The sequence below is a fragment of the Desertimonas flava genome (assembly GCF_003426815.1).
GTDB lineage: Bacteria > Actinomycetota > Acidimicrobiia > Acidimicrobiales > Ilumatobacteraceae > Desertimonas > Desertimonas flava.
This window is the reverse complement of record NZ_QKYK01000009.1, coordinates 1-57,671: the sequence shown is the minus strand read 5'-3', so window position 1 is coordinate 57,671 and position 57,671 is coordinate 1. Positions and strand designations below refer to the sequence as shown.

The following is a 57,671-nucleotide window of genomic DNA, read 5'->3' as shown; positions in this document are numbered from 1 at the left end:
CGTCACCCCGTCGAGCAGCTGCACGAGCCGCTGGTCGGCGAGGGCGGCGGCCTCGACGGCGTCCCGGTCGGCGTCGGCAGCCACGGTGATGCGCGTACGCACCTTGCCGTTGACCTGCACGGGATACTCCACGGTGTCGTCCACGAGCAGGGCCGGGTCGGCCTCGGGCAGCCGGGCGTAGGCGATGGTGCCGTCGTGGCCCAGCTTGCGCCACAGCTCCTCGCCGACATGCGGTGCGATCGGCGACAGCAGCAGCACCAGCGCCTCGGCCGCCTCGCGCGGCGTGGCGTCCAGCTTGGTGATGTGGTTGTTGAACTCGATCAGCTTGGCGATCGCCGTGTTGAAGCGCAGCGCCTCCATGTCGGCGCGCACGCCGTCGATGGTCCGGTGCATCACCCGCTGCGTCTCGGCGTCGGGCTCGACGTCGACCACACGGCACTCGCCAGTCGTCTCGTCGAGCACGTTGCGCCACACGCGCTGCAGGAAGCGGAACATGCCGACCACGTCGCGGGTTTCCCACGGTCGCGCCGCGTCGAGCGGGCCGCTGGCCATCAGATGCAGGCGCAGCGTGTCGGCGTCGTACTCCTCGTAGAACGTCTCGGGAGCGATGCCGTTCTTCTTCGACTTGCCCATCCGGCCCCACTGCTTGGTGACCGGCTTGACCGAGCCGTCGGGAGCCGTGTACGTGTACGACCCGTCGGCTTCCTCGACCACGTCACGGGCGGGCACCCAGATCTCACGCTCGTCCTTGAACGCCGGCGCCTGGACGTCGCCCTGGTTGAACAGGCGCGAGTACGGCTCGGCCGACGAGACGTGACCCAGGTCGTAGAGCACCTTGTGCCAGAAGCGCGAGTACAGCAGGTGCAGCACGGCGTGCTCGACCCCACCGACGTACAGGTCGACGCCGCCGGGGTGGTCGGGACGCACGTCGGTGAGCGGGCCCATCCAGTAGCGCTCGACTTCGGGGTCGACGAACCGTTCCGTGTTGGTGGGGTCGAGATAGCGCAGCTCGTACCAGCACGATCCGGCCCACTGCGGCATCACGTTCGTCTCGCGGCGGTAGGGCTGCGGCCCGCGACCGTCGCCCAGGTCGAGCGTGACGTTCACCCAGTCGGTCAGGCGATCGAGCGGGCTCTCGGGGTTGGACTCCTCGTCGTCGGGGTCGAACGTGCGCGGCGCGAAGCTGTCGGTGTCGGGCAGCGTCAGCGGCAGCATCTCGTCGGGCAGCAGGTGGGCGATGCCGTCGCGGTCCCACACGATGGGGAACGGCTCACCCCAGTAGCGCTGGCGGCTGAACAGCCAGTCGCGCAGCTTGTAGTTGACGGTGGCCTCGCCGAATCCGTTGTTCTCCAGCCACTCGTTGACGATGCGGATGCCGTCGTCCACCGACGTCAGCCCGTCGAGGCTGATGTCGTGGTTGGCCGAGTTGACGTACGGGGCGTCGCCGACGAAGGCCGTACGCCAGCGGCGGGTGTCCAGCGTCGGATCGATGCCCTGGCGCTCGAACCACTCGTCCGGCGGCTCCTGGATGGCCGGGATGTCCAGGCCGTACACCGTGGCGAACTCGAAGTCTCGCTCGTCGCCGCACGGAACGGCCATGATGGCGCCGGTGCCGTAGCCCATCAGCACGTAGTCGGCCACCCAGATCGGGATGTCCTTGCCCGTCGCCGGGTTGGTGGCGTACGAGCCCGTGAACACACCGGTCTTCTGGCGGTCACCTGCGGTGCGCTCAGCCTCGGCGAACCCGGCGACGTCGCGGCGGTACTGCACCACCTGGGCGGCCATTTGCGAGGTCGTCAGATCGGGGACCAGCGGATGTTCGGGGGCGAGCACGAGGAACGTGGCGCCGAACAGGGTGTCGGGCCGCGTGGTGAACACGGTGATGTCGCCGGCGGGCGACTCGAAGTCGATGCGGGCGCCGGGGGAGCGACCGATCCAGTTGCGCTGCATCGTCTTCAGCGAGTCGGTCCAGTCGAGGCGGTCGAGGTCCTCGAGCAGGCGGTCGGCGTAGGCCGTGATGCGCATCATCCACTGGCGCATGTTGCGCTTGAACACCGGGAAGTTGCCGCGGTCGCTGCGCCCGTCGGCGGTCACCTCTTCGTTGGCGACGACCGTGCCCAGCCCGGGGCACCAGTTGACCGGCGCATCGGCCACGTACGCAAGGCGGTAGCCGTCGACGATGTCGGCCCGCTCGGCCTTGTTCAGCGACGACCAGCTCCGCCCGTCGAACGTCTCGCGCTCGCCCGACTCGAACTCGGCGATCAGCTCGGCGATCGGCCGGGCCGAACCGCTGCCGCCGTCGTGGCGCGTGGCCTCGGGGTCGTACCAGGAGTCGTGGATGCGGCCGAAGATCCACTGTGTCCAGCGGTAGTAGGCGGGGTCGATGGTCTCGATCGACCGGCGTGGGTCGTAGCTCATGCCGAGGCGACGCAGCTGGCGGCGGTAGGTGGCGACCGCCGCCTCGGTGGTGATGGCCGGGTGCTGACCGGTCTCGACGGCGTACTGCTCGGCGGGCAGGCCGAAGGCGTCGTAGCCCATCGTGTAGAGGACGTTGCGGCCGGCCATGCGCTGGTAGCGGCAATAGACGTCGGTGCCCGTGTAGCCCAGCGGGTGGCCGACGTGCAGGCCCTCGCCCGAGGGATACGGGAACATGTCGAGGACGAACAGCTTCTCGCCGTCGGCGTTGGGGTGCGTCGGGTCGGCCAGATCGCCCACGGGGTTGGGCGTGTGGAACGTCCCGTGCTCCTCCCACCAGTCCTGCCAGCGCTGCTCGATCTCGTTGCCGAGTGCCGAGGTGTAGCGGAACGGGGCGCGTTCGTCGTCGATGGCGGCGGGGTCGGCTGACTCGGTGCTCATAGCGACCGATCAGCCTACGACCCGTCCCGGCCTCTGAGCAGGTCCGTTGACGAGTCCGTCGGCGTCGGCGGGGCATCGGGCCCTCGCCGGTGGCCCTGCTCCGGAGGCCGCGACCAGTAGCGTCGTGTGGCGTATGACTGCGACCCTCGCCGCTGGATCGGTGATCCAGCGGCTCGAAGCGGCGGCCGACCGGCCGACCGGTGTGCGGTTCGTCGGGGCGTCCGTCACGCCCGACGGCCAACCGGTCCACGTGCCGTGGCGCCAGATCCACGACGAAGCCAGGGCGGTGGGCGCCGCCCTCCAGGCCCGGGGGCTCATCCCGGGTGATCACGTGGCCATCCTCGGGCCGACGAGCCGGGCGCTGATCACCACCGTGCGCGGCTGCTGGATGGCCGGGATCGCCTCGATGGTGCTCCCGCTGCCGATGCGCATGGGATCGCTCGAGGAGTTCGTCAACTCCACCCGATCGCGCATCCGCCACGGCGACGCCAAGCTCCTGCTCATCGACGACCAGCTCGCCGGGTTCTACGAGGCCGCCCCCGGCGATCCGCCCACCGAGCCGCTCAGCGCCATGCTTCCCGGGGCGCCGAACGTGCCGAGTGGCGATGCCCTCGAAGTCCCCGCGCCCGACCCCGATCGCCTCGTCATCCTCCAGTACACGAGCGGCTCGACCAGCGAGCCCAAGGGCGTGATGATCCCCGATCGCGTGCTGACGGCGAACATCGACGCCTGCTCCGAGGCCGCCCAGCTCACCGCCGACGAGGTGATGGTGTCGTGGCTGCCTCTGTACCACGACATGGGATTGGTGGGCTTCCTGTCGATCCCGATGACCGCCGGCGTCGAACTGGTCCAAGCCGCCCCGCAGGACTTCCTCGCCAAGCCGGGCGCCTGGATGCAGTGGATCTCCGACCATCGGGGGACGGCCACGGCCGGTCCCAACTTCGCCTGGGTGCTCGCCACCCGGGCGCTCAAGCGGGCCGCCCCGCTCGATCTGTCGTCGCTCACGCTGGCTCTGTCGGGTGCCGAACCGGTCGATCCGGCCGCCGTCGATGCGTTCGTTGCCGCCGCCGAGCCGCACGGGTTCCGTGCCGGCAGCGTGTTCCCGGCGTTCGGCATGGCCGAGGTCGCCATCGGCGGCGCGTTCCCGCCGCGGGGCCGCGGAGTTCTGTACGACACCGTCGACCGCACGGTGCTCGAGCGCCAGCACGTGGCCAAGCCCGTCGAGGTCGATGATCCCGACGAGCTCGCCCTCACGGCCCGCCGCCTGGCCCTGCTCGGCCCGCCGGTCCCGGGCCTCGAGTTCAAGGTGGTCGATCCCGACACGTTCGAGGCGCGCCCCAATCGTCACGTCGGCGAGCTGTTCATCCGCGGCACGTCGGTCACGCCCGGCTACTACAAGCGACCCGACGCCACCGAGGCGCTGTTCCACGACGGGTGGTTGCGCACCGGTGATCTCGCCTACCTCGTCGACGGCGAGTTGGTGCTGTGCGGCCGCATCAAAGACGTCATCATCGTCGGCGGCCGCAACGTGTATCCCGAGGACATCGAGCGGGCGGTGGGCGGCGTGCCCGGCGTCCGCACCGGCAACGTCATCGCCATCGGCGTCGAGGGCTACAAGGGCAAAGAGAGCGTCGTCGTTGTCGCCGAAGTGCGCCTCGACGCACGTCACGGCTCGGTGCGCCTGGCCGACGGGATCGACCTCGAGACCGTGCGGTCCGACGTCCATCACCGCACGCTCGAGGTGTGTGGTCTGCCGCCCCGCGACGTGATGCTCGTCCAGCCCGGGTCGCTGCCCAAGACGTCGTCGGGCAAGCTGCAGCGCGCCAAGTGCCGTGAGCAGTACCTCGACGAAGAGCTCGCCCTGGCGTGAGGGTCTTCGCGTCGGAACGGCACCGGGGCCACGATCCCGAGCACGAGATCGAGTCGTCGGGGTTCCAGCCGCCGTTCGAGAATCCGCACCGGGCCGACGTGATCCGCGCCGCCCTCGATGGCGCCGGCGGGTTCGACGTCGCCGAGCCGGCCGAGTGGGGGACGGCGCCGATCGAGGCCGTCCACGACCCCGGACTGGTGCGCTTCCTGGCGACGGCATGGGACGAGTACCAGCGAGAGGTGCGCCCCGTTCACGACGTGGTGCCCGACGTCTTCGCCATGCCCGGGCTGCGCAACCGCATGGGCGGCATGGCCGCGGTCCGGGAGCCGGCCAGGGTGTCGGCCCGTCTCGGCTGGTGGTGCTTCGAGACCACCACGCCACTCACCGAGGGCACGTACGACGCCGCTCGGTCGGCGGTCGACATCGCCCTGTCGTCGGCCGATGCCGTGGCGGCCGGCGAGTCGATCGTCTACGGCCTCTGCCGGCCGCCCGGTCACCACGCCGCGACGTCCCTGTACGGCGGCTACTGCTTCTTCAACAACGCAGCGATCGCGGCCGACCATCTGGCCCGCACCACCGGGTCGAGGATCGCCCTGCTCGACGTCGACTATCACCACGGCAACGGCACCCAGGAGATCTTCTACGAGCGTGACGACGTGGCCTTCGTATCGCTGCACGGCGACCCCGCCCGCGCCTACCCCTACCACCTCGGCTACGCCGACGAGACCGGCGCCGGCCGCGGGACCGGCACCACGGTCAATCTGCCGTTGCCGGCCCGCCTCGACGACGACGGCTACCTCGCCGCTCTCGACCAGGCACTCGACGCGATCGACCGCTTCGACCCCGCCGTCGTGGTGGTGTCGCTCGGCCTCGACACGTTCGACGGCGATCCGATCTGCGATCTGGCCCTGACCACCGAGGGCTTCGGTCGCTGCGGCGCCGCCGTCGCAGCCCGCGGCCGCCCGCTGGTGGTGCTCCAGGAGGGTGGCTACGCCGACGCCGCCCTCGGCGACAACGTCGTCAGCTGGCTCCACGGCGCCTCGAGCGCCTCGAGCAGTCGCGAAGTGTGAGCTGACAACGCGGGTCTGCGCGTCCGGAGCTCACACTTCGCGCTCGTGGCTCGAGTCGCTCGGAGGCGCCGCGGGCGGGCCGCGGCCGGACGGTCAGGCGGCCTTGATGGCGTCGAGGACGGAGCGCCAGCGATCGGGATCGCTCTTGTACGGCGCGTAGAACGAGATGCGGCTCACCACGTCGCCGAAGCGCCGCTTGAGCTCGGGCGCGATCGACTCGGGCGGACCGACCACGGCGAACGTGTTGAGGATCTCGTCGGTGATCAGCTCACCCATCTTGGCCCACTCTCCGGCCTTGGACAGCGCGTTGAGCTCGTCCTGCAGGCCGCCCCATCCGTGCAGTTCGAGGACCGGGCGGTACGCCGGCGTCGAACCGTAGAAGGCGATCTGCTGGCGGGTGCCGATGGCGGCCTTCTCCAGTTCCTCGTCGTTGTTGCCGGTGACGACGAAGCTCGGACCGCTGATCTCGTAGCCCTCCATCGTCTTGCCGGCCTTGGCCCGGCCCGCTTCGAGCGCCTGCAGCGTGACCTCGCGCAGGTAGCGCTCGGTGGTGAACCCGTGGCAGATGAACCCGTCGCACACCTCGCCGGCCACCTCGGTCATGACCGGGCCGACACCGGCGAGGAAGATCTTGGGCACCCCGAAGTCACCGAGATCGGACGCCTCGGGAGTGAAGAACGGCGTCATCAGGGTGTGGGTGTAGAACTCGCCGCGGAACTGCAGTGGCGTGCCGTTCTGCCAGGTGTCCCAGATCGCCCGGACGGCGAGGATCATCTCGCGCATGCGGGCCGCGGGGCGGCTCCACTCCATCGAGAAGCGCTTGGTGATGTGCGGCTTGATCTGGCTGCCGAGGCCGAGGATGAACCGCCCCTTCGACACCGCCTGGAGGTCCCAGCCGAGGTTGGCGAGCAGCATCGGATTGCGGGCGAAGGCGACGGCGATGCCGGTGCCGAGCTCGATCTCGCTGGTCGTCGTGGCGGCGAGCACGTGGGGCAGGAACGGGTCGTGGGACGTCTCGGCCGTCCACGCGCCCGAATACCCCGCCTGCTCGAGTTCGGCGGCGCTGCGCCCCGCATCGCCGAGATTTCCTGCTGCCAATCCTCCGTCGACCTTCATGGCGCCGACTGTACGGCTCGCTGCCGCGCCGCCGAGAGTCGGCGCGCTACTTCTGGTCGCGGAGGAAGCGCTCCACCTCGGCGGCGATCTCGTCGCCCGAACGCAGCTCGAGCGCCGGTCCGCCGGCCTCCTCCTCGGCCGCACTGTCGTCGTGGAGCCGTTCGAGGCGAGCCACCATCTGGGCGTGCTCCTCGTTGCTGGCGACGAGGTGGTCGAGCCGCTCGCGTTGCACTGCGACCTCTCGCCGCAGCAGCTGGGCCGGTACGGAGACGCCGGTGGTGGCCTCGAGGGCGTCGAGCAGGGCCACCGACGCGGCCGGATACGACATCGCCGCCACGTAGTGGGGGACCTGCGCCCAGATCCCCGCCGACGGGATGCCCTGGTTGTGCAGCGTCGTCTCGATGGCCGCCGCGACACCCGCGGGTACGTCGACCGAGCTCACGGCGTAGCCGAACGTGGCGAGCATGTCGGGCGACGGCGACGTGGCCGTGACCCGCGTTGGCCGGGTGTGAGGTGTGGCGAACGGGTAGGCGCCGAGGGCCGTCATCGACTGCACGCCGAAGCGTTGGGCGAGGGCGCCGATCGTGTCGGAGAAGCGGTGCCACGCCATGTCCGGTTCGGGCCCCGTCAAGAGGAGGACGTCGACCCCGTTGGCGTCGCGGCCGTGCAGGAGTCGGGGCGACGTCCAGACCAGCCGCGTGCTCACGCCGCCGCGGATCTCGAGCGTGGGCCGCCGGGCCCGGTAGTCGATGTACAGGTCGTCGTCGAACGTCACGATCTCCCGGGCGTCGGTCTCCGCCTCGATCGCGGCCATCGCGGCCGCCGCGGCTCCGCTCGCGTCGATCCAACCCTCGAGCATCACCACGAGCCGGGGACGCTCGAGCTCCGGCGGCTCGATCGTGAATCGATGATCAGCCATGACGTCGGAAAGGCATCAGAACAGCTGCTGGGTGAGGCGCTTGCGGTACTGAGCGGTGCGGGGATCCTCGGCGCCCATCAGCTCGAGGATGTCGACGAACTTCTGACGCGCCTCGTCGTCGGCCTTCACCTGCGGGAGGAGTTCGGTGAGTTGCCGGTCGAAGTCGTCGGTGGGGGCGTTGCCGAGACGGGCGGCGGCAGCCACCTGCCTGGTCGCCTCCGTCTCGGGGATGCGCTCGAGGAGCGCGAGCGCTTCGTCGAACCCGCCCTGCTCGACGAGGAGGGAAGCCAGGGCCACGACGGCGCTCTCGTTGCCCGGTTCGAGCTCGACCGCCTTGCGGAGGCTCGCCTCGTCACCGGCCTCGATCAGTGAGGAGACGAGTGACTGGGCAGGCGTGGGCAACAGGGCGTCCACCCAGCGCTGCACCTCGTGCTCGGGCTGGGCGCCGAGGAACCCGTCGACGATCTGGCCGTCGCGCATCGCATACACGGCTGGGATCGACTGCACCTGGAACGCCCGGGCGATGCCGGGGTTGGCGTCGACGTCGACCTTGACGAGGACGGCCTTGCCGTCGGTGGCGTCGACGACCTTCTCGAGGATGGGGCCGAGGGTGCGACACGGACCGCACCATTCCGCCCACAGGTCGATGATGACCGGCACCTCGGCCGACTTGTTGATGACCTCGGTCTGGAACGTGGCATCGGTGACGTCGATCGACATGCACGAAACGGTATCGGCCGAGAGCGCCGAGGCCATGAGTGGCTGTTCTCGGGTTCCGGCACCACCGCAGCGCGCCTCCGCGTGACGTCGGCCGCACGTGCCGCGTACACTGGTGGCGCCGACGTCTCCCGAGTCAGCACGCCGCGCCCCGGAAAACATCCGGGCCCGACGGCGACGACACCGAGGAGGCCGCCATGGCCGTTGCCCCCGCATCGCCGCACCGATCCGCCGACGACGGCGAGTCCGGTGCCGACGAGGCCGACCGTTCTCCATCCCCGAGAGGCCCGACCGCGGCTGCTGAGCTGGTCGAACGGTTGCGGCTGTGGGTCCGCTGGATCGGTCCGGGGCGCCTGCTGGCGTCGACCGGGGCCGTGGCGATCGTCGTCGCGCTCGGGTGGTGGTTGCTGCGGTCCCCGGCGCCGCCGACCGAGGCGCGGCTGCCGTCGGCGGCCTCGTCCCCGACCTCGCCGGGCGATCCGGTGGGCAGCGCCCCCGGCGGCCGAACGGATGTGACCGGCACCCTCGTGCCGGGTCCGTCCACGTCGCTCGCCGACCTCGTCGTGCACGTCGCCGGCGCCGTGAACGCACCGGGCGTCTTCGAGTTGCCGGCGGGGGCGCGGGTCGGCGACGCCGTCGCCGCGGCGGGCGGGGCGTCCGCCGACGGGGACCCTGACGCACTGAACCTGGCGGCGCCGCTGGTCGATGGAGATCGGGTGGCCGTGCCGGTCCGGGGTGCGGTGCCGGTCGGCGCCGGTGCCGGCGGCGGCGTCACCAACGCGGCCGCAGGCCAGCGGTCCGGCCCGGTCAACGTCAACACGGCGAGCGCCTCCGATCTCGAGGGGCTGCCGGGGGTCGGACCAGCGACGGCGGCGGCGATCGTCGCCCACCGGGAGGCGAACGGGCCGTTCGCGTCGGTCGACGACCTGGAATCGGTGCGCGGCATCGGCCCGGCCAAGCTCGAGGCCCTGCGCGATGCGGTGACGGTGTGAGTCCCTTACGGGACCGCTCAGATCACCTGCGTGACGAGGCTCGTGTTGGTGAGCACGCCACCGAGCACGATGGCCACGATGGCTCCCACCACAACGGCGGCGGCGAGCCATCCGTAGGCCCGCCAGTAGTCGCGGAACAGGGCCACCGGGTTGCGTGTGGCGACTCTCGACGCCACGAAGCCGACGACCAGCCAGATCGGGATCGACAGGACCACGCCGATCGGGCGCTCCGATTCGAGGGCGAAGGGGTAGCCCACGGCCAACAGACCGGGCGCCGAGCTGAGCCGGAGCAACAGTGTGGACCAGCCGCGAACGCGTCCGCTGAGCACCGACCGCACGATGATGTCGAGCAGCCAGAGGGCGACGGGCAGGACGAGGGCGAGGAATGGTCCGAACGTGCGGATGCGGGCCCGGTACCAGAGGGGGCCTTCGAACACGGGATCCGTCATGGGTGAACCTGTGTCGGGAGCCGCAGGGGGTGTGGCTACGAGCACGTCGGGAGAGTCTAGGTTGACCGGCCGTCGCGGGGGCGGAGCCCGGCGACGTTTCCTCGCCCCCGGTGAACCGGCCGTCGCGATCGTCGCCGCGGTGGTGGTGTCGATCGCCGTGTGGCGTGGAGCCGGTCCGGAGCTGTTCGTCGCCGTGGGGGTCGCCGTCGCCGGCGTGCGGCGGGCCGCCTTCGCGGTGGTGCTCGTGACGTGTTGCGCCGTCGGTGTGGTCCGGGCCGATCGGGAGGATGCCGGGTTGCAGCCCGATCGCCTCGGGCCGTTCGCCGGCTGGGCGACCGTCGCACTCGACCCGGCCCCGGCCCACGGGGCCACACGCGTCGTTCTGCAGATCGAGGGCGAGCGGTTCGAAGCATGGGAGCGGGGTCGGGCGGCGCGGCTGCGGGTCGGCGAGTGGAACCAGGGCGATGTCGTGTGGGCGGTGGGTGAGCGGGTGCCGCTCGACGGGGACCGGGCGGGGCGCGTGGCCTGGCAGCACGTCGTCGGCGGGTTCGATCGGGAGTACTACGGCGACCGCGTGCCCGGGCGACCGCTGGCCGTGGCCGCCAACCGCGTACGCCGACTCGTCGCCGACGGCACCGGGGTGCTGCCGGCTCCCCGGGCGGCGCTCGCCCGCGGCCTCATCATCGGCGACGACCGTGACCAGCCGCCCGACATGGTCGAGCGATTCCGCGTGAGCGGACTGTCGCACCTCACGGCCGTATCCGGCCAGAACGTGGCTTTTGTCGTCGCGGCCGCCGGGCCGTTGCTGCGGCGGCTGCGGCCGGGGCCGCGCCTGTTCGCGACCGTCGCGCTCATCGGCTGGTTCGTCGTGCTGACGCGGGCCGAGCCGTCCATCCTGCGGGCCGGCACGATGGCCGGCGTCGGCGCCGTCGCCTTCGCCACGGGGCGGGAACGGGAGCCGCCACGCCTGCTGGCGATCTCGGTCATCGGGCTCCTGCTCGTCGACCCCTTGCTCGTTCGCTCGATCGGCTTCTGGCTGTCGGTCGGTGCCACCGCGGGGGTCACGATGCTGGCGCCGACCCTCGTGCGGGTGCTGAAGCCGCTCGGCCGTCTCGCCCTACCGCTCGGTGTCACCCTCGGCGCCCAGATCGGCGTGGCCGTGCCGAGCCTGCTCGTCTTCGGCCGCCTGTCGGCGGTGGGCACCGTCGCCAACCTCGCTGCCGTCCCCGTGGCCGGCGCCGTGATGCTCTACGGGCTGCCGGCCTCGCTGCTCGCCGGCGCGGCCGGCCTCACGGCCCCCGCGTTGATGATTCCTGTCGACCTCGGCGTCCGCTGGGTCGACGGCGTGGCCCGGGTGGCGGCGCGGCTGGACCCGCCGCCCACCCTCAACGCCGCCGGGTGGATCCTCGTCGTCGGCGTCGTCGCACGGTGCACGCGGCGCACGGCGGAACGCCCGGGCGCGGGGAGGGAACGTGACGACCCTCTGTCACAATGACGCCACCATGAGTCGGGTGCGCACGTGACGATCCACTTCCTGGTCGGCGACGACGAGCCGATCCTGCGATCCGCCGTCTCGTCGCTGGTCCACACGTTGGTCGGCGACGGCGACCGCACGCTGATGGTCGACGAGTTCGAGGGCGACGACTACGCCCTCGGGGCCGTGGTCGACGCCGCCCAGACCCCACCGTTCCTCACCGAGTCCCGCGTCGTCGTCGCCCGCGGCGTGGGACGCTTCAACACCGACGAGTTGGCGTCACTGATCGGGTACCTGGAGGACCCGCTCGACTCGACGGCGCTGGTCATCGAGTGGGGGAGCGCCCGGCGGGCGAAGGCGCTCAACGACGCGCTCAGCAAGGCCGGCGTGCCGGTCACGACCACCACGCCGCCCAACCGGGCCCGCGACCGGCAGGCGTGGGTGGCCGCCGAGGCGTCGGCGATCGGACTGCGGCTCACCAACCCCGCCATCGACCGGCTCACCACCCATCTCGGCGAGAACGTCAGCGGTCTCGACGGCATCCTGCGCACGCTCGTGTCGACGTACGGCGACGCCCGTCCCCTCGGTCCCGACGACGTCGAGCCGTTTCTCGGCGACGCCGGCGGGGTGCCGCCGTGGGACCTCACCGACGCCATCGACGCCGGTCGTACGTCCACGGCCCTCGAACTGCTCGGGCGCATGATGGACGCCGGCGGTCGCCACCCGTTGCAGGTGATGGCGATCCTGCAGAGCCACTACGGCAGGCTGGCGAGTCTCGACGGTCTCGACGTCCGCACCGAGGCCGAGGCGGCCGCGGCGCTCGGGATCAAGCCGGGATTCCCGGCGCGCAAGGCGATGGAACTGTCCCGCAAGCTCGGATCGGGCGCCGTGCACCGGGCGATCGACCTCCTGGCCGACGCCGATCTCGATCTACGCGGACGAACCGCCCTCGACGAGCGGTTCGTGATGGAAGTTCTGGTTGCCCGGTTGAGCAAGCTGCGCCGCTAGCGGCCGGAACGGCCGCGGGCGATCAGGCCGCGTTGATCGACTTGAGCAGCCGCGACTTGCTGCGAGCGGCCTTGTTGGGGTGGATGATCCCCTTGGCCGCCGCCTTGTCGAGGCGCTTGACGGCGAGGCGCACGTCCTCGGCGTTGGACTCGGTACCCACCGAAGCGAGGGCGGTCTTCACGCGCGTCTTGAGCTCGCTCTTGACGGCCTTGTTGCGCTCGGCGCGCTTGGCGTTGGTGAGAATGCGCTTCTTCTGGCTCTTGATGTTGGCCACGTGGGTTCCTTGTCGATCGCTACGGACGGCCCGGAAAGGCTATCCGTGGTTGTGGTCGCACCCCAACGTCGCGGGCATTGGCCTCTAGCCTGGAGGTTTCCCATGGACCGCTCGCGAATCCGCAACTTCTCCATCATCGCCCACATCGACCACGGCAAGTCGACGCTGTCGGACCGCATCCTCGAGATCACCGGGGCCGTCCAGGCGCGGGACATGCGTGAGCAGTACCTCGACTCGATGGACCTCGAGCGCGAGCGGGGCATCACCATCAAGGCGCAGAACGTCCGGGTCACCTGGAAGGACCACACGTTCCACCTGATCGACACGCCGGGGCACGTCGACTTCGGCTACGAGGTGAGCCGGTCGCTGGCCGCGTGCGAGGGCGTGGTGCTGGTGGTCGACGCGGCCCAGGGCATCGAGGCCCAGACGCTCGCCAACTGCTACCTGGCCATGGAGCACGACCTCGAGATCGTCGCCGCCCTGAACAAGATCGACCTTCCCGCCGCCGATCCCGATCGCTACGCCGCCGAGATCGAGAACGTGCTCGGCGTCCCGGCCGGAGAGATCGTGCGGATCTCGGCGAAGACGGGCGAGGGCGTGCCCGAGCTGCTCGACACCATCGCCGCCAAGATCCCGCCGCCCGGGGGCGACCCCGACGCGCCGCTCCAGGCGCTGATCTTCGACAGCCAGTTCGACCAGTACCGTGGTGTCGTCTCCAGCGTCCGGGTCGTCAACGGCCGGATGGGGAGCAAGGAGCGCCTGCGGTTCATGCAGGCCGGTGCCCTGCACGACCCGATCGAGATCGGTGTCAGGTCGCCGGCGCCGACGCCGGTGGCCGAGCTCGGTCCCGGTGAGGTCGGGTACCTCATCGCCGGCATCAAGGACGTCGCCCAGGCCCGCTCCGGAGAGACGGTCACCACCGCCACGGGCGGCAGTGACGAGCCCCTGCCCGGTTATCAGGATCCCAAGCCGATGGTCTTCTCGGGACTGTTCCCCATCGACGGCGACGACTTCGAGGACCTGCGTGACTCACTCGAGAAGCTCAAGCTCAATGACGCCTCGATCACCTACACCCCGGAGTCGTCGGGCGCCCTCGGGTTCGGCTTCCGGTGCGGGTTCCTGGGACTCCTTCACATGGAGATCGTCAAGGAACGGCTCGAGCGGGAGTTCGGCCTCGCCCTGATCGCAACCGCCCCGAGCGTGGCCTATCGCGTCCACCGCACCGACGGCACCGTGGAGGAGATCGACAACCCGGCGGGGCTGCCCGAGAACCAGCGCATCGACTACGTCGAGGAGCCCTACTTCAAGGTCTCGATCATCACGCCGAAGGAGTACACCGGCACACTCATGGAGCTGTGCCAGGCGCGCCGCGGCGAGCTGGACAAGATCGAGTACCTGTCGCCCGAGCGGGTCGAGTTGCACTACAAGATGCCGCTCGCCGAGGTGGTCGTCGACTTCTTCGACCAGCTGAAGAGCCGGAGCCAGGGCTACGCCAGCCTCGACTACGAGTCGGCCGGCTACCGGCGGTCGTCGTTGGTGAAGGTCGACCTGCTGCTCAACGGTGTCCCGGCCGACGCCTTCGCCACCATCGTCCACCGCGACAAGGCGTTCGACTACGGGCGGCGGATGACCGAGAAGCTGAAGGAACTCATCCCGCGTCAGATGTTCGACGTGCCGATCCAAGCCGCCATCGGCGGCAAGGTCATCGCCCGCGAGACGGTGAAGGCCAAGCGCAAGGACGTCCTCGCCAAGTGCTACGGCGGCGACATCACGCGTAAGCGCAAGCTGCTCGAGAAGCAGAAGGAAGGCAAGAAGAAGATGAAGTCGATCGGCAGGGTGGAGGTCCCCGGCGACGTCTTCATCTCCGCCTTGAAGCTCGATTGACGAGTCGCCGGGGACACTCCGAGGGGGCACACTCCGAGGTGACACGGTCCCCCGCGATGCGGAGTCGACACTCTGGGGGCCATCGCGAGGCCCAGCTGTGGGTGGCGAGCGGCGACTTCGACACGGCGATCGACCGGTGTGCCGCCGGACTCTCGCTGCACCCTGGGATCGCCGAGCTCGCCTGGTACGCCGGCTACGCCGCGTTCCACGCCGGCCGCCACCGCGACGCCGCCGCGTTCGCCAACCTGGCCGTCGTACACGGCGAGTACCTCGGCCTCGCGGCCGCGACGGACCGCACACTGTTCCGTCACCCCCCGGCGCTCTACGATGGGCCCTTCGACGTGCTGCGCCACGCGTACCGGGCGCTCGGCGACCACAGGGCCGCCGACCAGGCCGAGGCCGACCATCTTGCCGCCTCGTCAGCCAGGCTGGAGCGGTCGATGAGTCCGCCGGCCGGAACGCGCTCGCTGGCCGATTGACGACGCCTCAGCCGAACTCGGCCCACAGCGAGCCGTCGCGCTCGACGGCGACGCCGGCCTGCGAGGTGGCTGCCCTCGTCGGGATGGCGACGTTCGGGCCGAGCGACGGGACCAATGTGCAGCGTCCCGATCCGTCGAAACGCCAGCCGTGATAGGGGCACTCCAAGCGGTCCTCGACGATCCGGCCCGTGCTGAGCCGCGCCATGCGGTGGGGACAGTCGTCGGAGAACACCCGCCACCGGCCGTCGAGATGGACGATCGCGTAGGCCGCGCCGTCCACCACCGTCCGGTGCGGGCGCGAGCGGTCGAGTCCGGCCGGCCCGAGGCGACGCCAACCGGTGACGGCGACGCTCGTCACGGCACCACGGCCGTCGCTGTGAGGGCCACGAGCGAGGCGAGGCAACGGCGCAGCTCGATTCCGGCGGCGTCGGCCCGGACGTGGACCTCGTCGCGCAGGTCGAGCGGCAGGCCGTCGAGGTCGATGTCCGCCTGCAGCGCGAGGTCCTCGTCCAAGACGGCCTGCTCGAACGCCGCCGTCGCCGCCACGTCGACCGGCCCACCGCCGATGTGGTCGCGCAGCACGCAGGTGTAGGCCACGGTCGAGGTCGCCGACTCGGGTTGCAGGGTGAACAAGATCACCGTCGTGCCGCCCGACTCGATGTGCTCGAGGGTCAGCGTCATCTGGAACGGCAGCCGAAACAGCGCGGTCACGCGGCGCGTCTGACGCCGCGGACGCAACCCCGCCGCCACGCCCGGGTCTTCATCGTTGAGGTAGCCGTGAACGTACGAGTACCCGATCTCGACGCCGTGTCGCTCGACCTCGTACCGGGGCACGAGGACGTCGTCGGCCGAGCCGAACGTGCCGGCGTGGACGAACGGGAAGTGGGCCATGTCGAGGAAGTTGTCGGCGAGCAGGGCCGCCGCGGCCGACGTCCGACTGGGCTCGAGCCACACCCGGGCGAACCGCGAGTCCACGTAGGACGGACAGGCGACGAGTTCATCGAGGGCCTCCGGCGGCGACTGCGGCGCCAGCCACACCAGCCCGAGCTCATCGCGGAGCCCGGCCGGCTCGGGATCGGCCGTGACGGTTCCGGCGGCCGACCGGGCGATACGCCACTGCCGGCCGAGCAGCTCGACCTCGACCGGTTCGGACCCCACCACGTCCGAAAGGGCGACGGGATGCCAGCACCGTTCCAGACCGCGGTGGACATTCGTGAACGTCTCGCCACGACGGGCGGACCGTTGCCCCAGCCGCCTGCTGCCGGCCGAGGTCACGCGACCGGGCGGGGCAGGTCGAGGGCGAGCTCGAACACGTTGAACGGCTCGGCGAGCGGATCGATGCGTCCGCCGGCCGGATCGAGCGGCTGGATGACACGAGTGACGTCGGGGGCACAGAATGTCACGATGGACTGACGCCACTCGCCCCGCTCGCCGCTGACCACGTGGTGGGGCGTGCCTCGCCACCGGCCGCCGGTCCACCGCTCGAACAGATCACCGACGTTCACGGCGAGGGCGTCCTCGACGAGCGGCAGCCGGACCACATCGCCGGCGAGCGTTCGGATCTCCAGGCCCTCGTAGGTGCCCCGCTGGTGCAGCATGTTGACGAGCGTCTCACGATCGGTGTGCCATGGGAGGATCTCGGTATCGGCGGGGATCCACTCCCGGTGCGGGTAGTCGCCCACGCCGAACGACGTGCTCTCGCGTTCCATGTACTTCTCGAAGAACGTCGGCGGCATGCCGACGGCGACGGCCAGGAGGGCGAGCAGGCGGGGGGCGAAGTTGCGCATGGCGTCGAAGCAGCCCTGCATCGCCGCCCGGAAGCCCTCGAGATGGTCGGGGAAGAGGTTGGTCCGGAAGTGCGAGAGATACTCCTCGGGGATGCCCGCGGCACGGGCAGCATCGGGGCTCGGATGGGCGTTGAGTTCGAACTGGTGGTAGACGACCCGGCCGTCGAGCTCGCGTGGGACGAGTCCGTAGAACGGGTGACCGCTGGGGTCGCGGAGCGCGGCACGGACGTCGTCGGACTCGCCCATCAGCGCGGTCATCGCGTCATACGCGGCGGTGAAGACGGCGGGGTCGATGCCGTGCCCGGTGATTTGGACGAAGCCGACGGTCCGCAGCGCCTTGTCGAGCGCAGCGGCGGTGTCGTACACGCCGTTGCCCGAGCGGACAGCGGAGAGATCGACGACGGGGATGGTGTTCACGCGGTCAGCCTCCTGCGAAGCGGGTGAGGGTCAATCGTTCGATCGAGTGCACGGCCGAATAGCCGATCGCCGACAACGCCGTGACGGCGACGGCGGCCGCCCAGATCGAGTCGTAGTCGAGGCGGGCCCCGGCGGTGGTCATCACGCGCCCGAGTCCGGTGCCGGTGGCGAGCCACTCGGCGACGAGGGCACCGGTGACGGCGTTGGGGACGGCAATCCGGGTCGCCGCGAAGAGCGACGGCAGTGCGGCGGGGAGTCGCACGAATCGCATCGTCGCCGCCCGCCCGCCCCCGAGCGCGTGCATCAGGTCGGTGGCGGGCTTCGACACGTTCTCGAGCCCGGCGAGCATGGTGACGAGCGACGGGAACAGGACGCACACCACGCCGAACACGGCGACGCACCAGAGCTGGCGGCCGAACAGCAGCACGAACAACGGCAGGAACGCCACGGCCGGGACGGTCTGGAAGACGACGGCGATGGCCAGCAGTGGTCGGCGGACCACGGGGGTCACGACGAAGGTCAGGGCGAGCGCCAGAGCGATCGTCAAGCCGGCGGCCATGCCCACGAGAGCGTGCTGCGCGGTGACCCAGGTCGCGTCGAGCAGCGTCTCGCGCCGGATGGTCGCCCCGGGACCGGTCGTCACGCTGCGCACGACGTCCGCCGGCGTCTTGATCAGGATCGGGCTGCCCCCGAGCGCCCGCACGAACAGCCACCATCCGCCGATGAGTACGGCGAACGACGCGGTGACGACTCCCACCGCTTCTAGCGCTCGGCGCCGCCGGGACCGTGGAGCGGTCCGCCCGGCGCCGGCGCGGTCGCTCGGGAAGGTCGGCCCGACGAGCCGTTCGACGGCGGCGACCAGGCCATACAGTGTCCCGGCGATCGCCGCGGCGACGACGGCCACGCCCCAAGTGCGGTCGACCATCAACCCCTTTTGCGACACCAGCATCAACACGCCGAGGCCGCGTTCCGCCCCGATGAGCTCGCCGATCAGCGCGCCGAGCACGGCGGCGGTCACACCGATCCTCATCCCTGCGAGGAGACCGCGAGCCGCAGCCCGCCGCCGGACGAAGCGAACCTCGGCGACGGCACCACCGCCGAGGGCGTGGATCAGTTCCAGCTCGAGACGGGGAACCGACTGCAATCCGGCCACGGTGGCGATGACGATCGGGAAGAACGCGCTGAGGGAGGCGAGCGCGACCCGCGGGCCGTTGTCGGAGAGCACGAGATCGAGGACCGGGGCGATGGCGATCAGGGGCAGGCAGAAGATCGCCAGCGACACCCGCATGATCAGACGCTCGGCCGCCGGCACGAGGACACACGTCGCGCCGATGAACATCGCTGCGACCGACGCCACAGCGAAACCGGCGACGGCCTCGCTCAGCGTCGCCCGGATCGCCCGGGGGTAGATCTCCCGGTCCCGCCACAGTCCGGCGACGATCGCCGTCGGAGCCGGCAGCGCATCGTTGCCAACATCGACGATCCGGACGGCAACCTCCCACACGGTGAGCAGGCCGGTGAGGACAGCGACGGTGGGGAGGTCGCGTCGCGCCCGCGCCGCGAGGCGGCCGCCCTCGGGCCTCGCCGGGTAGGCGGGCCCGGACGGCGGCGCGTCAGCTGACGGCAGCACCCGGTGGTCGAGGAGCGCGGTCACCCGAGCAGATCGGGATGTGCCTCGTACACGTCGGCGAGCAACGTGAGGTCGAAGATGTCGTCGGCTGTCACGTCGATGCCGCCCGCAGCCAGCGAGTCGACCGTCGACGCGGCGAGGTCCGGCGAGATCGTCAGCAGACCGATCGTCTCCGTCTCCTCCGTGGCGATCAGGGGAATCTGTGACTCGTTCTGCAACGCCTGGTGTTCCGGGTCGAGGCCGGCGTCGATGCCGTAGGTGGAGACGACCAGTTCGGTGCCCTTCGCCGGATCGGCGACGTTGGCCTTCCAACCGGCGATCTCGGCGGCGAAGTAGGCGATCAGCGCCTCCCGGTTGGCATCGAGGTCTTCGTCCCGGACGGCGTACGCCTGCGAGAGCGAGTTGTAGCCGAAGTCGGCATAGAGCATGACGGCCGTCTCGAACCCGCGGGCCAGCAGCGTGTTGGGTTCGTCGAACGAGTAGCCGAGGTAGCCATCCACCTCACCCGTGGTCAGCACGAGCGGGTCGTAGTTGGTGGGCACCTGCGTGACCGAGCCGGGGTCGACGCCGTTGAGCGTCAGGAAGTACTCCAGGGCGGCCTCGCCGCCGGCGTACACACCGATGCGTCGCCCGGCGAGGTCGGCGGGAGTCTCGATCGGCGCGTCGGCGGGTGAGATGACGCTCAACGGGTTCTTCTGGAAGAGCGTCCCGACGATCTTGACGTCGCCGCCTTGCTGCACCGCGGCGGCGGCAGCCTCCGGCCCGCTGTAGGCGATCAGCACGTCGCCGTTCAGCAGCTGCGCGGTCGGCGGCAGCGAGTTGCCGCCACCAGCGATGAAGTCGACGGTGCCGAAACCGGCCGCGGCGAACAGGCCATCCGCATCGGCGATGAACGCCCCGGCGAACGTGACGTCCTTGATCCAGCTGAGCGCGATGCTGAGGTCGCCGAACTCGGCGCTGGTCGGCCGGCGACCGCCGGCCGACGCGGCGTGGAGAGGACTCCACCGCGCGGCGCCGAGTGCGCCACCTGCGACCAGGCCGGTGAGGAGGAGCCGGCGGCGGGAGAGGGTGGGCGAGGGCAGGGGAGACGTCATGCTGCTCCAGATCGTGGTGGGATCGCCGTGAGGCCGGCGGTGGACGGGGGAGGGGTGGCGGGCCAGATGTCGTCGAGAAGCGGGCCGATGTCGGCGTAGACCGCCTCGATCCGCGCTCGCTCGCGGGCGACGCGTACGACGAGTTGGGGGTCGCGGACACTGCCCCGGGCGAGCGCCCGTTCGACCACCGCCCGGCCGAGGCGGGCGGTGTCGAGGTTGCCCTCGAGGACCACTGCGGCGATGCCCGCGGCGGCGACGTCGCACGTCGGGAAGCGGCGAGCGAGGATCACGTCGGTCTCGTACTGCTCGATGGCGAGCCAGCCTTCCCAGGAGCTGACCGCCTCGCAGTGGCGACGCAGCGCCGACCACGCGGCAGCCGCGTGGCGGCTCGCCCGGGTCGTGATCTCGCGGTCGAAGTCGCCTCGTGCCCGGAGCAGCGCGTCCTGCAGGGCCGACAGCTGGCGGATCCTGGCGTGCACGAGCTCGAGCCAGTCCTGGGCGGTGGCCAGATCCGGCGCGAGCGCGGCGGCGCGGCACAGATACGGGTAGTACCCCTGCTCCATCAGGGCGAACAGCTCGAGCACGGCGAGGCTCTCGCGCTCGACGTCACGGCGGCGGATGAACGCCGTCTGGTCGTCGCTGGCGGGCACAGGCAACGTCAACCCCCGGGCTTGGCCACGTTGCTGGTCGAGCGCGCCGGCGGCGACGAGTCGGGCGATGCTGCTCCGGGCCATCGACACACCCCGCAGACCGCACGCGGTGGCGATCTCACGGAGCGTCGGGGCGTAGCCGTAGCCGGCCAGATGCTCGGCGATGAAGCTGAGCACGCGGCGGTCGACAGCTTGCATGCGCCGAGTGAAGCAACGGCGCGCGCGACTGTCCATGGGATGCGGTGGCTGTTCACGGTGTCGTCACGAGTCGTGCGATCGCGCAACGCTCGGGGATGCTCGCCACTCCCGGGTCGCTCGACTGAGAGTGTGACGGGCGGCACTCGTAGATTCGTTGCATGGAGTTACCCGCCGTCCCCCTCGGTTCGTTCGACCTGTCCGACCCCGAGTTCTGGACCGCCCCGCGTGACCATCGCGAGGGGGCGTTCAAGACGCTGCGTGACACCGACGGCCTGCAGTTCTTCGCCGAACGGGTCTTCGAGGACTCGCCATTCCCGCCGGGGCCGGGCTACTGGGCGTTGGTGCGCCACGAGGATGTCTGGGCGGCGAGCCGCAACGCCGCGCTGTTCTGCAGCGGCCAGGGCAGCAACATCGGCGACCTGCCCCAGGAGCTCAACGAGTTCTTTGGCTCGATGATCAACATGGACGATCCCAAGCACTTCCGGCTGCGCAACATCGTGTCTCGCGGATTCGCCCCGAAGGAGATCGCCAGGGTCAATGACTACGTGAAGGTCAAGGCGGCAGCGATCGTCGACAACCTGCTCGAGAAGTACCCGGACCGGGAGTGCGACTTCGTGGAGGAGGTCGCCGCCCCGCTGCCGTTGCAGATCATCTGCGAGATGATGGGCATCCCCCTCGAGGACCAGCAGCAGGTCTTCGCCTGGACCAACACGATCCTCGGCGCCGGCGACCCCGAGTATGGCGGCTCGCTCGAGGCCCTGATGGCCGCCGGGATGGGGATGTTCCAGTACGCCCAGGCGCTCGGCGACGATCGTCTGGCCACGCCCCGTGACGACATCACGTCGGTGATGATGCACGCCGAGGTCGACGGCGAGCGTCTCTCCTCGCAGGAGTTCGGCAGCTTCTTCATCCTCCTCGCCGTGGCCGGCAACGAGACCACCCGCAACGCGATCAGCCACGGCATGAAGGCACTGACCGACCACCCCGATCAGAAGAAGATCTGGTGGGACGACTTCGATGCAAACACCCGGACCGCCGTCGACGAGATCGTCCGCTACGCCACGCCGGTCATCCACTTCCGGCGCACGGCGACGGAGGACACCGAGCTGTCCGGGACGCCGATCAAGGCCGGCGACAAGGTCGTGCTCTGGTACAACTCGGCGAACCGTGACGAGCGGGTGTTCGAGGACCCGTTCCGGTTCGACGTCCGGCGGCCGCTGCAGCCGTCGCAGGTCGGTTTCGGCGCAGGTGGCCCGCACTTCTGCCTGGGCGCCAACCTGGCCCGCCGGGAGATCAGCGTGATGTTCGACGAGATCCGCACGCGCCTGCCCGAGATGCAGATCACCGGCGAGCCCGCCTACCTGCAGAGCTTCTTCATCAACGGCATCAAGCGTCTGCCCTGCGCGTGGTGAACGTGTGTGCCGCCGGGTGACGCCCGCGGCAGACGTCACACGTGATCGAGCAGCGCAGCGAGTGGCGTCGGGATTCGGCCGAGGTCGAGAGCGTCGGCGAGGAGCGTGCCGTAGCGGATCTTGCGGCCGCCGCGGGTCCCCATGAACCGGCGCAGCTGGGCGTCGATCGGACGACCCTCCTGCGCCGGCTGATGCCGCATCGTCTCCCACGGGCGGGTCTCACCGGCCGCACCGATGACCTCGACGACGCGGTCGGTCCCCAAGGCGCGGATCAGCTCACCCTCGAGATCCTCCACGCACACGAAGAATCCCAGCCCGGCGATCTCGTCACGCGGCAGGGCGCTGCCGAGTCCGGCTCGACGCAGGCCGCGCCGGACGACGTACTCCTCGGCCGCGTCGTAGAGCCCGGCGAGCCGCACCGATGGCGTGGCGGTGAGCGCGACGATCTCTCGGGGCGCGTTGGTGATGCCACCGAGCGGACGCACCTCCACCCCGTCGGCCGGCAGGTCGCGCCCGAGCCGAGCGGCGAGGGTCATCACCGCCATCCGATCGCTCTCGCCCTCCACCAGCACCACGGTGCGGAGGGACGCGGGCACGGATCAGTTCCAGACGTCGGCCATGTTGGTGCCGGTCGGCTCGAGATGGCGCCATGTCAAGCCGCGTCGTTCGAGGTCGGCGGCGGCGACCGCCGTCGCTCGCTCGAAGGCCACCTCGCGAGCGGCGGCCGGGCCGTCGGCGTCGTCGTCGCCGATGCGCACCTCGATCCGGTAGCTGAAGAAGTCGATCCGCCCGTCGTAGGCGAGGGTCCCGCCAGCGGTGAACGTCGCCCCGCTGGACACCAGGTCGTGGTCGGCGGCGGTGGCGACGAGACCCTCCCGTTGAGCCGGGTCGAGGGGCCCGAACCGGCCTCGGACGATGACGCGGAAGATCTGCACGTCTCCCATCCTGGGCGGCGGCCGTTCGACGGGCCAACCGGATTTCGGCGGGTCGTCGTGCCTCTCGTTGGCACTCTCGGGCCGAGAGCGCCAGCGGCAGGTCCGGCCTCGGTAGGATTGGACGGGACATGCTGGACGAACGCAAGACGGCGATCCTCAGTGCTGTGGTGCAGGAGTACATCACCACGGCGCTGCCGGTGGGCTCGACCCACATCGCCGACGCGCCCGGCATCCGCGTGTCACCGGCGACGATCCGCAACGAGATGGCGGTCCTCGAGCAGGAGGGCTACCTCGTCCAGCCCCACACGTCGGCCGGCCGGGTGCCGACGGACAAGGGCTACCGCTTCTTCGTCGACCACCTCACGTCGCCCAAGCGGCTCGACCAGCAATCGTCGGCGACGGTCGGCGAGTTCTTCTCCTCGGCCCACGGCCGCCTCGAGGAGATGCTGCACCGCACCACCGACCTGCTGGCCCGACTCACCAACTACGCCGCCGTCGTCGTCGGCCCCCGGTCCGAGGCCGTGGTGGTCCGGTCGATGCAGCTCGTGGGCCTGTCGGCCACCACGGCGACCGTCGTCGCCGTCCTCGGCAACGGCGTGGTCGAGAGTCAGACGATCGAACTGCCGTCGGACGTCTCCGACGACCAGCTGGCGGCGGCCGGACGGCACCTCGCCGCCCAGTGCGTCGGGTCGTCGTTGGCCACGGTGCTGCCGCTCGACCCCTCCGGCGATCCCGTCGTCGACGGCGTGTGCACCCGGGCGGTCACGGCACTGGTCGAGGGGTCCACCGACGACCACGTGTACCTGGGCGGCGCCTCGGCGATGGCGTCGGCGTTCGACGCCGTCGACATTGTGCGCGACGTCCTGCGCACCCTCGAGCAGCAGTACGTCGTGGTCTCACTGGTCTCCGACATCGTCGAACGCGGCATGTCGGTGGCCATCGGCGTCGAGCACGGCGTCCAGCCGCTCGTGGCCTGCTCGGTCGTGGTCGCTCCCGTCGTCGTCGACGGGGAGCACCGGGGCTCGGTGGGAGTGCTCGGACCGACCCGGATGAACTACCCGCAGGCCCTGGCCACCGTCGAGGTGGTCAGCGAACGACTGGGCAGGCGCATGCAACAGGCAGAGGCAGGCGATGGCTGACTATTACCAACTGCTCGGCGTGTCGAGACAGGCGAGCGCCGACGAGCTGAAGAAGGCCTACCGGCAGAAGGCGAGGGAGCTCCATCCCGACGCCAATCCCGACGACGCCGAGGCGGCCGAGCACTTCAAGGCCGTGTCTCAGGCCTATGCCGTGCTCTCCGACCCCGAACAGCGGGCGCGCTACGACCGGTTCGGTGAAGCCGGCGTGGGCGGAGCCGGCGGCCCGTCGATGAACGACATGTTCTCGGGCGGCATCAACGACCTGTTCAGCTCGTTGTTCGGTGGAGCGGCCGGGTTCGGCGGTGGCGGCCGTCGCGGTCCGAGCGGGCCGCCCCGCGGCCAGGACATGGAGGTCACCGCGCGGGTCACGTTCGAGCAGGCGGTCTTCGGCGTCACGCTGCCCGTCACGTTGAAGGTGCCCCAGGCCTGCGGTGACTGCGAAGGCACCGGGGCCGGCGCCGGCACCAAGCCGGTCACGTGCTCGGAGTGCAACGGCGCCGGTCAGGTCCAACGGGTCCGCCAGAGCCTGCTCGGCCAGATGGTCACCACGTCGGCCTGCCCGCGCTGCGGTGGCCTCGGCGAGGTCGTCGTCACGCCGTGCCCGACGTGCCGCGGCGAGGGACGGGTCACGGCCGAGCGCACGTACCAGGTCGACGTCCCGGCAGGAGTGGACAGCGGGTCGACGCTGCGCCTCACGGGCCGTGGGGCGGCCGGCCCACGTGGCGGCCCTCCCGGCGATCTCTACGTGCACCTGCGGGTGTCCGAGCACGAGCGGTTCGTCCGCGACGGCAACGACCTCGTCACCGAGGTGCCGATCTCGATGTCGCAGGCGGCCCTCGGCACCACCGTCAAGCTCTCGACGCTGGACGGCGACGAGGAGATCGGGGTCGCGCCCGGCACGCAGCCCGGCCACGAGGTGATCCTGCGCCAGCGCGGCGTGCCGCGCCTGCAGGGTCGCGGACGCGGCGACCTGCGCGTGATCTTCGTCGTCGACGTGCCGACGAAGCTCACCGACGCCGAGGCCGATCTGCTGCGCCAGCTCGCCGAGCTGCGCGGCGAGGAGGTCGGCCAACCCGACAAGAGCCTGTTCTCCCGCATCAAGTCGGCGTTCCAGTAACGGGCACTCCCGTGGATCCTGTGCTGCGCCGCTCGGCTGCGCACGTGCTCGTCGCCGACGTCGGCGCGCCCGCCGCCGACGACGCCGTCGCCCACCATCTCGTTCGGGTGCTGCGACTGCGTGACGGCGCCGAGGTCACGGTGACCGACGGTGCCGGTCGATGGCGGCCGTGCCGGCTCGGGGCCGGGGGAGTGCTCGAGGCGACGGGGCCGGCCGTCGCCGTCCCGGCGCCCGATCCGGTGCTCACGCTCGCCGTCGCCCCGCCGAAGGGCGACCGGCTCGACTGGCTCGTCGCCAAGGCGACCGAGGTCGGCGTCGACCGCATCGTGCTCGTCGACGCGATCCGTTCCGTCGTCAAGCTGCGGGCGGACCGGACCCCGCGCCAGTTGGAGCGGTTGCGCCGCATCGCTCTCGAGGCGGCGATGCAGTCCCGGCGGGTCTGGCTCCCCGAGATCTCCGGCCCGGTCCCCGCCGCCGAGCTCCTGGCTGCCCCGCACATCGTGGTCGCCGAGCCGGGGGGCCGCCGTGTGGGACCGGGCGACACGACGGTGCTCGTCGGACCGGAGGGCGGATGGGCTCCCGAGGAGCTCGCCGGCGTGGCCGACGATCGCCGGGTCTCGCTCGCCGGGAACGTCCTGCGGGTCGAGACGGCAGCGGTCGCTGCGGCCCTGGCGCTGGTGTGGCAACGCGAGGGGGAGCGTCGGTGACCGTGCTGCCGACGCCGACGGCGCCACTCGGTGTGTACGTGCACATCCCGTTCTGTTCGTCGCGATGCGACTACTGCGCGTTCGCCACCTGGACCGACCGCGGCCACCTCGTCACGGACTATCTCGACGCCGTACGGGACGACATCGTGGCCACGTTCGCGCGGGAGACCCGGCGGGTCGAGACGGTCTTCGTCGGCGGCGGCACCCCGTCCCTCGTGCCGCCGGAGCTGCTCGCCGCCGCCCTGGCGGAGATCCCCGTCGTCGACGGGGCCGAGGTCACGGTGGAGTGCAATCCCGACGACGTCGACGTCGAGCTGCTCACGGTGCTGCGGAAGGGCGGCGTCAACCGCATCAGCCTCGGCGTGCAGTCGATGGTGCCCCGGATCCTCGCCCTGCTCGGGCGCCACCACGACCCGGGCAACGTGGTGTCGGCAGTCGACGCGATCAGCGAGGTCGGCTTCCAGTCGTTCAACCTCGATCTGATCTACGGCGCGGCCTCCGAGACGGTGGAGGAGTGGGCGGCGACGCTCGACGCCGCCCTGGCGCTCTCCCCACCGCATGTGTCGGCGTACGGGTTGACCGTCGAGGCCGGCACGCCACTGGCCGCCGATCCGGCGCGTTACCCCGACGACGACGTGCAGGCCGACGAGTACGAGCTGGCCGACGATCGGCTGACGGCAGCAGGGCTGGCGAACTACGAGGTGTCGAACTGGGCCCGGCCGGGTCACGAGTGCCGCCACAACCGCCTCTACTGGGATCAGCACGACTACCTCGGATTCGGCTGCGCAGCTCACTCGCACGTCGCCGGCCGTCGGTGGTGGAACCTCCGCACACCCGAGCGCTACCTCGCGGCCGTGCGGGCAGGGGATTCGACCGAAGCGGCCGGCGAGACGCTCGACGCCGAGACCCGCCGGCTCGAGGGACTGCAGCTCTCCTTGCGCACGACCGATGGCGTGCCCGCCGACGCCTTGGCCGCCGACGATCTCGAGCTGCTCGACGGCCTCGTCGAGCGTCAGGGTCAGCGGGTGGTGCTCACCCGCCGCGGTCGGCTGATGGCCAACGAGGTGTCGATCCGGCTGCGATGAGGCTGAAGTGTTTGACGGCGGCGTCGGATTGATAACGTGGCGGTCCCGCACCTCGGCGGTTCCGTCGAGACTGAGGGCGCGTAGCTCAGTTGGTTAGAGCGCTACCATGACACGGTAGAGGTCCCGGGTTCGAGTCCCGTCGTGCCCACTGCTCGTTCGCTGGCGCTCGCTCGCTGAGGGCAAGTCGTGCGCCGTTCTTTTTGCCTCCGGCGGGCGTTCAAACGCCACGCAGGCTTTCCTCGATCGTTGTTGGTTGCGTGGGCGATCAGGGGTGTGCGATTCCTCCTTTCGTCGTCAACGACCCCGTACTGACCGAGTCGTCGGTCGCCGGGTGGTTTCGTCGTCGCGGGCCGCGCTCTTTGCAGGCGGTCGAATTGGGAGTACCGTTCTGGGATCGCCGGCGGCTTTCTTCAAGTAGTCGGACGGCGGTCGCCGGCGGGGCGGTGTAGCCCACACTCCAGCCCCGCCGGCACTCGCCCAGCGCGACGCGATGAGTCGCCTCAGGGAGCGATCGCGTCGACGGGGATGACGGCCACGACGGCCGGGGAGCCGTCGGCGGGGGTCACCGTCACATGGATCTCGCCGCCCGGCGCGGCGCCGGGGAAGGCGAGATACGCCATCTGGTTGCCCTTCAGCTTCGTCGTGTCGAGGCCCAGGCTGCGGCCGACGGCGACGGGGATCTGGGAGCCGTCGGCGCCGACGTAGACGGCCGTCTGCAGGTCGATCACGTCACCCTGCTCGGAGGCCAGTTCGACGTAGGCGGCCAACTGCTCGCCGGTGACGGTCTGGTAGGCGACCGCCAACCGGAACGCCGTGGTGGCCGCGACGACCGTCTCGCCCATCGTCGCCAGGCGTCCGCCGATCTGGTTGCCGTCGACGGCGAACGACACGACCTGCCCGTCGGCGACCTCGATGTCGGAGATCTCCGAGCACTCGCTGGCGGTGACGCACACGCGGACGGCGTCGGTCGTCAGGAACACCGATCCCGCCGAGATCTCGACGCCGTACTCGGCGGCGACCGTCACGAAGAGGTTCTGGAATCGGGCGTACGCCTCGGCCGGTGATCCCGGCTGAGTGAGTTCGATCGCCGCGGCCGTCTGCTCCGGATCCGCCGAGAACACGCCGTGGAAGAACGACAGCGAGTCAGGCTCCTCGGTGACCGAGTCGTCGGTGACCGAGTCGTCGGTGACCGAGTCGTCGGTGACCGAGCCGTCGGGCTCGCTCGGCGCGGCGGGGACGCTCGTGGCCGGGGCGCTGGACTCCGGCCCCGCCGTCTCGTCCGGAGCAGGCTGCGGACCGCTCAGCACCTGCCACTCGACCTCGTCATCGGCGAGCGACGCCTGGGCGACGAACGGGACGCCGTCCGTCGTGAGGGCGTAGCACACGAACGTCTCTGGGTCGCCGGCCTCCGCGCACGTCGGCGATTCGATCTCGATCCCCTCGTCGTCGGCGAACGCCTCGAAGCTGCGCAGCGCCTCGTCGGCGGCGGCGTCACTGTCGGGCGGCGCGGCAGAAGCCGCCGCACCGACCAGCGGGACGGCGACGGTCAACAGTCCGGCGACGAGTGAGTGACGGCGCATGCAAGAACCTCCGGGACGAGCGAGCGACCTGCATTCTGACGCGCCGGTGCCCCCGCAGCGAACCACGGGGGCACCGGATCGGATGTCAGGGCGGCGGTCAGCCGGCGGCCACCGTGTTGAACGAGCCGATGATCGTGTTCACCTCGGCCGGGCCCGGATCGACGACCTGGATGAGGAGCACGGCCGTGAACGACGAGTCGGCCGGGCTGGCGACGATGACGACCATACGGGTCGCCGTCCCGCCGCAGTCGGTGTAGACCTGGGCGTGGCCGGTGAACACACCGTCGGAGTACGGCTGGACACCGGCGTCGGTGCACAGCGATCCGTCCGTCACGGCCGAGACCGCGGTCTGCGTGTCGGCGATGAACGGGCGGGCGCTGAAGATCACGCCGGGGGTGGTGAACGACGTGGCGTCGGCTGCCTGGAAGACCGCCTGGTTGGGGCTCGCCGAGATGTATGGGTTGCCCTCGCTCGTCGGGCTGGTGGCGATCTCCGTCCACGTCGGGGGAACCGAGACGGTGATGCGGCCCGTGTCGTCGACGAGCGGGACGGCGCCGGCGACGGTCTCGGGCGGGGCGCCGGCGGACGTCGTCGGGGTGCCGGGGGCGGTCGGCAGGGCCGGGAGCGTGGCGGCGGTGTTGGCCGGGACCGTGGGGGTCGCCGTGGAGACGCCGGGCACCGTCGCCGGGGCGAGGGTCTGACCGGTGGCCGCGGTGGTGGGCGTCGCGGGGACGGTCACCGGAGCGGTGGCCGGCGTGGTGACGCCGGGGACCGTGGGGACCGGGGCGAGCGTCGGCGTGGCGGGCGTCGTGGAGGCGGTCGTGCTGCTGCCACCGGCGAAGCCCATCGACGCGATGATCGCGTCGGCGGTCCCCGGAGCCTCGGCGCTGGTGAGGCCGAACTGCAAGAACAGCGTCACCGCCGGATTGGCGGGGTTGTCGACGACGAGGCGGTAGTACTCGATGCCCTCACCGCAATCCTGGTGCTCGATGAGGCCGGTGAAGGCGCCGTTGGTGAACGGCTCGGGCGTCTGCTCGGCACACGCACCGACGTCGAACTCGGCGAGCGTCGCCTGGAGATCGGTGGAGTGGGGGACGGCGGTCAGCACGACGCCGGCGGTCTCGAACGTCTCGTGGAAGGACTCGATGTCCGTCGAGGCTTCGATCCACGGGCGAGGCGAGCCGTCGGGGTTGGTGCCGGGAACGGTGTCGAGATCGGTCCACTCGGGGGGAGCGGCGACGGTGATCTGGTTGGTGTCGTCGACGAGCACCTGCCAGCCGGCGGGGATGGTCGCGCCCGGAGGTGTGGTGGTCGGAGCAGCGCCGGCGGCCGACGCGGCGTGACCGAACGTGGCGATCGCTACGGCCGGCAGACCGGCGGCGAGAGCGAGCTTGTGCACTGTCTTCATGACTTCCTTTCGTGCCACGTCGGCACGGGCTTTGAGTTGCCCACACTCGTGCCCACATGACGGCACGGCGGGTGCGCAGGCTAATCAACCTGCCGGGTAAGAGAGACGAATAACCCCGCCTGCAGGTTCCCCCGACGGCGGAGATTCATGCGTCGTCGCCGGGCATCCGACGCCGCCTCACGACGTGGCGATCGGCGAGCTGCTCACGGCGCCGGAGTCATAGGTGAACGAGCCGAGCACGGCCGACAGTTCGCGGTTGCCCGGCTCGGTGACGCGGATCACGAGCAGCGCGGTGAACGAGCCATCGTTGGCGTTGGCGACGACGATGAACTGGCGGGTCGAGGTGCCGCCACAGCTCGGGAACGTCCACATGTGACCGGTGAACAGGTCGTCGGAGTACTCGGTGATGCCGCCGTCCACGCACCCGAGCCGCCCGATGCCGCGCAGTGTCGCCTCGGTGTCCTCGGAGTATGGGAGCCCTCGGTAGATCACGCCGGGCGTGAGGAACTCGTCCTCACCCGACGGCAAGAAGGCGTCGAGGTCGGGGCTGGCGGCGATGTTCGGGAGCTCGACGCCGTCGTTGCGCACCGCCGGGCGGAGGTTGACGTCGTTCCACGAGGCCGGCACCTCGACCAGGAGTGCGCCGCTCTCGTCGCGCAACTCCTGGGCCTCGTTGCCGTTCGTCGGCAACGACGTCGTCGTGGTGGACGCAGGATCGGCAGGAGCGGTCGTCGTCGTGGCGATCGGGTCCGTGGTCGGCTGCGTCGGCCCCAATGATGTGGTGGGCGGAGTGGTCGGGGTGGTGGTGACGGTCGTCGTGGACGGGGGAGGGTCGGGGAGATAGGTCAGGTTGAACGAGGCGAGGGCGTGATCGACGATCTCCCGCTGGTCGGGATCGGTGATCTGGACGATGAGGCTCACCGTCACCGACCGGTTCACCGGCGCCGCGGCGAGGATGTACACCTCGGTGCTCGTGCCGTCGCCGCACGACGTCCAGTGGCGCAGGATGCCGACGAAGGCCCCGTCGTCGTAGCGGGTGTCGCCCCGCACGCGGCACCCTGCGGTCAGGGCGTCGTCGAGGACACCGGTGGTGTCGGGGTTGTAGGGCAGGGCGACCAGCGAGAGTCCGGGGGCCTCGAACCCGGTGCGGTACTGGTCGATGTCGGTGGCCGCCGTGATGCGGGCCGTCTCCACGCTGTTGGATGCCCGCGCCGTCTCCTGATCGGTCCACTCCGGCGGCACCGCCACCGTGAGCAGTCCGGTGTCGTCCTCGAGGGTCACCCAGTCGTCGGGCACCACGGCGGGCTGGTGCGCCTCAGCGAGGCCGGCGAGCGGTGGGAGCCCGACGGCCAGCGTGGCGGCGACGAGGAGGGTGAACGCGGGGCGCGTGGTTCGGCTCATGGGCGAGACCACCATAAGGCACCCGGCGGGGATACGTCCGAGACGGGTGGCCCGTCGGGTCGGCGCGGGCGTTACCGGCCGGCGCCGGCGGCGGTGACGACGGCGTTGGGCCAGGTGACCGCGCTGGTCCCGTCGTCGGTGACGGTGAGGATCTCGACCCCGTCGGCGGTCACGGCCACGGTGTGTTCGAACTGCGCACTGATCAGGCCATCGATCGTCACCTCGGTCCAGCCGTCGTCCCACGACACGAGGTCTTCGCGGCCGGCGGTGAGCATCGGCTCGACGGTGAAGGTCATGCCGGGCACCAGCTTGGCGGTGGCCGAGGGGTGGGCGGTGTGGTGGATGTGGGGGGCGGCGTGGAACACCGTGCCGATGCCGTGGCCGCCGTACATGGTGACGACGCCGTAGCCGCGTGGGCGGGCCACCGCCTCGACCGCCCGGCCGATCTCGTTGATCGTGCGGCCCGGCTGCGCGGCGGCGATCCCGGCCAGCGTGGCCTCGCAGGTCGCGGCGACGAGCGCGTCGGCGGCCGGGTTGATGGTGCCGACGGCGAACGTGGCCGACGTGTCGCCGTGGTAGCCGTCGACGAACGCAGTGATGTCGATGTTGACGATGTCGCCGTCGGCGAGCGGCCGTGAGTCGGGGATGCCGTGGCACGCCACCTCGTTCACGGAGATGCACGAGGCGTGGGCGAAGCCGCGGTAGCCCAGGGTGCTCGGGTAGGCGCCCTGTCGCACGTAGCTGTCGTGGGCGATGTCGTTCAGCTCGGCGGTCGTCACCCCGGGTCGGACCTCGGCGCCGGCGTCGAGCAACACCTGGGCCGCCACGCGGCCGGCGTGTCGCATGGCTTCGAGACCGGCGGCGTCGAACACCTGCCGGCCGGACGGCCCGGTGGGATGCCCTCCGGTGGCGAGGTACGGGGGCCGGGCGATCGACTCGGGCACCGACCGGAGCGCGGCGGGCACCCCGCGCCGTACCGGAGGTCGTTGCAGGGCGCTGCGGTCGCCGTGGCAGCGCTTGAGCTTCTCGCCACTCGCGCACCAGCACGGGTCGTTGGCGCGGAGGCGCTTCACGACGCGCTCCGGCGCGGGTTGCGGTCGCGCCAGGCGATGATCTCGGGACGCAGCCAGAGAGCGATGCGACGTCGCCCGAGGTCGATCACCGGCCGCGGCAGGTCGGCATAGCGACGGAGATAGGCGAACACACTGCCGGAGTGCGAGAGGCCCAGCAGCCCCGCCACTTCGTGCGCGTCGCAGAGATCGTCGGTGTTCACCATCGGGCACATGGACGATGACTCTAGCTACCGACGTCGGCAACTACCGACAAATGCCGACGATGTTGCGTCAGCGGGGTTCGCGTGGGAGGCCGAGGACGCGTTCGCCGAGGATGTTGCGCATGACGTTGGAGGTGCCGCCCATGATGGTGTAGCCCGGCGTGTAGAGCAGGCCGTGGGCGATGTCGCTCCACAGCGTCGCGTCGGCGCCGTAGGCGCGGGCGACGAACTCGGCGACGCGTTGCTCGTGTTCGGTGCAGAAGCACTTTGTCGCCGCGGAGAAGCCGGCCGGTGCCTGCTTGAGGACCTCGCGGGCGACGAGGATCCGGCCGATCCGATACGCGGTCTCTATCGCGGCGATCTCCTGCCGGATCAGCGGGTCGGTGCGATCGACCCGTTCGAGGGCCAGTTGGTAGAGGGCGTAGTTCGACACCAGCCGGTCGATGCCGCCGCGTTCGTGCTCCAGCTGCCGCATCGTCTGTTTGAACGCGTTGCCCTCGACCCCGACGAGGTTGGCCACCGGGACCCGTACGTCGGTGAAGAACACCTCGCAGAAATGCCGGTTGGTGGTCATGTCGGTGATCGGGCGGACCTCGATCCCCGGCGTCGACATCGGCACGATGATCTCGCTGATCCCCGCGTGCGGGGGACCGTCGCTGGCGGTGCGGCAGATCAGGTAGCAGTAGTCGGCCACGGCACCGAAACTCGTCCAGATCTTCTGGCCGTTGATCACCCAGTCATCACCGTCACGGCGGGCCGACGTCTTGAGACTGGCCAGATCGCTGCCCGCCTCCGGCTCGGACATGCCGATGCACCACGTCGACGAACCATCCAAGATCCCCGGGAGGAACTCGGCCTGTTGATCGGGCCGACCGAACGCGATCAACGTCGGACCCATCTGCCGGTCGGCGAACCACATCGCCGCTACCGGCGCGCCGACCGAGATCAACTCCTCGGCGATGATCAACCGGTCGATCGCCGGACGGCCACCACCACCGAACTCGGTCGGCCACGTCAGACCGATCCAGCCCCGCCCGGCCAGCTCCTTGGCGAACTCGGCCGAGTAGCCATTGATCCACGAATCGTTGAACCGGCCGAACCGCGCCACCGCATCACGAGCCACGGCCCGCGCCTCCTCACGAAGCGCGATCTGATCATCGGTCCAGGCGAAATCCACGGATTCGACACTACGCCCCGGTGCCGCGGCCGCCCCAGGCCGGGACGGGGACTTCTTCGGTTGGCGCCACGGCCCGTAGCCTGCGAGGCGTGCCGGATTCGACGATCATCTACACCCACACCGACGAGGCGCCCCTCCTCGCCACGTATTCGTTCCTGCCCATCGTCCAGGCGTACGCCGGGGTGGCCGGGGTTCCCGTGGAGTCCCGCGACATCTCCCTGGCCGGACGCATCCTGGCCTCGTTCCCGGAGCGCATCAGTGCCGAGCAGGGCGGGACCGACGCGCTGGCCGAGCTCGGCGAGCTCGCCACCCAGCCCGAAGCCAACATCATCAAGCTGCCGAACATCTCGGCGTCGATCCCCCAGCTCAAAGCGGCGATCACCGAGCTGCAGAGCCAGGGCTTCGACGTCCCCGACTATCCCGACGACCCGCAGACCGACGACGAGCGTGACATCCGCAGCCGCTACGACAAGGTGAAGGGATCCGCGGTCAATCCGGTGCTCCGCGAGGGCAACTCCGATCGCCGGGCACCACTGTCGGTGAAGCAGTACGCCCGCAAGCATCCCCACTCGATGGGGGCCTGGTCGAGCGACTCGAAGACGAACGTCGCCCACATGACCGCCGACGACTTCCGGTCGAACGAGCAGTCGGTCGTCATCGACGCGGCGGGCACCGTCCGCATCGAGCTGGTCACCGCCGACGGCACGACGACGCTACGGGAGCTCGCCGTCACCGACGGTGAGGTGATCGACGCGACCGTCCTCCGTGTGGCCGCCCTGCGCGAGTTCGTCGACGCCCAGATCGCCCGCGCCAAGGCCGACGACGTGCTGTTCTCGGTTCACCTCAAGGCGACGATGATGAAGGTGTCCGATCCGATCATCTTCGGCCACGTCGTCCGGGCGTTCTTCCCGAAGCTCTTCGAGGAGTTCGGCGACGTGCTCGCCGCCGCCGACATCTCGCCCAACGACGGCCTCGGCGCCCTGCTGACGGCGGCCCGCGAGCTCCCCGAGGGCGAGGCGATCGCCGCCGCCGTCGCCGCCGGCCTCGAAGCCGGACCGCGGCTCGCCATGGTCGACTCCGACCGGGGGATCACCAACCTGCACGTCCCGTCCGACGTCATCGTCGACGCGTCGATGCCGGCGATGATCCGCACGTCGGGCCACATGTGGGGCCCCGACGGCCAGGAGGCCGACACGCTGGCGGTGATCCCCGACAGTTCGTACGCCGGGATCTACCAGGTCGTCATCGACGACTGCCGGGCCAATGGCGCGTTCGATCCGGCCACGATGGGCTCGGTCCCCAACGTCGGCCTGATGGCCCAGGCCGCCGAGGAGTACGGGTCCCACGACAAGACGTTCGAGATCCCGGCCGACGGCGCGGTGCGGGTCGTGGACGAGGCCGGCACCACGCTGCTCGAGCACGAGGTCGCCGCGGGCGACATCTGGCGCATGTGCCAGACCAAGGACGTGGCGATCCGCGACTGGGTCAAGCTCGCCGTGACCCGCGCCCGGGCCACTGGCACGCCGGCGGTGTTCTGGCTGGACGCCGAGCGGGCTCACGACACCACCCTCGCCGCCAAGGTGGAGACGTACCTCGCCGACCACGACACCAGCGGCCTCGACATCAAGGTGCTCCCACCGGTCGAGGCGATCGCCCTGTCGCTCGAGCGCATCCGCCGCGGCGAGGACACGATCTCGGTCACGGGCAACGTGTTGCGCGACTACCTCACCGACCTGTTCCCCATCATGGAGCTCGGCACGTCCGCCAAGATGCTCTCGATCGTCCCGCTGCTCAACGGCGGCGGCCTGTTCGAGACGGGCGCCGGCGGCTCGGCCCCCAAGCACGTCCAGCAGCTCGTCAAGGAGAACTACCTCCGCTGGGACAGCCTCGGCGAGTTCCTGGCCCTGGCCGCCAGCTTCGAGCACTTCGCCGGCTTCACGGGCAACGCCCGGGCTCAGGTGTTGGCGGACACGCTCGACCGGGCGACGGGGACGTTCCTCGACGAGAACAAGTCGCCGGCCCGCCGTGTCGGCCAGATCGACAACCGCGGCAGCCACTTCTACCTCGCCCTGTTCTGGGCCGAGGAGCTGGCCAAGCAGTCCGACGACGCCGAATTGGCGGCGACGTTCGCACCCCTCGCCGCCACCCTGCGCGAGCAGGAGGCGACGATCGCCGACGAACTGCTCGCCGTGCAGGGCCAGCCGGCCGATCTGGGCGGGTACTACCGTCCCGATCCGGCCAAGACGGAGGCGGTCATGCGCCCGTCGGCGACGTTCAACGCGGCGATCGACTCGCTGAGCTCCTGACCACCCGAGTGTGGGAGGCCCACCACCGGGGCCTCCCACACTCCGGTGCAGTTGAACACTCGGATGGGTCGGGGTCAGCCGCCCGCGATGTCGGCCTAGAACCGGCCGATAAGGTCCGCACGTCGGCGGCGGCGCCGGCGAACACGGACGGTGGAGGCTTGCTCGGTGGAATCGGCGAGGAGACAGACGGTGAGTGGACGGACGAGACGACGGCTCGGGCTGTGGGTGCCGACGGTCGGGCTGCTGCTGGCGGCATCGGTGGTGGCGGCGACGGCCGTGCAGAACGTCGGGGCGGCGACGCCCGCGACGACATTGCCTCCGCCGACGGTCCCGGGGCAGTCGTCGGCCCCGACGACGCTCGCTTCACCTGCCGTGTTCGAGTTCGAGGAGCTCTCGGTGCCTCGCGGCATCCCGATCGAGGTCGGCGGTGGACCGCAGTTCCAGGCCTTCGCCATGCTGGCCCCGACCGCCAAGCATCCCTGGGTGATGGCCGGCGACTACCGCAGCAATCCCGGCGCCAACTCCCAGGTGGTCGTCTACACGGCGCCCGCCAACTCGCCGCAGTCGTGGTCGATCACCGCCTTCAGCGGCGAGGAGCACCCGATGTCGGTGCGTGCCGCCGTCACCCTGCCCGACGGCACGGCCCTCGTCCTCGGATCGTCCGACACCGCCGGAGGCCCCGTACCCAACGTCTGGACGTTCGACGGCGAGACGCTCTCGGCGCCCGCGGTCGTCGGTCCGCCCGACCAGCTCGGTCGGTTCACGCTCGCCACAGCGGCGCCCGACGGCACCGTGTACGCACTCGTCGAGCGGTACCTGGCGGGTGAGCCGACACAAGCCGAGATCGCCAAGCGCGCCCCCGACGGCACATGGACGCTCACGCCGTTCCCGATCGACGCCCGCAACCTGGAGGCCGGGGGAATGGCCGTCAACGGCGCCACCGTCGTCATCACCGCGGGCGGCATCCCCGCCGACAGCGTCGATCAGCGCCTCCAAGCATCGGTCTACACGTCGACCGACGGGGGAGCGACGTTCACCCGTGCCGATACGTCATCGCTGGTGTCTCCGGCGCTCAGCACCCGCCTCGGCGACGTCGTCGCCGGCCCCGGCGGGTTCTATGCCGCCGCCTGCCTGGCGGGCAGCGGAGGGCAGCGGTCGGCCGCGGTCCATTCCACCGACGGCGCGACGTGGAGCGAGGTGCCGTTCGCCGGTTGGGAGCCGTTGTTCCCGATCTACTCGGGCGGCTGTGCCGACATCGCCGTCGACGCCGACGGGGGGATCTGGCTGGCCGCCGCGCAGACCTACCTGACCGTCGTCTACCGGATCCACGACGGCGAGGTCGACCGCCTCACCTATTTCGACGTCCAGGGCGAGCAAGCCCCCATCAGCACGGACGGGGCGCAGAGCCTGCGGTTCGCGATCGACGACGGCCGGCTCGCCATCGCAGTCCCGCAATCGGGCGGCCCGTTCACGGGCACGGTGTCGCTCGACGCGACCGCCGCCCTCGACGACCCGCCCCCGTTGTCCGAGCTGGGGATGGCGCCGACGAGCCACGAGGTCGTCGATGAGCTGCGGGTCATCAACGACCTCGGCAACGTCGTCGGCGTCTCCACCTATCCGCACATCTCGCACGAGGGGGAGTCGGTGAACTACCAGCCTCGGCTCTGGCCGTACGTCATCGGTCCCGATGGCGTCGGCCAGCCCGCACCCGATGCCACGCCGGTCGACACGGTGGGCGGGGCCGGCGTCGACGGCGTCGTGGCCCTTGCCGACAGCGAGGTCGCCCTCACCACGATCTCCGAGACCGGGTCGGACGACTACGCCGGAACCATCGGCGAGATCGCCGTGTCGACGAGGCCGCGGGGCGGCACGTGGTCACCGCTCGCCGTGGTCGTCGGCGGCCGCGGCGGGCAGTACGTCAACGACGTGGTGATCGTCGGCGGCCAGGTGGTCGGCGTCGGCGGTGAGCGGATCACCGACCAGGCCACGTCGGCCGACGCCGGCACGGCCCTCGTCGTCATCGGCGACGGGACGGCGTTCGAACGCGTCGACATCCCCGTGTCGACGTACGCGGAGGGACTGTCGGTCTGCGCCCTCTCGGCCACGACGGCGCTCGTGCTCGGCTACGACTGGGCCAACGAGCGGGCGTTCACGGCAACGGTCGATGTGACCACCCGGACGGCCACCGTGGTGCCGTCGGTCATCGAGCCGGCGTCGGCGATCCCCAACCGCTGCGTGGCCGCCCAGGGCGGAGCGCTCGTGGAGGCCCTCACCGACGCCGGGGCCCAGCTGTACTCCACCCGCGACGGCACCTCGTTCTCGCCGCTCGACATCCTCAATGCCGACGACTTCGTGCTCAACACCCGGGCCAGCGCCTACGGGGTCGCCATCGTCGGTGTCACCGGCCCGTCGGACGAGGACGCCTTCGTGCTGTTCGGCCGCGACCTGCAGTCGCTCCAGCGCGTCGAGATCCCGTCGTTCGTCGGGATCGGCCTCCAGGAGGTCACCGACGTGGTGATCGACGACGGGATCCTCTACGCCATCGGCACGATCAACCGGTCGCCCGTCGTCTGGCCGATCACGTATTCGTAGGCCAGACGACGGGCTGACGAGCGCTCCTCAGCCGCCGGCCATGAAGCCGCTGTCGCAGCCGTAGACCAACCACGTCGCGGCGCCGTCGTCGACGCGGATCCACGCCTGGAGCCCGCTCGGATCCACACCCAACCAGCCGGCCGCGCCGGGCAGGTACTCGCCAGGGCCGGGCGACAGCATCATGCCGGCCGGGGCGCAGCGGCCCGACGGGTCGGCCTGGCTGGCGGCGATCGCCATGATGTGGTTGGTGAGCACACGGGCCTGCTCGTTGTTGTCGACGATCAGGTAGTCCGGTTCGTCGTGGACGATGTTGGCGGTTCCGGCGTCGCGCACCGCCTGCGCCGACTGGCCGTAGTAGATGCAGAGGAGGTTCACCCAGACCTCGCCGGGGTTGGCCGGGTCGATGCCGACGCGACCGGCCCAGAGTCCGTCGGGGATGCGATCACCGATCTGCCCCGAGCCGCCGCATCCGCTGCCCCGCACGGGTTCGGCGCCGAGCTGGGGCACGTTCCAGAACTCGCCGTACGGCCAGAACGACTGGATGCCGTCTCCGGGCTGAGCCGGCGGCAGGTTGCCCGACGAGGTCCCGTGGCCGGGCGTCGCCGCCGAATCGCCGAGCGGGACGCAGTCCCACGCGATCGTCACGACCTCGCCGTCAGCGATCTCCACCCATGCCTGGAAGACCGAGTGGTCGAGGCCGTCGATGTAGGGGCCGGCGACACACGCTCCGTTGGCGTCGGTCGTGTAGTCGTAGAGCTCCATGGTCGCCGCCGCCGGCGCCTGGCGCAGGCGCGTGTTGTTGTTGACGACGAGGTAGTTCGGGTCGTCGTTGATGATCGTCGCCGTGCCGTCGGCCAGGATTCCGGCGGCGAGTTCGGGCAGGAACACGCAGACCAGGTCGTCTGCACGACACCGCCGCCGATCTCGGGCACGATCGCAGCCCACGTGCCGTCGGGGATCGTGTCTCCGATCTGGCCGTTGGCGCCGCAGCCGCTGCCGCGGACCGGCTCGAGGCCCCATTGCGGGACGTCACGGAACTCGCCGATGCGGTCGGGCAGCGGAATCCATTCGTCGCCGTCGCTGAGCGGCCCGGTGATCGGGTTGTTCGACACGGGGCGGATGGTGTGCACCGCCGCCGAGATGACCGTCTCGTCGGTCGGCGTGATGCTCGCCGCGTCGACGATCACGGTGTAGTTCGTGCCGTGGTCGGCGACCACCGTGTGCCGGGTGAACTCGTGGCAGCCGACGGTGTCGTGCTGCTCGCCGGAGAGCACACCGTTGTCGAACGCGACCTGCGGGCGGAATGCGGCCGGGTCACAGTCGACACCGAAGTCGCCGTAGAACGACTCGACGACATCGGGATGCGGCGACACCGGAAACGCCTGAGCGACGAGCCAGGTGCTCGGCCAGTCGGCGGCACCCTGCGGGTGGGCGCTGATCGTCGGGTACGTCCCGATGGGGACCACCTCGTAGAAACCGCCGTAGTACGTCGGCGCGGTGTCGATCACCCAATCGGCCGGCAGGTCGATCGAGATCGTGCCGGTGTCGTCGGTGACCGTCGTCAGCCCGCTGGTCTGGGTGACGGCCTCCGTGGCGGGCTGAGCGGCCGCGGCCGGGCCGGTCAGTGTCGCTCCCGCCGCGATGATTGTGGCGACGGCAACCGACAGCGGGGTGCCGACTCGGAACGTTCGCATCGTGATTCCTCCTCAGGACGTGCGCAGACCACCACGCCACCGTGGGCTCTCCGACGCCGACCCCGGCCCCGGAGTTCCCCCCGTCCCAACACTGTCACCCAACCGCAACCTCCCCCGACAAAGACGCGACCCCGGGCGGCGTCGCGCGCGGGCCTTGGATGCGGTCAGCCCCCGTAGGGTCCGCGGCCTCCGTCGGGGGGGTGCTCGAGGGGGGATTCCCCCCTCGATGCGGCGATCAGCGCAGCTTGCTGCGCCGCCGCCTCTTTCAATTCTTCGGAGCGAGCGAAGCGAGCACGAACAAACTCGCCGCAGGCGAGCGAGGAGCGCAGCGACGAAGCGAGCCGAGGACGACTATCTGTCGCCCAGCTTCACGTAGTCGCGCTCGCCGGCGCCGGTGTACCACTGGCGGGGGCGGGAGATCTTCTGATCCGAGTCGTTGAGCATCTCGTCCCAATGGGCCAGCCAGCCGACGGTGCGCGGGATGGCGAAGAGCACCGTGAACATGTCGACCGGGAACCCGAGGGCCTGATAGATGAGGCCGGAGTAGAAGTCGACGTTCGGGTAGAGCTTGCGGTCCACGAAGTACGGGTCGCTGAGGGCGACCTCCTCGAGCTTGAGGGCGATGTCGAGCAGGGGGTTCTTGCCGGTCACCTCGAAGACGGCGTCGGCCGTCTGCTTGACGATGCGGGCTCGCGGGTCGTAGTTCTTGTAGACGCGGTGGCCGAAGCCCATCAGCTTGCCCTTACCGGACTTGACGTCCTCGATGAAGGCGTCGACGTTGTCGAACGATCCGATGTCGGTGAGCATGCGGACGACCGCTTCGTTGGCGCCGCCATGCAGCGGGCCGTAGAGGGCCGAAGCCGCGGAGGCGGCGGCCGAGTAGGGGTCGGCTTGGCTCGAGCCGACCACTCGCATCGCCGTGGTGCCGCAGTTCTGCTCGTGATCGGCGTGGAGGATGAACAGGACATCCATCGCCCGCTCGATCGTGGGATGGACCTCGTATTCGCCGACCTTCCACATCATCGTCAGGAAGTTGGCCGGGTACGACAGCTCGTTGTCGGGGAGAAAGAAGGGGAGCCCGACGGAGAAGCGATAGCACATCGCCGCCAGCGTGGGCGTCTTGGCGATGAGACGGAGGATCTGCTTGTGGCGCGAGTCGGGGTCGAAGATGTCCTTCGACTCGGGGTAGAACGTGCCGAGGGCGGCGAGGGCGGAGACGAACATGCCCATCGGATGGGCGTCGTAGTGGAATCCGTCGACGAACCGCTTGCGCATGTTCTCGTGGATGAACGTGTGGTGGGTGACGTCGTAGGTCCACTGCTTGAGCTGTCCCTCGTCGGGCAGCTCGCCGTAGAGCAGGAGGTAGGCCACCTCGAGGTACGTGGAGTGCTCGGCCAGCTGCTCGATCGGGTAGCCGCGGTAGCGCAGGATCCCGGCGTCGCCGTCGAGGTAGGTGATCGACGAGCGGCAGGCGGCGGTGGACAGGAACGCCGGGTCGTAGATGAACAGGTTCTTGTCCAGCTCACGCAACGCAGCGGACGAGAACGTTCCGTCGTTGATCGGGACCGTCACCGTCTTGCCGGTGCGGTCGTCGGTGATCGTGATGGTCTCGGGCACTCGTGATCCCTTCAGAAGGCGGCCCGGCTTCATCCGGGACATCGCTCGCGGTCATCGATGGGGCTTCCTCCCCGTCGTCGTCGGACACTACGCCACCACCCCCGCGATTGCCCAGTACGGACTAGTGGTGGGCGGCGGCCCAGGCGGTGGCTTGTGTCACGAGAAGACGCTGCAGGTCGCCCATCACCACGTTGACGTCGACGAGATGCATGCCCCACTCGGGCGTCAGGTCGCCGGGCACGTCATCGGCGCGCGGGCCGGTGTCGGCCACGGGAACGATCTCGAGATAGTTGTGGCCGTTCCACTCGGCGCATCCGGCGACGAGCAGGCCGGGGAGGACCACGTAGGGCGTGTCGATCGTGCCCGCCGCCGGGTCGAGCCAGGCGGCGTCGAGCCCACCCGTTGCCCCGCCGAGATCGTCGGTCGCGTCGCTCGAGCCGGCGGGGAATCGGGAGGTGAGCGGAACGCGACCACCGGCGAGGGCGGCGGGGTTCGTGCACGCCGCCTCGGTGCCCTCGGCGTCGGCGCCGAAGAAGGCGGTCGGCGGCGGCGGGACCGCCGACCGGTACGTCGACCACGTGACGACACAGCCGTACTGATCGTCGGCCCGGCACAGGGGGAGCTGGTCGAAGGTGCCGCCGACGTCGGTGCCGGGCGGCACCTGGACGCTCGTGCCGGCGAGGTAGGCGGCGACGAGCAGGTCGCGGGTTGCTGCGTCGGTGTCGACGTACCGGGCGAGGAGGCGGGTCAGGATGCCGGCGCCCTGCGAGTGGCCGATCAGGATCACTCCCCGGCCGTCGTTGTGGTGCTGCAGGTAGTACTCCCAGGCGGCGACGACGTCCTCGAAGGCGAGTTCGCGGGCCGCGGGGCCGGCCGTGACCGTGCCGGCGAGGGCGGGCAGGGTGACCTGGCGGTAGAGGGAGCGAACACGCGGCAGCCGGTGCCGAGCGGCGCGACCTGATTGGCCGCCACGAACCGCTCCTCGTCGTCGCCGGCGACCAGGTCGCTGTTGGCGCTGGGGTCGCGCGAGATCGTCGGGTAGACGTAGAAGCAGTCGACAGGAGCGCCGGGGTCGGGCGCGAACGGCTCTGGTGTGAGCGTGCCGTCGGCGTCGACGATCGTCGCGTCGAGACCGGTGTCGCAGACGTCGGCGGTGTCGGGGTGACAGACCCAGTGCGCCGGGTCGGCGTAGTCGACACCGTCCGCGGGAGGGGACGACGCCTGCCCCGGCACGGGGATGACGCCGGTCGTCAGGCCGATCAAGCCGGCGATGACGATGCCCCGGGACCACATGACCGCCATCATCGCACCCCGGTGCGGCGGCGACGTCGCTGGGGCCTCTGTGGCTACAAGGGTTCGTTGCCGTGCTTGCGTGGCTGGAGGACCTCGCGCTTGTCGGAGAGGGACTCGAACGCGGCGGCGAGTTCCCGCCGGGTGTCGGCGGGATCGATCACGGCGTCGACGAAGCCGCGCTCGGCGGCGACGTAGGGGTTGAGGAGCCGGCTCGCATAGTCCGCTTCGAACGCCGCCCGCTCCTCCGGCGTGGCCCGACGCTGGAGGATGGCCGCCGCCTGGCCGGCGCCCATGACGGCGAGCTCGGCCCACGGCCAGGCGAGACAGATGTCGTTGCCCATCCGCTTGGAGTCCATCACGATGTAGGCGCCGCCGTAGCTCTTGCGGAGGATCACGCCGACGCGGGGCACCGTCGCCCTGGCGTAGGCGAACACCAACTGGGCGCCGTGGCGGATCATGCCCCGCCACTCGAGGTCCTTGCCGGGATAGAACCCGGGCGTGTCCACGAGCGTGAGGATGCCGAGGTTGAAGGCGTCGCAGAAGGCGACGAACCGAGCGGCCTTTTGCGACGCCGGGATGTCGAGCGTGCCGGCGAGGGCCATCGGCTGATTGGCGACCACGCCGATCGGGCGACCGTCGACGGTGGCGAAGGCGGTCACGACGTTGGGCGCCCAGCGCTCGCGCACCTCGAGCAGGCTGCCGTCGTCGACGATGGCTGCGGCGACCTTGCGGACGTCATAGCTGCCGGTGCTCGTGGGCGGGATGAGGTCGCCGGCTTCGGGACAGGATCGGTCGACGGGATCGTCGGTGGGCCACCGCGGCGGCTCCTGGTCGGCGGTGGACGGCAGGTAGGCCAGGAGCGACAGGATCGCCTCGGTGGCCGCGGCCCGGTCGGGCACCAGGAGACTGGGCACGCCGGTGTAGCGGGCCAGGTTGCCGGCGCCGCCGAGCTCGTCGGTGGACACCTGGACACCGGTGAACTCGGCCACCATCACGGGACCGTTGACGAACGCGTAGCTCGCCTCGGTCATCACGACGAGGTCGGCGACGCCGAGGAGCAACGCCGGTCCCGACACGGCCGGGCCGTCGACGGCGAGGATCGTGGGGACGACTCCCGAGCAGTCGACGAGGGCCTTGGCGAGGCGGCCCCATCCCTGCAGGGCGGCGACGCCCTCGACGATGTCCGACCCGCTCGACGCGATGACGACGACGAGCGGCGCACCCTCGGCGCGGGCGACGGCCGCGGCGTGCTCCACCATCTGGCAGGTGCGCAGCGACAGCGGGATCCCGTTGAACCCCGATGCCGTCGAACCGCCCACCTCGACCCACACGACGGGCCGATCACCGTCGGGGCCATCGGTGTGACGGATCTCGATCTGGACCCGGTCGTCGGCGAACCGTCGCAGGGCGAGGGCGGGAACGGGCATCGGTCCGAAAGGTAGCGGACGTCCCCGGCCGCGCCGCGTTCGGCTCCGCCGCTGGTTTCAACGCATCAGGGGAAAGGCCGCCGAGCCGAGGCGCACCCCGTGCTGCTCGAGGGCGAGGTCGGGGAGACAGGCCCGCAGCACCTCGAACAGCGCCTCGGCGGCGGCACTGGGCGGGGGGCGGCGGTGGTAGGCGAGGGCGACGACGCGGGGTGGGAGCTCGGGCACGCGAATGGTGCGGAACCGGCGGGCCTGGGTCTGCGGCACGGCGGTGGCGGGCACGATCGCCGCGCCGTACCCGTCGACGGCGAGGGTGGCGAGGAGTCGGACCCCGTCGATCTCGGCCTGCGCCTTCAGCTGCACGCCCACCGACCGGGCCGCCCGGTCGAGGACCCGACGGAGGGCGGCGCCCGGCGGTGGGATCAGCAGGCGGTGATCGGCGAGGTCGGCGAGGCCGATCTCGTCGCGCTCGCCGAGCGGGTGCTCGGGACCGGTGAGCAGCATCAGCTCCTCGGCGAAGAGCGGCTCGATCGTGAGCTCCGGAGCGTCGACGGGCAGGTGGAGGATCGCCGCGCTGTACTGGCCCGACAGGAGCGCGGGTATGAGGACCGACGTGCTGCCCTCGGCGACGATCGGATGGACATCGGGGTACGTGACGGCGGCCTCGGCCAGGAGGCGGGGGAGGAGCCAGCGGGCGGTGGTGCCGAGCATGCCGAGGCGTACGTCACCGACCACACTGCCGTCGTACTGGGCGAGGTCGGAGGTGATGTCGTCGAGCTCGCGCAGCACCCGGCGGGCACGCTCGACGACGCGGACGCCGGCATCGGTGAGCCCGCCGTTGACCCGGTCGACGAGGGTGGCCGACAGTTCCTTCTCGAGGCGGGCGACGTGACTGGAGACGTTCGACTGGACCGTGAACAGCGCCTTGGCGGCGGCCGAGAAGGTGCCGTGATCGGCGATGGCCACGAGTGCCGTCAGCTGGCGGACGTCCATCGCACCTCGTTCGTCCTGGCATGCGTCGCTGGATGTCCTGCCACCGCCGCCGCGGGGTTCGCCGTCGCCATCTGAAAAAACGATAGCGGGCATCGGAAACTTCTGCTTGCCAGATCGAGAAGCTTGTGCGTAGACTCACAAGTACAAATTCGAAGCGATACACCCCCCCATGTACCGCTCGATAGAACCCACCATGTCGACCCCCCATCGACAAGGGTTCAGGTTGAGAGCCGCTGCTTCCCCCAAGCAGCGGCTTTCCCGTTTTCCGGATCGCTCGATCCGGTCCCCCTGACAGCTCGTGCACGCGTTCACGAGCGCTGAGGATCCGTCCTCAGGGCAGCTGGTGGAGGACGAGGGGGTAGGCGGCCGAGGCGCCGGCGTCGTGCAGCAACGCCGACGCAACCGTCGCCGTCCAGCCGGAGCGGTACGTGTCATCCACGAGCAGCGCCGGGCCCGCCGGCAGGCGGACGCCGTCGGCCAGGCGGAGCGATCCGACGAGCGCGGCGGCCCTGGCCGCCGACGCGACGTCGGTCGGCGGCGGTGGCCCGGTCGCCTCGAGAGCGTCGATCAGGGGCAGCTTGCCCACGGTGGCGATGTGGTCGGCCAACGACCGGACGAGTTGGGGGTGACGCCGCGACGGCATCGGAACGACACACACCGGACGCTTCCAGTGCTTCGACCAGCGCGACAGCACGGTGACCACCCCTGCGGCGAGTTCGTCGCTGACCGGGGCATCGGGGGCGTTCGGGTGGGGGAGCGACGCACCCCAGGCGGCGTCGTCGGCGAACGCGAGCGCCCGCCCGACCCCACTGCCGGCGATCTTGCCCTTGCGGCCGGGAACGCCCGCCGGCCACAGCTTGCGCGGTTCGATCACCACGTCGACGCCGCGTAGATACTGCATGGCGTTCGTCGCGGCCGTGCCCGTCGGCGTCGCGCCGGGGTGGGGCAGCTCGCCGGTGCACACCGAGCAGCGGCCACACGGCTGCGGGTCGGGGTCGTCGAGCGCTTGCTGTAGGAACTGCATGAGGCAGCCCTGGCCCGATGCGTAGCGCCGCATCAGGTCGGCCTCGGCCGCCCGCACCCGGCGCAGGGCCGACCACTTCGCCTCGTCGTAGACCCACTCTGCCCCGGTACGGACCCAACCGCCGGTCTCCCGCTCGACGACCCCGTCGACGGCGAGGATCTTGAGCAGGGCCTCGAGCCGGCCGCGTCGGAGTTTGGTCTCGGCCTCGATCGCCGGCAGCGTGGCTGCCCCGCCGTCCAACGCGGCGAGGATCGCCGTCACGGCATCGGGCTCGGGCATTCCGGCGGTGGCGAAGTACTCCCAGATGCGCTCGTCGCCGGCCGATGGCAGGAGGACGGCGATCGCGTCGTCGAGGGCGCGGCCGGCGCGGCCGACCTGCTGGTAGTAGGCCACCGGCGACGCCGGCGATCCGAGGTGGATGCAGAAGGCGAGGTCGGGCTTGTCGTAGCCCATGCCGAGTGCTGAGGTGGCGACGAGGGCCTTGAGTTGGTTGCGCTTCAGGCGCTCCTCCAGCTCCTCGCGCTCGTCGGTGCCCACCACCGACGAGTAGGCAGCGACGTCGAAGCCGGCGTCGGCGAGCATGCCGGCGACCCGATCCGTCTCGGCCACCGTGAGCACGTAGATGATGCCCGAGCCCGGCAGTTCCCCGAGGGCGTCGGCCACCCAGGCATAGCGCTGGACCGCATCGAGGCGGGGGACGACGGCGAGGCGCAGCGACGAGCGGGCGAGCGAGCCGCGCAGCGTGACCGTGCCGTCGCCGAGTTGGGCGGCGACGTCGGCGGTGACCCGCTGATTCGCCGTCGCCGTGGTGGCGAGGACCGGTGTGTCGGGCGCCAGCGCCATCAGCGTCCGGGTGAGGCGCTGGTAGTCGGGGCGGAAGTCGAATCCCCAGTCCGACACGCAGTGGGCCTCGTCGATCACGAGCAACCCGCACGAGGACAGCAGGGCCGGGAGCTGGGCGGCGAACCGCGGGTTGCCGAGTCGTTCCGGCGAGATCAACAGCACGTCGACGGCGTTGCCACGAACGGCGTCGAGGACCTCCCCCCACTCGTCGACATTGGTGGAGTTGACCGTCGCGGCCCGAAGCCCGGCCCGGGCGGCGGCGGCGATCTGGTCGCGCATCAGGGCCAAGAGCGGCGACACCACGAGCGTGCAACCGGCCCCGTCGGCCCGCAACGCCGACGTGGCCGCCCAGTAGACGGCCGACTTGCCCCAACCGGTGGCCTGCACCACGAGGACCCGGCGGCGCTCGGCGACCAGCGCCTGCACCGCGGCCCGCTGGTCGTCGCGGGGGACGGCTCCGTCGCCAGCGAGTTGGGCGATCACACGGTCGAGGTGCTCGTCGGCGAGGGCGAGGGCGCTCATCCGCCCACCCTACGGTCGCCCACCGCCGACCCGATGGTCGCCCACCGCCGACCCGATGGTCGCCCACCGCCGACCCGATGGTCGCCCACCGCCGACCCGATGGTCGCCCACCGGATGGTCACCTACGACTCCGGAGAACGCCGCCGCGAAGCATCGTATGATCCGCGCATGTCCGGTGCCGCCGCCTTCTTCGACCTGGATCGCACGCTGCTGGCGGGGGCGTCGGGCACCGTCTACTCCGCAGCCATGCGGGAGTCCGGATTCGTCTCGCGGTCGCTACCGGGCGAGAACCTGTTGTACGGGCTCTTCAACCGGATCGGCGAGACATTGCCGTCCATGGCCCTGGCCCGACAAGCAGCCGCCGTGGCCGCGGGGCGCTCCCGCGACAAGATGCGCGCCGCCGGGCTGGCCGCCGCGCCCGGTCTCGTCGCCCTGGTCCAGCCGTTCGCGTGGCCGCTGTTCGACGAGCACCGCGCGGCCGGACGCAAGCTCGTCATGGCCACGACGACGCCGTTCGATCTCGTCGAGCCCCTCGCCGACGCCCTCGGCTTCGACGGGGTGCTGGCCACCCGCTACGGCGTCGGCGCCGACGGGTCGTTCGACGGCACGATCATCGGGCCGTTCGTGTGGGCGACCGGCAAACTCGCCGCGGTGCGCACGTGGGCCGCCGAGAACGGCGTCGACCTCGACGAGAGCTACGCCTACTCCGACAGCGTGTTCGACTCCCCGTTGCTCGGTGCGGTCGGGCACCCCGTCGCCGTCAACCCCGATCCGGCGATGATCGTCATGGCCACGCTGCGACGGTGGCCGATCGTCAACCTCGACGCGCCCCCGGGCGTCGTCAAGATCCCCGTGCTCAACATCGAGTTGCAGCGCCTGGCCGCGCAGTTCGCCCGCCCGGCGTTCATGCCGTACGCCCGGTTCGACATCTCCGGCGTCGAGAACATCCCGGCCGACGGGCCGGCGATCATCGTCGGCAACCACCGCAGCTACTTCGACGTCGCCGCGATGTCGGTGACGATGGCCCGCAGCGGGCGGGCCGTGCGGTTCCTCGGCAAGAAGGAGGTGTTCGACGCTCCGGTGATCGGCCCGATCGCCACGGCGATGGGCGGCATCCGCGTCGACCGGGCGACGGGGTCGAGCGAACCACTGGCGGCGGCGGCCGACGCCCTGGCGGGGGGCGAGCTCGTCGCCATCATGCCGCAGGGAACGATCCCGAGGGGTCCGGCCTTCTTCGATCCGGTGCTGAAGGGGCGCTGGGGGGCCGCCCGGCTCGCCCAGCTGTCCGAGGCCCCGGTGATCCCGGTCGGCCTCTGGGGGACGGAGAAGGTGTGGCCACGGTCGAGTCGGCTCCCCAACGTGCTCAACGTCGCCAACCCCCCGACGGTGACGGTGCGTGTGGGGACGCCCGTGAAGCTCGCCCACAGATCGCTGAAGGCCGACACCGACAAGATCATGCGGGCGATCACCAGGCTGCTGCCGGCCAAGGCCCGTCGGCCGTACACCCCGACCGCCGAGGAGCTTGCCGCGACCTACCCGCCCGGCTACAAGGGCCGGCCCGACGCCGAGCGCGATCGCCGGCCCGGCACCGACTCGTAGACGCTCGTCGCCACCCCGGGGATGTGGCGGGTGTGCGGTGGACCGCGCCCCCGCATGTGGTCAGGCGGCGACGAGTTCGGCATCGAGCTGCAGGATCGACACGACACCGAGCGCGGTCAGCGCGTCGGCCTCGTCCTCGAAGATCTGCGTGTTGGCCTCGAACAGCCGGTGAGCCCGCTCACGGAACGTGTCGAGCGCGGCCCGATCGAGCCGCTCTCCGGTCATCGTGTTCACCCAGAGTGTCAGTGGCTTGCGCATCGTCATCCTCCTTGTTCGTTGTCTCTGACGTGCACTCCCTCTGACGATGTTCCCGAGGCGGACTCATCGGTTCACGCAACCCGGCTAGAACGTCGGTCGATGACGATCTCGATCGGTCCTTCCGGCGTCACCCGCGACGACGTCGTCGCCGTCGCCCGGCACGCCGCCCCGGTCTCGCTGAGCGATGCCGCACGGGGCGCGATCCGACGCAGCGCCGAGCTCATCGACGCCGCGTCCGCGTCACCGACACCGGTGTACGGCGTGTCGACCGGGTTCGGGTCGTTGGCCAACACCGTCATCCCGGCGGACCGCCGCGAGGAGCTGCAGCGAGCCCTCATCCGGTCGCACGCGGCCGGCATGGGCCCGCCCGTCGAGGACGAGGTGGTGCGGGCGATGATGCTGCTGCGGGCCCGGACCCTCGCCATGGGGTACTCGGGCGTCCGCCCCGTCGTCGTCGAGACGATGCTCGCTATGCTCAACGCCGGCGTCGTCCCGCCGGTGTACGAGCACGGGTCGCTCGGCGCCAGCGGCGACCTCGCTCCGCTGGCCCACGTGGCGATGGCGCTGATCGGTGAAGGCGACACGGCGACCGTGACGGCGCTCGCCGCCGCCGGGATCGAACCGATCACGCTGCGGGCCAAGGAGGGCCTCGCGCTCATCAACGGGACCGACGGGATGCTCGGGATGTTGGTGCTCGCCATCGCCGACCTCGACCGGATCCTGCGCACCGCCGACATCGCCGCGGCGATGTCGGTCGAGGCGCTGCTGGGCACCGACCGGGCGTTCGCCGAGGACCTGATGGCGTTGCGTCCGCACCCGGGCCAGACGGCGTCGGCCGCCAACCTCCGCCGCCTCCTCGCCGGCAGCGCGATCGTGGCCAGCCACCGAGTCGGCGACAGCCGCGTCCAGGACGCCTACTCGCTGCGCTGCGCGCCGCAGGTGAACGGCGCGGCCCGCGACGCGGTCGACAACGCTCGCCGGACGGCCGACATCGAGCTGCGGTCGGCGATCGACAACCCGACCGTCCTGCCCGATGGCCGCGTCGAGTCGTGCGGCCACTTCCACGGTGCCCCAGTGGCGTTGGCGTGCGACATCCTCGCCATCGCCTCGGCCGACGTCGGGGCGATCGCCGAGCGGCGCACCGACCGCTTGCTCGACCGCACGCGCTCGCAGGGTCTGCCGCCATTCCTCGTGGACGACGCCGGCGTGAACTCGGGGCTGATGATCGTCCAGTACACGCAGGCGGCGATGGTCGCCGAGAACCGCCGGCTCGCCGTTCCGGCGAGTGTCGACACGATCCCCACGTCGGCGATGCAGGAGGACCATGTGTCGATGGGCTGGGCCGCGGCCCGCAAGTTGCGCCGGTCCGTGGCCAACCTGGCGCGCATCGTGGCGTGCGAGTTGGTCGCCGCGGCACGGGGCGTCGAGATGCGGACCCCGCTGGCGCCGTCGGCGGCGACGGGCGCGGCCGTCGACGCGCTCCGCGAGGCCGGCGTCGGCGGGGCGGGGCCCGATCGTTGGCAGGCCCCGGAGCTCGCAGCCGCCACCGATGCCGTCACGTCCGGCGCCGTGCTCACCGCCGTCGAGGCCGCGATCGGCCCCCTCGCCTGACTCTGCGAAGATCTCGGAGATGTCGTCCGCCCGACCGGTCCGCGCCCCTCGCGGGACGTCGCTCTCGTGCCGCAGCTGGCAGACCGAAGCGCCGTTCCGGATGCTCCAGAACAATCTCGACCCCGAGGTCGCCGAGCGGCCCGACGACCTCGTCGTGTACGGCGGAACCGGCCGTGCGGCGCGGTCGTGGGCGGCGTTCGACGCCATCTGTGACACCCTCTCGACGCTCGCCGACGACGAGACGCTGCTCGTGCAGTCCGGCAAGCCGGTCGGGGTGTTCCGGACGCACGAGTGGGCGCCACGCGTGCTCATCGCCAACTCCAACCTCGTCCCCGACTGGGCCGATTGGACCGAGTTCCGCCGCCTCGAGGCGCTGGGGCTCACGATGTACGGGCAGATGACGGCCGGCTCGTGGATCTACATCGGCACCCAGGGGATCCTCCAGGGCACGTACGAATGCTTCGCCGAGATCGCCCGGCGACGCTTCGGCGGCACGCTGGCCGGCACGATAACGCTGACCGCCGGTCTCGGCGGCATGGGTGGGGCTCAGCCACTGGCGATCACGATGAACGGCGGGGTCGTCCTCTGCGTGGACGTCGCCCCCGAGCACATCCGCCGCCGCCTGGAGACCCGTTACCTCGACGAGATCGCCGGCTCGCTCGACGACGCCGTGGCCCGCTGCCTCGCCGCGCGAGACGACCGGCGGGCCCTGTCGGTCGGCGTCGTCGGCAACGCCGCCGACGTCCTGCCCCGGTTGCTCGACGTCGGGTTCGCCGCCGACATCGTGACCGACCAGACGAGCGCCCACGACCCGCTGAGCTACACCCCGATCGACCTCACGCCGGACGCCGCGGCAGCGATGGCGACGAGCGATCCCGAGGAGTTGGTCCGACGCGCCCGGGCCTCGATGGTCGCCCACTGCGCGGCGATGGTCGGCTTCGCCGACCGCGGCGCCGAGGTGTTCGATTACGGCAACAGCCTGCGGACCGAGGCGCAGCTCGGCGGCTACGACCGGGCCTTCGACTATCCGGGCTTCCTGCCCGCCTACATCCGACCGCTCTTCTGCGAAGGCAAGGGCCCGTTCCGCTGGGTCGCCCTGTCGGGCGATCCGGCCGACATCGCCGTCACCGACGAGGCCGTGCTCGACGAGTTCCCCGACGACGAGCACTTGCACCGCTGGATCCGGCTGGCCGGCGAACACGTCGCGTTCCAGGGACTGCCGGCGCGGATCTGCTGGTTGGGCTACGGCGAGCGGGTCCGTCTCGGCCTGCGGTTCAACGAGCTGGTGCGCACCGGCGCCGTGTCCGCACCCATCGTGATCGGCCGCGACCATCTCGACTCGGGGTCGGTCGCCTCGCCGTACCGCGAGACCGAATCGATGGCCGACGGGTCCGACGCCATCGCCGACTGGCCGCTCCTCAACGCCCTCGTCAACACGGCAAGTGGGGCGACGTGGGTGAGCATCCATCACGGCGGGGGCGTCGGCATCGGGCGCTCGATCCACGCCGGCATGGTGGCGGTGGCCGATGGCACCGACCTCGCCGCCCAGAAGCTCGAGCGCGTGCTCACGTCCGATCCCGGGATGGGCGTCATCCGCCACGTCGATGCCGGCTACGAGCGGGCCGTCGAGGTGGCCAGGGAACGGGGCGTGGTGATCCCGATGCAGCGTCGGCAGGATGCGGGGTCATGAGGATCGAGGGTGACTTCCAGCGCGACGGGGCGGTGTGCGTGCGGGGCGCGTTCGATCCCGGCTTCGTGGCGCTCGCCGCCGAGGCGATCGAGGCCAACCTGGCCGATCTCTCGCCGCATGCCAAGCGGGCCAGCGCGGCCGACGACGGGGCGTTCGTCGAGGACTTCTGTTCGTGGCAGCGCATCGCCCCGATGGAGCGGTTCATCCGCGAGTCGCCGGCGGCCGCGATCGCCGCCGAGCTGATGGGGGCGTCGACCGTCCGGCTCTACCACGACCACGTGCTGGTGAAGGAGCCGGGGACCCGCCAGCCGACGCCGTGGCACCAGGACCAGCCGTACTACAACGTCGACGGACGGCAGAGCGCGTCGATGTGGTTCCCGGTCGATCCCGTGCCGCTCGCCGCGACCTTGCGGTTCGTCGCCGGGTCCCACGTCGGTCCCTGGTACATGCCCCGGTCGTTCCTCGACGGCGAGGCGAAGTGGTTCGCCGAGGGTGAGCTCGCCGAGCTGCCGGCGATCGACGAGTCGCTGCGTTCCCCGGCCACGCAGGCCGCGACAACGGCTCAGTCGGAGCAAGCTCCTCCCTCGCCTTCGCCGCTCGGGCCGATCCTGGCGTGGGAACTGGAACCGGGCGACGCGGTGTTCTTCCACATGCTGACGCTGCACTCGTCGGGCGGATCGGCGACGCGTCGCCGGGTGCTGTCGGTGCGGTTCCTCGGCGACGACATGGTGCACGCACCACGCCCCTGGACGACTTCGCCGCCGTTCCCGGGCCTCGACGACGAGTTGCCGCCGGGCGCCCCGATGGACCACCGGCTGTTCCCGGTGCTGTGGTCGTCGTGACGGTCCGCGAGATCGTCACCGTCGGGCACCCCGTGTTGCGGCAGCGGGCCGACGAGATCGATCCCGCCGACATCAACGGCTCCGAGGTGCAGCGGCTGATCGACGACCTGATCGACACGATGCGGCACGCCAACGGCGCCGGCCTGGCGGCCAACCAGATCGCCGTCCCGTTGCGTGTGGCCACCATCGAGGTGGATCGCAACCCCCGCTATCCGTACAAGCCGCCGATCCCGCTCACCGTCGTGATCAATCCCGTCCTCGAGCCGCTCGACGACGAGACGGTGGCGATCAACGAGGGATGCTTGTCGGTGCCGAACCTGCGGGGCGAGGTCGACCGGCACGTGAACGTTCGGGTGCGGTACCACGATCGCCACGGCGTCGCCCACGACGAGATCAAGCGCGGGCTCACCGCCGGCACGTTCCAGCACGAGTGCGACCACCTCGACGGCACGCTCTTCCTCGACCGCGTCACCGACCCGGCCACGTTCACGACGTGGGAGTCGTTCGAACGGTTCGGGCGCGACGCCTTCGTCGCCCGCATCACCGAGTTCGTCGAACGGGTCGGGTCGTGATCTCCCGAGATAGTGCCAGGCACTATCTCGGGACCTACTGGTGCGAGCAGGCGTGGCTCGGGGCCGATCGAGGCGTCATGGCCGGGGTGCGGTTGTCGGTCGAGGGCGGCGCGCTCACCGCCGTCGAGACCGGCGTCGGTTCGGTACCGCCCGGCGCGACCCGGCTCGCCGGGCTGACCCTGCCCGGCATCGCCAACGCCCACAGCCACGTCTTCCATCGCGCCCTGCGCGGCCGGACGCACGGCGACGGCGGAACGTTCTGGACGTGGCGTGACCGGATGTACGAGGCCGCCGCCGTGCTCGATCCCGACGGGTACGAGGCGCTGGCGACAGCGGTGTTCGCCGAGATGGCACTGGCCGGCTACACCGCCGTCGGCGAGTTCCACTACCTCCACCACGGACCGGGCGGGACGCGGTACACGGACCCCAACGAGATGGGATCGCGGCTCGTGGCCGCGGCAACCCGTGCCGGGCTGCGCCTCACGCTGCTCGACGCCTGCTACCTGCACGGCGGCATCGGCCGACCGCTCGCGCCGGTGCAGCAGCGCTTCTCCGACGGCTCGGTGAACGCCTGGGCCGAGCGGGTGGGTGGGTTGGCCCCGCTGGCCGGGCCGACGGTGACGGTCGGCGCGGCGGTGCATTCGGTGCGGGCCGTCGATCCGGGATCGATCGCCGCCGTCGCCGCGTGGGCCGGCGAGCACGGCGCCGTGCTGCACGCCCATGTGTCCGAGCAGCCGGCGGAGAACGAGGCCTGCGTCGCCGCCCACGGATGCACCCCCGTCGAACTGCTCGACCGCTGCGGCGCCGTGCACGACCGCTTCACCGCGGTGCACGCCACGCACCTGACTGCCGATGACATCGACCGGCTCGGCCGGGCGACGGCGGGGTGCTGCTTCTGCCCGACCACCGAGCGTGACCTCGCCGACGGGATCGGGCCGAGCACCGCGCTGCGTGACGCCGGGGCGCGGCTCTGCATCGGATCGGACAGCCACGCCGTGATCGACCCGTTCGAAGAGGCCAGGGCGATCGAGCTCGACGAACGGCTGGCCGCGTTGCACCGGGGCTCACACCGTCCCGACCAGCTACTCGACGCGGCCACGCGACACGGCTACCGAAGCCTCGGGTGGGCGGGCGGCGAGCTGGTCGTGGGAGCGGTCGCCGACTTCGTCACCGTGGACACCGACAACGTGCGACTCGCCGGGGCCGACGACGTCGCCGCGGCCGTGATCTTCTCGGCGGCCCCGGCCGACGTGCGCCACGTCGTGGTCGACGGTCGGGTGGTGGTCGCCGATGGCCGGCATGTGGCGATCGACGTGGCGGGCGCGCTGGCATCGTCGATCACAGCCGTCTGGGACGTGGCGTGACGTCCACCGTCATCACCGGGATCTCGTCGCTCACGACGAACGACCCGGCCCACGATCGGGGCCGGTCGGGCATCCTCGAGGACGCGTGGATCGTCGTCGACGACGTGTCCGGCCTCGTCATCGACGTCGGCACCGGCCCGGCACCGGAGGCGGACGAGCGTCGGGATGTCGGTGGCCGGGCCGTGATCCCGGGGTTCGTCGACAGCCACACCCACCTCGTGTTCGGGGGCGACCGCTCGGCCGAGTTCGCCGCGAGGATGGCCGGAGCTCCGTACGCCGCGGGCGGGATCGCCACCACGGTGGCGGCCACCACAGCGGCCACCACGGACGACCTGACATGCCGAACACGCGAGCTGTGGCAGCGCGCCCGACGGGGCGGCACGACCACGGTGGAGATCAAGTCGGGCTACGCCCTGGACGCGGCAGGCGAGGAACGGCTCCTTCAGATCGCCGGCGACGTCACCGAGGAGCGGACGTACCTCGGTGCCCACGTCGTGCCGGTGTCGTACGCCGGGCGGACCGACGACTACGTGCACCTGGTGTGCGGGGAGATGCTGCGCCGTTGCGCACCGTACGCCCGCTGGATCGACGCGTTCTGCGAGGTGGGTGCGTTCGACGCCGAGCAGTGCCGGGCCGTGCTCGAGGCCGGGGCGGCAGCCGGTCTCGGCGGGCGCCTCCACGCCAACCAGCTCGGACCCGGGCCTGGTGTGCAGCTGGCGGTGGAGATGGGCTGTGCCTCGGCCGATCACTGCACCTACCTGACCGACGACGACATCGCCGCCCTGGCGTCCGGGACGACGGTCGCCACGTTCCTGCCGGCGACCGACTTCTCCACCCGGCAGCCTTATCCCGACGCCCGCCGGGCGATCGACGCCGGCGTCACCGTCGCCCTGGCGAGCAACTGCAACCCGGGCAGCAGCTTCACGACGTCGATGTCGTTCGTGATCGCTCTCGCCGTCCGCGACCTCCGCATGACGATCGACGAGGCGATCTGGGCGGCCACCGCCGGTGGGGCGGCGGCGCTGCGGAGAACCGACGTCGGCCGGCTCGCGCCCGGGAGTCGCGCCGACGTCGTGGTGCTCGACGCCCCAGCGCCGATCCATCTCGTCTACCGGCCCGGCGAGCCCCTGATCGACACGGTTGTCGTCGCCGGCTCATCCTGACGTTCTGGGCGCGTTGTGAGACGCTGAGCGTCACTGTCCGATCTCGGGACATCGGTGACACATGGATGTCGCGCAGCATCGGTAACACCTGAGGTGGTCTGGGGCGAGGATGCCTCATGGCCGGAGAGGTGCTGTCGATGAAGGTG

Annotated in this window: 48 protein-coding genes, 1 tRNA gene and 1 pseudogene (1 of these 50 running past the window's edge); 23 read left to right on the top strand and 27 right to left on the bottom strand. The window is 70.9% G+C overall.

Annotated features, from left to right (window positions below):
- Positions 1 to 2,856: the 5' portion of a leucine--tRNA ligase gene (gene leuS, locus DN771_RS12685; RefSeq protein ID WP_116997864.1), read on the bottom strand. 51 nt of this gene lie to the left of the window's left edge; 2,856 of the gene's 2,907 nt are visible here — the first part of the coding sequence; the start codon lies at positions 2,854 to 2,856; its stop codon lies beyond the left edge, outside the window.
- A gap of 133 nt (positions 2,857 to 2,989) precedes the next feature.
- On the opposite strand from leuS, the gene DN771_RS12680 reads away from it, so the two are divergent.
- Positions 2,990 to 4,726: an AMP-binding protein gene (locus tag DN771_RS12680; RefSeq protein WP_116997862.1), complete on the top strand. Its 1,737-nt coding sequence runs from the start codon at positions 2,990 to 2,992 to the stop codon at positions 4,724 to 4,726.
- Entirely contained in the window at positions 4,723 to 5,796 is a 1,074-nt protein-coding gene (locus tag DN771_RS12675; RefSeq protein ID WP_116997860.1) for a histone deacetylase family protein, read from the top strand. The genes DN771_RS12680 and DN771_RS12675 overlap by 4 nt, the downstream gene beginning before the upstream one ends.
- A 93-nt stretch (positions 5,797 to 5,889) precedes the next feature.
- On the opposite strand, the gene DN771_RS12670 is transcribed toward DN771_RS12675, so the two are convergent.
- The 3 genes from DN771_RS12670 to DN771_RS12660 are packed head-to-tail and all read right to left on the bottom strand — an operon-like array spanning position 5,890 to position 8,551.
- Positions 5,890 to 6,912: an LLM class F420-dependent oxidoreductase gene (locus DN771_RS12670; protein ID WP_116997859.1), complete on the bottom strand. Its 1,023-nt coding sequence runs from the start codon at positions 6,910 to 6,912 to the stop codon at positions 5,890 to 5,892.
- Between the two features lie 46 nt (positions 6,913 to 6,958).
- On the bottom strand, positions 6,959 to 7,831 hold the full coding sequence (locus DN771_RS12665; protein WP_116997856.1) for a proteasome assembly chaperone family protein: 873 nt from the start codon (positions 7,829 to 7,831) through the stop codon (positions 6,959 to 6,961).
- 15 nt (positions 7,832 to 7,846) lie between these two features.
- Positions 7,847 to 8,551, bottom strand: a complete 705-nt coding sequence (locus tag DN771_RS12660; RefSeq protein ID WP_116997854.1) for a tetratricopeptide repeat protein — start codon at positions 8,549 to 8,551, stop codon at positions 7,847 to 7,849.
- Between the two features lie 194 nt (positions 8,552 to 8,745).
- Here DN771_RS12660 and DN771_RS12655 point away from each other — a divergent pair, with 194 nt between their 5' ends.
- Positions 8,746 to 9,540 (top strand): ComEA family DNA-binding protein, encoded by a 795-nt coding sequence (locus DN771_RS12655; RefSeq protein ID WP_116997851.1) that lies wholly within the window; start codon positions 8,746 to 8,748, stop codon positions 9,538 to 9,540.
- A gap of 17 nt (positions 9,541 to 9,557) precedes the next feature.
- On the opposite strand, the gene DN771_RS12650 is transcribed toward DN771_RS12655, so the two are convergent.
- Positions 9,558 to 9,989 carry a hypothetical protein gene (locus DN771_RS12650; protein ID WP_162941877.1) on the bottom strand — a complete coding sequence of 144 codons (432 nt, stop codon included), beginning with the start codon at positions 9,987 to 9,989 and terminating at the stop codon, positions 9,558 to 9,560.
- Between the two features lie 61 nt (positions 9,990 to 10,050).
- Between DN771_RS12650 and DN771_RS12645 the strand changes: the two genes are divergently transcribed.
- Complete coding sequence (locus tag DN771_RS12645) at positions 10,051 to 11,484, top strand: ComEC/Rec2 family competence protein (RefSeq protein ID WP_162941876.1); 1,434 nt, start codon at positions 10,051 to 10,053, stop codon at positions 11,482 to 11,484.
- A 24-nt stretch (positions 11,485 to 11,508) separates the two neighbouring features.
- Positions 11,509 to 12,471, top strand: a complete 963-nt coding sequence (gene holA / locus DN771_RS12640; RefSeq protein WP_116997843.1) for a DNA polymerase III subunit delta — start codon at positions 11,509 to 11,511, stop codon at positions 12,469 to 12,471.
- 22 nt (positions 12,472 to 12,493) lie between these two features.
- Here the strand turns inward: holA and rpsT are convergent, their stop codons facing one another.
- Positions 12,494 to 12,745, bottom strand: coding sequence for a 30S ribosomal protein S20 (gene rpsT, locus DN771_RS12635; RefSeq protein WP_116997841.1), 252 nt, complete (start codon positions 12,743 to 12,745; stop codon positions 12,494 to 12,496).
- Positions 12,746 to 12,847: 102 nt separating this feature from the next.
- On the opposite strand from rpsT, the gene lepA reads away from it, so the two are divergent.
- The gene (lepA, locus tag DN771_RS12630) at positions 12,848 to 14,629 is read left to right on the top strand and encodes a translation elongation factor 4 (protein ID WP_116997838.1); all 1,782 of its coding nucleotides are present in this window, start codon (positions 12,848 to 12,850) and stop codon (positions 14,627 to 14,629) included.
- Between the two features lie 56 nt (positions 14,630 to 14,685).
- Entirely contained in the window at positions 14,686 to 15,108 is a 423-nt protein-coding gene (locus DN771_RS12625) for a hypothetical protein (protein ID WP_162941875.1), read from the top strand.
- Between the two features lie 7 nt (positions 15,109 to 15,115).
- On the opposite strand, the gene DN771_RS30050 is transcribed toward DN771_RS12625, so the two are convergent.
- The 6 genes from DN771_RS30050 to DN771_RS12595 all read right to left on the bottom strand — a co-directional run bounded on the left by DN771_RS30050 (position 15,116) and on the right by DN771_RS12595 (position 20,884).
- The gene (locus tag DN771_RS30050) at positions 15,116 to 15,466 is read right to left on the bottom strand and encodes a Rieske 2Fe-2S domain-containing protein (RefSeq protein ID WP_205528562.1); all 351 of its coding nucleotides are present in this window, start codon (positions 15,464 to 15,466) and stop codon (positions 15,116 to 15,118) included.
- Positions 15,463 to 16,266, bottom strand: a complete 804-nt coding sequence (locus DN771_RS12615) for a hypothetical protein (protein WP_162941874.1) — start codon at positions 16,264 to 16,266, stop codon at positions 15,463 to 15,465. Before DN771_RS12615 ends, DN771_RS30050 begins: the two co-directional genes overlap by 4 nt.
- A 113-nt stretch (positions 16,267 to 16,379) precedes the next feature.
- Positions 16,380 to 17,312, bottom strand: a complete 933-nt coding sequence (locus tag DN771_RS12610) for a 2OG-Fe(II) oxygenase family protein (RefSeq protein ID WP_116997825.1) — start codon at positions 17,310 to 17,312, stop codon at positions 16,380 to 16,382.
- Positions 17,313 to 17,316: 4 nt separating this feature from the next.
- The gene (locus DN771_RS12605; RefSeq protein WP_116997821.1) at positions 17,317 to 18,966 is read right to left on the bottom strand and encodes an ABC transporter permease; all 1,650 of its coding nucleotides are present in this window, start codon (positions 18,964 to 18,966) and stop codon (positions 17,317 to 17,319) included.
- Entirely contained in the window at positions 18,963 to 20,036 is a 1,074-nt protein-coding gene (locus DN771_RS12600) for an ABC transporter substrate-binding protein (protein WP_116997817.1), read from the bottom strand. The genes DN771_RS12605 and DN771_RS12600 overlap by 4 nt, the downstream gene beginning before the upstream one ends.
- A complete protein-coding gene (locus DN771_RS12595) occupies positions 20,033 to 20,884 on the bottom strand; it encodes a LexA family protein (RefSeq protein WP_162941873.1) in 852 nt (283 codons plus the stop codon). The genes DN771_RS12600 and DN771_RS12595 overlap by 4 nt, the downstream gene beginning before the upstream one ends.
- A 158-nt stretch (positions 20,885 to 21,042) precedes the next feature.
- Here DN771_RS12595 and DN771_RS12590 point away from each other — a divergent pair, with 158 nt between their 5' ends.
- Positions 21,043 to 22,296 (top strand): cytochrome P450, encoded by a 1,254-nt coding sequence (locus DN771_RS12590; RefSeq protein WP_116997811.1) that lies wholly within the window; start codon positions 21,043 to 21,045, stop codon positions 22,294 to 22,296.
- Between the two features lie 35 nt (positions 22,297 to 22,331).
- Here the strand turns inward: DN771_RS12590 and DN771_RS12585 are convergent, their stop codons facing one another.
- Positions 22,332 to 22,892, bottom strand: coding sequence for a TOPRIM nucleotidyl transferase/hydrolase domain-containing protein (locus DN771_RS12585; protein WP_116997808.1), 561 nt, complete (start codon positions 22,890 to 22,892; stop codon positions 22,332 to 22,334).
- A 3-nt stretch (positions 22,893 to 22,895) separates the two neighbouring features.
- Positions 22,896 to 23,231 carry a DUF6204 family protein gene (locus tag DN771_RS12580; RefSeq protein ID WP_162941872.1) on the bottom strand — a complete coding sequence of 112 codons (336 nt, stop codon included), beginning with the start codon at positions 23,229 to 23,231 and terminating at the stop codon, positions 22,896 to 22,898.
- 128 nt (positions 23,232 to 23,359) lie between these two features.
- On the opposite strand from DN771_RS12580, the gene hrcA reads away from it, so the two are divergent.
- From hrcA to DN771_RS12555, 5 genes are all read left to right on the top strand, one after another.
- The gene (hrcA, locus tag DN771_RS12575) at positions 23,360 to 24,370 is read left to right on the top strand and encodes a heat-inducible transcriptional repressor HrcA (RefSeq protein WP_116997801.1); all 1,011 of its coding nucleotides are present in this window, start codon (positions 23,360 to 23,362) and stop codon (positions 24,368 to 24,370) included.
- Complete coding sequence (gene dnaJ / locus DN771_RS12570) at positions 24,363 to 25,487, top strand: molecular chaperone DnaJ (RefSeq protein ID WP_116997796.1); 1,125 nt, start codon at positions 24,363 to 24,365, stop codon at positions 25,485 to 25,487. The genes hrcA and dnaJ overlap by 8 nt, the downstream gene beginning before the upstream one ends.
- Before the next feature lie 11 nt (positions 25,488 to 25,498).
- Positions 25,499 to 26,194 (top strand): RsmE family RNA methyltransferase, encoded by a 696-nt coding sequence (locus DN771_RS12565; protein ID WP_116997793.1) that lies wholly within the window; start codon positions 25,499 to 25,501, stop codon positions 26,192 to 26,194.
- The gene (gene hemW, locus DN771_RS12560) at positions 26,191 to 27,279 is read left to right on the top strand and encodes a radical SAM family heme chaperone HemW (protein ID WP_205528561.1); all 1,089 of its coding nucleotides are present in this window, start codon (positions 26,191 to 26,193) and stop codon (positions 27,277 to 27,279) included. The genes DN771_RS12565 and hemW overlap by 4 nt, the downstream gene beginning before the upstream one ends.
- 74 nt (positions 27,280 to 27,353) lie before the next feature.
- Positions 27,354 to 27,427 (top strand) — tRNA-Val (locus DN771_RS12555).
- Positions 27,428 to 27,779: 352 nt separating this feature from the next.
- On the opposite strand, the gene DN771_RS12550 is transcribed toward DN771_RS12555, so the two are convergent.
- From DN771_RS12550 to DN771_RS12525, 6 genes are all read right to left on the bottom strand, one after another.
- Entirely contained in the window at positions 27,780 to 28,859 is a 1,080-nt protein-coding gene (locus tag DN771_RS12550) for a hypothetical protein (RefSeq protein WP_116997787.1), read from the bottom strand.
- A 97-nt stretch (positions 28,860 to 28,956) separates the two neighbouring features.
- Entirely contained in the window at positions 28,957 to 30,267 is a 1,311-nt protein-coding gene (locus tag DN771_RS12545; protein ID WP_116997783.1) for a hypothetical protein, read from the bottom strand.
- Positions 30,268 to 30,444: 177 nt separating this feature from the next.
- Entirely contained in the window at positions 30,445 to 31,668 is a 1,224-nt protein-coding gene (locus DN771_RS12540) for a hypothetical protein (RefSeq protein ID WP_162941871.1), read from the bottom strand.
- Between the two features lie 71 nt (positions 31,669 to 31,739).
- On the bottom strand, positions 31,740 to 32,741 hold the full coding sequence (gene map, locus DN771_RS12535) for a type I methionyl aminopeptidase (RefSeq protein WP_116997778.1): 1,002 nt from the start codon (positions 32,739 to 32,741) through the stop codon (positions 31,740 to 31,742).
- Entirely contained in the window at positions 32,738 to 32,953 is a 216-nt protein-coding gene (locus DN771_RS12530) for a hypothetical protein (RefSeq protein ID WP_205528560.1), read from the bottom strand. The genes map and DN771_RS12530 overlap by 4 nt, the downstream gene beginning before the upstream one ends.
- A 58-nt stretch (positions 32,954 to 33,011) precedes the next feature.
- Complete coding sequence (locus DN771_RS12525) at positions 33,012 to 34,118, bottom strand: acyl-CoA dehydrogenase family protein (protein WP_116997774.1); 1,107 nt, start codon at positions 34,116 to 34,118, stop codon at positions 33,012 to 33,014.
- An 89-nt stretch (positions 34,119 to 34,207) separates the two neighbouring features.
- On the opposite strand from DN771_RS12525, the gene DN771_RS12520 reads away from it, so the two are divergent.
- Both DN771_RS12520 and DN771_RS12515 read left to right on the top strand, forming a co-directional pair.
- The gene (locus DN771_RS12520; RefSeq protein WP_116997772.1) at positions 34,208 to 36,424 is read left to right on the top strand and encodes an NADP-dependent isocitrate dehydrogenase; all 2,217 of its coding nucleotides are present in this window, start codon (positions 34,208 to 34,210) and stop codon (positions 36,422 to 36,424) included.
- Positions 36,425 to 36,613: 189 nt separating this feature from the next.
- Entirely contained in the window at positions 36,614 to 39,016 is a 2,403-nt protein-coding gene (locus tag DN771_RS12515) for a beta propeller repeat protein (protein ID WP_162941870.1), read from the top strand.
- 27 nt (positions 39,017 to 39,043) lie between these two features.
- Here the strand turns inward: DN771_RS12515 and DN771_RS12510 are convergent, their stop codons facing one another.
- Positions 39,044 to 39,904, bottom strand: a complete 861-nt coding sequence (locus tag DN771_RS12510; protein ID WP_116997767.1) for a hypothetical protein — start codon at positions 39,902 to 39,904, stop codon at positions 39,044 to 39,046.
- Between the two features lie 156 nt (positions 39,905 to 40,060).
- Between DN771_RS12510 and DN771_RS29490 the strand changes: the two genes are divergently transcribed.
- A complete protein-coding gene (locus DN771_RS29490) occupies positions 40,061 to 40,210 on the top strand; it encodes a hypothetical protein (protein ID WP_162941869.1) in 150 nt (49 codons plus the stop codon).
- Positions 40,211 to 41,061: 851 nt separating this feature from the next.
- Here the strand turns inward: DN771_RS29490 and DN771_RS12505 are convergent.
- The 5 genes and pseudogenes from DN771_RS12505 to DN771_RS12485 form a co-directional block, all read right to left on the bottom strand.
- Entirely contained in the window at positions 41,062 to 42,360 is a 1,299-nt protein-coding gene (locus DN771_RS12505; RefSeq protein ID WP_162941868.1) for a citrate synthase, read from the bottom strand.
- Positions 42,361 to 42,448: 88 nt separating this feature from the next.
- Positions 42,449 to 43,620: pseudogene (locus DN771_RS12500) on the bottom strand (DUF3089 domain-containing protein).
- 53 nt (positions 43,621 to 43,673) lie between these two features.
- On the bottom strand, positions 43,674 to 45,047 hold the full coding sequence (locus tag DN771_RS12495) for an acyl-CoA carboxylase subunit beta (protein WP_116997763.1): 1,374 nt from the start codon (positions 45,045 to 45,047) through the stop codon (positions 43,674 to 43,676).
- A gap of 57 nt (positions 45,048 to 45,104) precedes the next feature.
- Positions 45,105 to 46,037: a LysR family transcriptional regulator gene (locus tag DN771_RS12490; protein ID WP_162941866.1), complete on the bottom strand. Its 933-nt coding sequence runs from the start codon at positions 46,035 to 46,037 to the stop codon at positions 45,105 to 45,107.
- Positions 46,038 to 46,368: 331 nt separating this feature from the next.
- Positions 46,369 to 48,426 carry a RecQ family ATP-dependent DNA helicase gene (locus DN771_RS12485; RefSeq protein ID WP_116997758.1) on the bottom strand — a complete coding sequence of 686 codons (2,058 nt, stop codon included), beginning with the start codon at positions 48,424 to 48,426 and terminating at the stop codon, positions 46,369 to 46,371.
- Between the two features lie 168 nt (positions 48,427 to 48,594).
- On the opposite strand from DN771_RS12485, the gene DN771_RS12480 reads away from it, so the two are divergent.
- Positions 48,595 to 50,025 carry an HAD-IB family hydrolase gene (locus tag DN771_RS12480; protein WP_116998011.1) on the top strand — a complete coding sequence of 477 codons (1,431 nt, stop codon included), beginning with the start codon at positions 48,595 to 48,597 and terminating at the stop codon, positions 50,023 to 50,025.
- A gap of 60 nt (positions 50,026 to 50,085) precedes the next feature.
- Here the strand turns inward: DN771_RS12480 and DN771_RS12475 are convergent, their stop codons facing one another.
- Positions 50,086 to 50,283 (bottom strand): hypothetical protein, encoded by a 198-nt coding sequence (locus DN771_RS12475; RefSeq protein ID WP_162941865.1) that lies wholly within the window; start codon positions 50,281 to 50,283, stop codon positions 50,086 to 50,088.
- 99 nt (positions 50,284 to 50,382) lie between these two features.
- Between DN771_RS12475 and hutH the strand changes: the two genes are divergently transcribed.
- Genes hutH through hutI form a run of 6 tightly spaced genes read left to right on the top strand, consistent with a single transcriptional unit; the run spans position 50,383 to position 57,525 of the window.
- A complete protein-coding gene (hutH, locus tag DN771_RS12470) occupies positions 50,383 to 51,894 on the top strand; it encodes a histidine ammonia-lyase (RefSeq protein ID WP_116997753.1) in 1,512 nt (503 codons plus the stop codon).
- 19 nt (positions 51,895 to 51,913) lie between these two features.
- Complete coding sequence (gene hutU, locus DN771_RS12465; RefSeq protein WP_116998010.1) at positions 51,914 to 53,584, top strand: urocanate hydratase; 1,671 nt, start codon at positions 51,914 to 51,916, stop codon at positions 53,582 to 53,584.
- Entirely contained in the window at positions 53,581 to 54,426 is an 846-nt protein-coding gene (locus DN771_RS12460; protein ID WP_116997751.1) for a phytanoyl-CoA dioxygenase family protein, read from the top strand. The genes hutU and DN771_RS12460 overlap by 4 nt, the downstream gene beginning before the upstream one ends.
- Entirely contained in the window at positions 54,423 to 54,998 is a 576-nt protein-coding gene (gene def / locus DN771_RS12455; protein ID WP_116998009.1) for a peptide deformylase, read from the top strand. The genes DN771_RS12460 and def overlap by 4 nt, the downstream gene beginning before the upstream one ends.
- Positions 54,995 to 56,362, top strand: a complete 1,368-nt coding sequence (locus DN771_RS12450) for a formimidoylglutamate deiminase (RefSeq protein ID WP_227462331.1) — start codon at positions 54,995 to 54,997, stop codon at positions 56,360 to 56,362. The genes def and DN771_RS12450 overlap by 4 nt, the downstream gene beginning before the upstream one ends.
- Positions 56,359 to 57,525 (top strand): imidazolonepropionase, encoded by a 1,167-nt coding sequence (gene hutI / locus DN771_RS12445; protein ID WP_116997746.1) that lies wholly within the window; start codon positions 56,359 to 56,361, stop codon positions 57,523 to 57,525. The genes DN771_RS12450 and hutI overlap by 4 nt, the downstream gene beginning before the upstream one ends.
- Positions 57,526 to 57,671 lie beyond the last annotated feature (146 nt).

Excerpts from the sequence above, each read along its gene's own strand:
- DN771_RS12680 (WP_116997862.1), top strand. The coding sequence starts at position 2,990 with ATGACTGCGACCCTCGCCGCTGGATCGGTGATCCAGCGGCTCGAAGCG.
- DN771_RS12670 (WP_116997859.1), bottom strand. The coding sequence starts at position 6,912 with ATGAAGGTCGACGGAGGATTGGCAGCAGGAAATCTCGGCGATGCGGGG.
- DN771_RS12665 (WP_116997856.1), bottom strand. The coding sequence starts at position 7,831 with ATGGCTGATCATCGATTCACGATCGAGCCGCCGGAGCTCGAGCGTCCC.
- DN771_RS12660 (WP_116997854.1), bottom strand. The coding sequence starts at position 8,551 with ATGTCGATCGACGTCACCGATGCCACGTTCCAGACCGAGGTCATCAAC.
- DN771_RS12655 (WP_116997851.1), top strand. The coding sequence starts at position 8,746 with ATGGCCGTTGCCCCCGCATCGCCGCACCGATCCGCCGACGACGGCGAG.
- DN771_RS12650 (WP_162941877.1), bottom strand. The coding sequence starts at position 9,989 with ATGACGGATCCCGTGTTCGAAGGCCCCCTCTGGTACCGGGCCCGCATC.
- lepA (WP_116997838.1), top strand. The coding sequence starts at position 12,848 with ATGGACCGCTCGCGAATCCGCAACTTCTCCATCATCGCCCACATCGAC.
- DN771_RS12625 (WP_162941875.1), top strand. The coding sequence starts at position 14,686 with ATGCGGAGTCGACACTCTGGGGGCCATCGCGAGGCCCAGCTGTGGGTG.
- DN771_RS12600 (WP_116997817.1), bottom strand. The coding sequence starts at position 20,036 with ATGACGTCTCCCCTGCCCTCGCCCACCCTCTCCCGCCGCCGGCTCCTC.
- DN771_RS12595 (WP_162941873.1), bottom strand. The coding sequence starts at position 20,884 with ATGCAAGCTGTCGACCGCCGCGTGCTCAGCTTCATCGCCGAGCATCTG.
- DN771_RS12590 (WP_116997811.1), top strand. The coding sequence starts at position 21,043 with ATGGAGTTACCCGCCGTCCCCCTCGGTTCGTTCGACCTGTCCGACCCC.
- hrcA (WP_116997801.1), top strand. The coding sequence starts at position 23,360 with ATGCTGGACGAACGCAAGACGGCGATCCTCAGTGCTGTGGTGCAGGAG.
- dnaJ (WP_116997796.1), top strand. The coding sequence starts at position 24,363 with ATGGCTGACTATTACCAACTGCTCGGCGTGTCGAGACAGGCGAGCGCC.
- DN771_RS12550 (WP_116997787.1), bottom strand. The coding sequence starts at position 28,859 with ATGCGCCGTCACTCACTCGTCGCCGGACTGTTGACCGTCGCCGTCCCG.
- DN771_RS12545 (WP_116997783.1), bottom strand. The coding sequence starts at position 30,267 with ATGAAGACAGTGCACAAGCTCGCTCTCGCCGCCGGTCTGCCGGCCGTA.
- DN771_RS12540 (WP_162941871.1), bottom strand. The coding sequence starts at position 31,668 with ATGAGCCGAACCACGCGCCCCGCGTTCACCCTCCTCGTCGCCGCCACG.
- DN771_RS12530 (WP_205528560.1), bottom strand. The coding sequence starts at position 32,953 with ATGTGCCCGATGGTGAACACCGACGATCTCTGCGACGCGCACGAAGTG.
- DN771_RS29490 (WP_162941869.1), top strand. The coding sequence starts at position 40,061 with ATGCGGTCGGGCAGCGGAATCCATTCGTCGCCGTCGCTGAGCGGCCCG.
- DN771_RS12505 (WP_162941868.1), bottom strand. The coding sequence starts at position 42,360 with ATGAAGCCGGGCCGCCTTCTGAAGGGATCACGAGTGCCCGAGACCATC.
- DN771_RS12495 (WP_116997763.1), bottom strand. The coding sequence starts at position 45,047 with ATGCCCGTTCCCGCCCTCGCCCTGCGACGGTTCGCCGACGACCGGGTC.
- DN771_RS12490 (WP_162941866.1), bottom strand. The coding sequence starts at position 46,037 with ATGGACGTCCGCCAGCTGACGGCACTCGTGGCCATCGCCGATCACGGC.
- DN771_RS12485 (WP_116997758.1), bottom strand. The coding sequence starts at position 48,426 with ATGAGCGCCCTCGCCCTCGCCGACGAGCACCTCGACCGTGTGATCGCC.
- DN771_RS12480 (WP_116998011.1), top strand. The coding sequence starts at position 48,595 with ATGTCCGGTGCCGCCGCCTTCTTCGACCTGGATCGCACGCTGCTGGCG.
- DN771_RS12475 (WP_162941865.1), bottom strand. The coding sequence starts at position 50,283 with ATGCGCAAGCCACTGACACTCTGGGTGAACACGATGACCGGAGAGCGG.
- hutH (WP_116997753.1), top strand. The coding sequence starts at position 50,383 with ATGACGATCTCGATCGGTCCTTCCGGCGTCACCCGCGACGACGTCGTC.
- hutU (WP_116998010.1), top strand. The coding sequence starts at position 51,914 with ATGTCGTCCGCCCGACCGGTCCGCGCCCCTCGCGGGACGTCGCTCTCG.
- DN771_RS12460 (WP_116997751.1), top strand. The coding sequence starts at position 53,581 with ATGAGGATCGAGGGTGACTTCCAGCGCGACGGGGCGGTGTGCGTGCGG.